The sequence below is a fragment of the Nonomuraea recticatena genome (genome assembly GCF_039533245.1).
GTDB classification, from domain to species: domain Bacteria; phylum Actinomycetota; class Actinomycetes; order Streptosporangiales; family Streptosporangiaceae; genus Nonomuraea; species Nonomuraea roseola.
Genome location: NZ_BAAATE010000001.1, coordinates 169,190 through 225,129 on the forward strand (window position 1 = coordinate 169,190; position 55,940 = coordinate 225,129).

53 protein-coding genes (2 of these 53 running past the window's edge) are annotated in these 55,940 nt (G+C 70.3%); 26 read left to right on the forward strand and 27 right to left on the reverse strand.

What is annotated here, in order from left to right; all coding sequences use genetic code 11:
* Positions 1-229 carry the 3' portion of a DUF8094 domain-containing protein gene (locus ABFX50_RS00765; RefSeq protein ID WP_346142367.1) on the forward strand. The gene continues 782 nt to the left of window position 1, outside the view, so 229 of the gene's 1,011 nt are visible here — the last part of the coding sequence; its start codon lies off the left edge, out of view; the stop codon is at positions 227-229.
* A gap of 107 nt (positions 230-336) precedes the next feature.
* Here the strand turns inward: ABFX50_RS00765 and ABFX50_RS00770 are convergent, their stop codons facing one another.
* The 4 genes from ABFX50_RS00770 to ABFX50_RS00785 all read right to left on the reverse strand — a co-directional run bounded on the left by ABFX50_RS00770 (position 337) and on the right by ABFX50_RS00785 (position 6,856).
* On the reverse strand, positions 337-5,211 hold the full coding sequence (locus ABFX50_RS00770) for an NAD-glutamate dehydrogenase (RefSeq protein ID WP_346142369.1): 4,875 nt from the start codon (positions 5,209-5,211) through the stop codon (positions 337-339).
* Positions 5,212-5,255: 44 nt separating this feature from the next.
* On the reverse strand, positions 5,256-6,035 hold the full coding sequence (locus ABFX50_RS00775; RefSeq protein WP_183649853.1) for a tryptophan 2,3-dioxygenase: 780 nt from the start codon (positions 6,033-6,035) through the stop codon (positions 5,256-5,258).
* Positions 6,036-6,125: 90 nt separating this feature from the next.
* Complete coding sequence (locus tag ABFX50_RS00780) at positions 6,126-6,326, reverse strand: zf-HC2 domain-containing protein (RefSeq protein WP_346142371.1); 201 nt, start codon at positions 6,324-6,326, stop codon at positions 6,126-6,128.
* The gene (locus tag ABFX50_RS00785) at positions 6,326-6,856 is read right to left on the reverse strand and encodes a sigma-70 family RNA polymerase sigma factor (RefSeq protein WP_183649858.1); all 531 of its coding nucleotides are present in this window, start codon (positions 6,854-6,856) and stop codon (positions 6,326-6,328) included. Before ABFX50_RS00785 ends, ABFX50_RS00780 begins: the two co-directional genes overlap by 1 nt.
* A gap of 109 nt (positions 6,857-6,965) precedes the next feature.
* Between ABFX50_RS00785 and ABFX50_RS00790 the strand changes: the two genes are divergently transcribed.
* The 6 genes from ABFX50_RS00790 to ABFX50_RS00815 all read left to right on the forward strand — a co-directional run bounded on the left by ABFX50_RS00790 (position 6,966) and on the right by ABFX50_RS00815 (position 13,457).
* Positions 6,966-7,589, forward strand: a complete 624-nt coding sequence (locus ABFX50_RS00790) for a DUF4142 domain-containing protein (RefSeq protein ID WP_346142375.1) — start codon at positions 6,966-6,968, stop codon at positions 7,587-7,589.
* Positions 7,586-9,115: a DUF1996 domain-containing protein gene (locus tag ABFX50_RS00795; protein ID WP_346142377.1), complete on the forward strand. Its 1,530-nt coding sequence runs from the start codon at positions 7,586-7,588 to the stop codon at positions 9,113-9,115. The genes ABFX50_RS00790 and ABFX50_RS00795 overlap by 4 nt, the downstream gene beginning before the upstream one ends.
* Positions 9,116-9,169: 54 nt before the next feature.
* Positions 9,170-9,856, forward strand: a complete 687-nt coding sequence (locus ABFX50_RS00800; RefSeq protein ID WP_346142378.1) for a hypothetical protein — start codon at positions 9,170-9,172, stop codon at positions 9,854-9,856.
* Complete coding sequence (locus tag ABFX50_RS00805; RefSeq protein ID WP_346142380.1) at positions 9,853-11,313, forward strand: NADH-ubiquinone oxidoreductase-F iron-sulfur binding region domain-containing protein; 1,461 nt, start codon at positions 9,853-9,855, stop codon at positions 11,311-11,313. Before ABFX50_RS00800 ends, ABFX50_RS00805 begins: the two co-directional genes overlap by 4 nt.
* A 71-nt stretch (positions 11,314-11,384) precedes the next feature.
* Positions 11,385-12,773, forward strand: a complete 1,389-nt coding sequence (locus tag ABFX50_RS00810) for an FAD-binding oxidoreductase (protein ID WP_346142382.1) — start codon at positions 11,385-11,387, stop codon at positions 12,771-12,773.
* Positions 12,774-12,818: 45 nt separating this feature from the next.
* On the forward strand, positions 12,819-13,457 hold the full coding sequence (locus ABFX50_RS00815) for a GNAT family N-acetyltransferase (RefSeq protein ID WP_346142384.1): 639 nt from the start codon (positions 12,819-12,821) through the stop codon (positions 13,455-13,457).
* 111 nt (positions 13,458-13,568) lie between these two features.
* Here the strand turns inward: ABFX50_RS00815 and ABFX50_RS00820 are convergent, their stop codons facing one another.
* Genes ABFX50_RS00820 through ABFX50_RS00830 form a run of 3 tightly spaced genes read right to left on the reverse strand, consistent with a single transcriptional unit; the run spans position 13,569 to position 17,326 of the window.
* Positions 13,569-15,506, reverse strand: a complete 1,938-nt coding sequence (locus ABFX50_RS00820; protein WP_346142386.1) for an acetoacetate--CoA ligase — start codon at positions 15,504-15,506, stop codon at positions 13,569-13,571.
* A gap of 57 nt (positions 15,507-15,563) precedes the next feature.
* Positions 15,564-16,406 (reverse strand): serine hydrolase, encoded by an 843-nt coding sequence (locus ABFX50_RS00825; RefSeq protein WP_346142388.1) that lies wholly within the window; start codon positions 16,404-16,406, stop codon positions 15,564-15,566.
* A complete protein-coding gene (locus ABFX50_RS00830; RefSeq protein ID WP_346142389.1) occupies positions 16,403-17,326 on the reverse strand; it encodes a LysR family transcriptional regulator in 924 nt (307 codons plus the stop codon). The genes ABFX50_RS00825 and ABFX50_RS00830 overlap by 4 nt, the downstream gene beginning before the upstream one ends.
* A gap of 86 nt (positions 17,327-17,412) precedes the next feature.
* Here ABFX50_RS00830 and ABFX50_RS00835 point away from each other — a divergent pair, with 86 nt between their 5' ends.
* The 3 genes from ABFX50_RS00835 to ABFX50_RS00845 all read left to right on the forward strand — a co-directional run bounded on the left by ABFX50_RS00835 (position 17,413) and on the right by ABFX50_RS00845 (position 19,861).
* Positions 17,413-18,993 carry a penicillin-binding transpeptidase domain-containing protein gene (locus ABFX50_RS00835; RefSeq protein ID WP_346142391.1) on the forward strand — a complete coding sequence of 527 codons (1,581 nt, stop codon included), beginning with the start codon at positions 17,413-17,415 and terminating at the stop codon, positions 18,991-18,993.
* 257 nt (positions 18,994-19,250) lie between these two features.
* Positions 19,251-19,565 carry a type II toxin-antitoxin system RelE/ParE family toxin gene (locus tag ABFX50_RS00840; protein ID WP_346142393.1) on the forward strand — a complete coding sequence of 105 codons (315 nt, stop codon included), beginning with the start codon at positions 19,251-19,253 and terminating at the stop codon, positions 19,563-19,565.
* The gene (locus tag ABFX50_RS00845) at positions 19,562-19,861 is read left to right on the forward strand and encodes a helix-turn-helix domain-containing protein (protein WP_346142394.1); all 300 of its coding nucleotides are present in this window, start codon (positions 19,562-19,564) and stop codon (positions 19,859-19,861) included. Before ABFX50_RS00840 ends, ABFX50_RS00845 begins: the two co-directional genes overlap by 4 nt.
* Positions 19,862-19,999: 138 nt before the next feature.
* Here ABFX50_RS00845 and ABFX50_RS00850 read toward each other — a convergent pair whose 3' ends face one another.
* From ABFX50_RS00850 to ABFX50_RS00900, 11 genes are all read right to left on the reverse strand, one after another.
* Positions 20,000-20,707, reverse strand: coding sequence for an HAD family hydrolase (locus ABFX50_RS00850; RefSeq protein ID WP_312895627.1), 708 nt, complete (start codon positions 20,705-20,707; stop codon positions 20,000-20,002).
* Between the two features lie 82 nt (positions 20,708-20,789).
* Positions 20,790-21,416 (reverse strand): HAD family hydrolase, encoded by a 627-nt coding sequence (locus ABFX50_RS00855; protein WP_183649887.1) that lies wholly within the window; start codon positions 21,414-21,416, stop codon positions 20,790-20,792.
* Between the two features lie 42 nt (positions 21,417-21,458).
* The gene (locus ABFX50_RS00860; RefSeq protein WP_346142396.1) at positions 21,459-21,965 is read right to left on the reverse strand and encodes a DUF6912 family protein; all 507 of its coding nucleotides are present in this window, start codon (positions 21,963-21,965) and stop codon (positions 21,459-21,461) included.
* Between the two features lie 31 nt (positions 21,966-21,996).
* Positions 21,997-22,617, reverse strand: a complete 621-nt coding sequence (locus tag ABFX50_RS00865) for an HAD family hydrolase (RefSeq protein WP_346142398.1) — start codon at positions 22,615-22,617, stop codon at positions 21,997-21,999.
* A gap of 158 nt (positions 22,618-22,775) precedes the next feature.
* Positions 22,776-24,101, reverse strand: coding sequence for a beta-N-acetylhexosaminidase (nagZ, locus tag ABFX50_RS00870; protein ID WP_346142400.1), 1,326 nt, complete (start codon positions 24,099-24,101; stop codon positions 22,776-22,778).
* 54 nt (positions 24,102-24,155) lie between these two features.
* Positions 24,156-25,826: a phosphoenolpyruvate--protein phosphotransferase gene (gene ptsP, locus ABFX50_RS00875; RefSeq protein WP_346142402.1), complete on the reverse strand. Its 1,671-nt coding sequence runs from the start codon at positions 25,824-25,826 to the stop codon at positions 24,156-24,158.
* Positions 25,823-26,080, reverse strand: coding sequence for an HPr family phosphocarrier protein (locus ABFX50_RS00880; RefSeq protein WP_346142404.1), 258 nt, complete (start codon positions 26,078-26,080; stop codon positions 25,823-25,825). Before ABFX50_RS00880 ends, ptsP begins: the two co-directional genes overlap by 4 nt.
* A gap of 40 nt (positions 26,081-26,120) precedes the next feature.
* The gene (locus ABFX50_RS00885; RefSeq protein WP_346142406.1) at positions 26,121-26,729 is read right to left on the reverse strand and encodes an HAD family hydrolase; all 609 of its coding nucleotides are present in this window, start codon (positions 26,727-26,729) and stop codon (positions 26,121-26,123) included.
* A gap of 26 nt (positions 26,730-26,755) precedes the next feature.
* Positions 26,756-27,202, reverse strand: a complete 447-nt coding sequence (locus ABFX50_RS00890) for a PTS sugar transporter subunit IIA (RefSeq protein WP_346142408.1) — start codon at positions 27,200-27,202, stop codon at positions 26,756-26,758.
* Positions 27,203-27,254: 52 nt separating this feature from the next.
* On the reverse strand, positions 27,255-27,545 hold the full coding sequence (locus ABFX50_RS00895; RefSeq protein WP_346143022.1) for a PTS sugar transporter subunit IIB: 291 nt from the start codon (positions 27,543-27,545) through the stop codon (positions 27,255-27,257).
* Complete coding sequence (locus tag ABFX50_RS00900) at positions 27,545-28,579, reverse strand: SIS domain-containing protein (protein ID WP_344831892.1); 1,035 nt, start codon at positions 28,577-28,579, stop codon at positions 27,545-27,547. The genes ABFX50_RS00895 and ABFX50_RS00900 overlap by 1 nt, the downstream gene beginning before the upstream one ends.
* A 104-nt stretch (positions 28,580-28,683) precedes the next feature.
* Between ABFX50_RS00900 and ABFX50_RS00905 the strand changes: the two genes are divergently transcribed.
* The 8 genes from ABFX50_RS00905 to ABFX50_RS00940 all read left to right on the forward strand — a co-directional run bounded on the left by ABFX50_RS00905 (position 28,684) and on the right by ABFX50_RS00940 (position 36,921).
* Complete coding sequence (locus ABFX50_RS00905) at positions 28,684-29,424, forward strand: GntR family transcriptional regulator (protein WP_183649917.1); 741 nt, start codon at positions 28,684-28,686, stop codon at positions 29,422-29,424.
* A gap of 76 nt (positions 29,425-29,500) precedes the next feature.
* A complete protein-coding gene (locus ABFX50_RS00910) occupies positions 29,501-30,838 on the forward strand; it encodes a PTS transporter subunit EIIC (RefSeq protein ID WP_346142410.1) in 1,338 nt (445 codons plus the stop codon).
* 85 nt (positions 30,839-30,923) lie between these two features.
* Entirely contained in the window at positions 30,924-32,228 is a 1,305-nt protein-coding gene (locus ABFX50_RS00915; RefSeq protein ID WP_346142412.1) for a PTS transporter subunit EIIC, read from the forward strand.
* Positions 32,229-32,465: 237 nt separating this feature from the next.
* Positions 32,466-32,936: an Rv3235 family protein gene (locus tag ABFX50_RS00920; RefSeq protein ID WP_183649925.1), complete on the forward strand. Its 471-nt coding sequence runs from the start codon at positions 32,466-32,468 to the stop codon at positions 32,934-32,936.
* A 139-nt stretch (positions 32,937-33,075) separates the two neighbouring features.
* The gene (locus ABFX50_RS00925) at positions 33,076-33,849 is read left to right on the forward strand and encodes an IclR family transcriptional regulator (RefSeq protein WP_346142415.1); all 774 of its coding nucleotides are present in this window, start codon (positions 33,076-33,078) and stop codon (positions 33,847-33,849) included.
* Positions 33,846-34,724 carry a carbohydrate ABC transporter permease gene (locus tag ABFX50_RS00930; protein WP_346142417.1) on the forward strand — a complete coding sequence of 293 codons (879 nt, stop codon included), beginning with the start codon at positions 33,846-33,848 and terminating at the stop codon, positions 34,722-34,724. Before ABFX50_RS00925 ends, ABFX50_RS00930 begins: the two co-directional genes overlap by 4 nt.
* Positions 34,721-35,611: a carbohydrate ABC transporter permease gene (locus tag ABFX50_RS00935; RefSeq protein WP_346142419.1), complete on the forward strand. Its 891-nt coding sequence runs from the start codon at positions 34,721-34,723 to the stop codon at positions 35,609-35,611. Before ABFX50_RS00930 ends, ABFX50_RS00935 begins: the two co-directional genes overlap by 4 nt.
* 26 nt (positions 35,612-35,637) lie before the next feature.
* On the forward strand, positions 35,638-36,921 hold the full coding sequence (locus tag ABFX50_RS00940; RefSeq protein WP_346142421.1) for an ABC transporter substrate-binding protein: 1,284 nt from the start codon (positions 35,638-35,640) through the stop codon (positions 36,919-36,921).
* 97 nt (positions 36,922-37,018) lie between these two features.
* Here ABFX50_RS00940 and secA read toward each other — a convergent pair whose 3' ends face one another.
* Positions 37,019-39,808 carry a preprotein translocase subunit SecA gene (gene secA, locus ABFX50_RS00945; RefSeq protein WP_346142423.1) on the reverse strand — a complete coding sequence of 930 codons (2,790 nt, stop codon included), beginning with the start codon at positions 39,806-39,808 and terminating at the stop codon, positions 37,019-37,021.
* 229 nt (positions 39,809-40,037) lie between these two features.
* On the opposite strand from secA, the gene ABFX50_RS00950 reads away from it, so the two are divergent.
* Positions 40,038-40,280 (forward strand): HGxxPAAW family protein, encoded by a 243-nt coding sequence (locus ABFX50_RS00950; protein WP_183649944.1) that lies wholly within the window; start codon positions 40,038-40,040, stop codon positions 40,278-40,280.
* A gap of 348 nt (positions 40,281-40,628) precedes the next feature.
* On the forward strand, positions 40,629-42,218 hold the full coding sequence (locus tag ABFX50_RS00955) for a DNA glycosylase AlkZ-like family protein (RefSeq protein ID WP_346142426.1): 1,590 nt from the start codon (positions 40,629-40,631) through the stop codon (positions 42,216-42,218).
* A 218-nt stretch (positions 42,219-42,436) separates the two neighbouring features.
* Here ABFX50_RS00955 and ABFX50_RS00960 read toward each other — a convergent pair whose 3' ends face one another.
* The 7 genes from ABFX50_RS00960 to mtrA form a co-directional block, all read right to left on the reverse strand.
* Positions 42,437-43,105, reverse strand: coding sequence for a response regulator (locus ABFX50_RS00960; protein ID WP_346142427.1), 669 nt, complete (start codon positions 43,103-43,105; stop codon positions 42,437-42,439).
* 185 nt (positions 43,106-43,290) lie between these two features.
* Positions 43,291-43,950 (reverse strand): ribosome hibernation-promoting factor, HPF/YfiA family, encoded by a 660-nt coding sequence (gene hpf, locus ABFX50_RS00965; RefSeq protein WP_346142429.1) that lies wholly within the window; start codon positions 43,948-43,950, stop codon positions 43,291-43,293.
* Positions 43,951-44,544: 594 nt separating this feature from the next.
* Positions 44,545-44,679 (reverse strand): phosphoribosyltransferase family protein, encoded by a 135-nt coding sequence (locus tag ABFX50_RS51245; protein ID WP_379504653.1) that lies wholly within the window; start codon positions 44,677-44,679, stop codon positions 44,545-44,547.
* Positions 44,680-44,699: 20 nt separating this feature from the next.
* Complete coding sequence (locus ABFX50_RS00970; protein WP_346142431.1) at positions 44,700-45,209, reverse strand: ComF family protein; 510 nt, start codon at positions 45,207-45,209, stop codon at positions 44,700-44,702.
* Between the two features lie 101 nt (positions 45,210-45,310).
* On the reverse strand, positions 45,311-47,065 hold the full coding sequence (locus ABFX50_RS00975; protein ID WP_346142433.1) for an LpqB family beta-propeller domain-containing protein: 1,755 nt from the start codon (positions 47,063-47,065) through the stop codon (positions 45,311-45,313).
* Entirely contained in the window at positions 47,055-48,785 is a 1,731-nt protein-coding gene (mtrB, locus tag ABFX50_RS00980; RefSeq protein ID WP_183649954.1) for an MtrAB system histidine kinase MtrB, read from the reverse strand. The genes ABFX50_RS00975 and mtrB overlap by 11 nt, the downstream gene beginning before the upstream one ends.
* A 15-nt stretch (positions 48,786-48,800) precedes the next feature.
* A complete protein-coding gene (gene mtrA, locus ABFX50_RS00985; protein WP_043620615.1) occupies positions 48,801-49,478 on the reverse strand; it encodes an MtrAB system response regulator MtrA in 678 nt (225 codons plus the stop codon).
* Positions 49,479-49,693: 215 nt separating this feature from the next.
* Between mtrA and ABFX50_RS00990 the strand changes: the two genes are divergently transcribed.
* The 5 genes from ABFX50_RS00990 to ABFX50_RS01010 are packed head-to-tail and all read left to right on the forward strand — an operon-like array spanning position 49,694 to position 54,839.
* Positions 49,694-50,857: a DUF7847 domain-containing protein gene (locus ABFX50_RS00990; protein WP_346142436.1), complete on the forward strand. Its 1,164-nt coding sequence runs from the start codon at positions 49,694-49,696 to the stop codon at positions 50,855-50,857.
* A complete protein-coding gene (locus ABFX50_RS00995) occupies positions 50,854-51,456 on the forward strand; it encodes a DUF4129 domain-containing protein (protein ID WP_183649960.1) in 603 nt (200 codons plus the stop codon). The genes ABFX50_RS00990 and ABFX50_RS00995 overlap by 4 nt, the downstream gene beginning before the upstream one ends.
* Positions 51,453-52,571: a DUF4350 domain-containing protein gene (locus ABFX50_RS01000; RefSeq protein WP_346142437.1), complete on the forward strand. Its 1,119-nt coding sequence runs from the start codon at positions 51,453-51,455 to the stop codon at positions 52,569-52,571. Before ABFX50_RS00995 ends, ABFX50_RS01000 begins: the two co-directional genes overlap by 4 nt.
* A gap of 31 nt (positions 52,572-52,602) precedes the next feature.
* Positions 52,603-53,541 (forward strand): AAA family ATPase, encoded by a 939-nt coding sequence (locus tag ABFX50_RS01005; RefSeq protein WP_183660190.1) that lies wholly within the window; start codon positions 52,603-52,605, stop codon positions 53,539-53,541.
* Positions 53,541-54,839, forward strand: coding sequence for a DUF58 domain-containing protein (locus ABFX50_RS01010; protein ID WP_183649964.1), 1,299 nt, complete (start codon positions 53,541-53,543; stop codon positions 54,837-54,839). Before ABFX50_RS01005 ends, ABFX50_RS01010 begins: the two co-directional genes overlap by 1 nt.
* Here ABFX50_RS01010 and ABFX50_RS01015 read toward each other — a convergent pair.
* Positions 54,836-55,828, reverse strand: coding sequence for a stage II sporulation protein M (locus tag ABFX50_RS01015; RefSeq protein ID WP_346142440.1), 993 nt, complete (start codon positions 55,826-55,828; stop codon positions 54,836-54,838). The two genes, ABFX50_RS01010 and ABFX50_RS01015, sit on opposite strands and share 4 nt — an antisense overlap.
* Positions 55,829-55,856: 28 nt before the next feature.
* Here ABFX50_RS01015 and ABFX50_RS01020 point away from each other — a divergent pair, with 28 nt between their 5' ends.
* Positions 55,857-55,940: the start of an RDD family protein gene (locus ABFX50_RS01020; RefSeq protein ID WP_346142441.1), read on the forward strand. Its footprint extends 864 nt past the window's final position; 84 of the gene's 948 nt are visible here — the first part of the coding sequence; it begins with the start codon at positions 55,857-55,859; its stop codon lies beyond the right edge, outside the window.

Below are 55,940 nucleotides of genomic sequence, written 5' to 3' on the forward strand. Positions count from 1 at the left end.
CGCGCTCGTGCAGTACTCCCTGCTGAGAACCACCTCGATGAACAGCGTGATCTCCGTCAGCCCGTTCCTGCCGGTCCCTCCCGAGGGCCGCTGGGCCCTGACGAGGGAGCAGTACAGGGACAACATCAAGATCTTCGAGACCCAGCAGTACGTCGCCACGGTCCCACCCGCCTCCGCCGCCACGGTCATCGCCTACGACGGTGCCATCACCAAGGGCAGCGGCCTCTGACCCGCGTCCACGGAAGTGGACGTGTGCGCGCCCGTTCAGGCCGCGGCCGTGGCGGAGCCGGTGACGGCCCCGCGCGCGTGGGGCGCGCAGAGCCGTCGGGCGGCCGGTCAGGCCTCGGTGTGGGGCAGGTTGCTGGTGGCGACCAGGGTGCGGATCGCACGAAGGGCCACCGACAGTGTCGCGAGGTCGAAGTTGTCGCTCTCCCAGATCTCCGACAGCGTCTGGCGGGCCCTGGAGACCGCCGCCGAGTTGCCCTCGGTCCACGTGGCCAGCCGCTCCTCCGGCGAGCTCCCAGGCGAGCTGTGGGCCAGCACGTCGCGGGTGAGCGAGGCGTGCGCGGCGTAGAGGTCGTCGCGCAGCGACGAGCGCGCCATGGAGTTCCAGCGGTTGTCGCGCGGCAGCGCGATGACGCGCTCCCTGAGCCTGGCCAGCTGGAGCCGGTCGGCGAGGTCGAAGTAGACCTCGGCGACCTCGTTGACAGGGCGTCCGGTGACCGCGGAGATCTCCACCAGGTCGAAGGTGGAGTAGGCGGGCACCATGGCCGCGGCCCGCTCGGCCAGTTCGAGGGGGACGCCGCGGGCGAGGAAGTTGTCGCGGCGGTCCTCGTAGGCGGCCAGGTCGGGCCCGGTCAGCAGCTTCGGCAGGTGCGTGAGCAGGCCGTTGACGCCCTTCACGAAGAAGCTCACCGATCCGGCCAGGTCGAGCGGCGGCCGCCGGTTGCCGAGCAGCCAGCGGGTGCCGCGTTCGGCCAGCTTGCGCGCCTCCAGCAGCATGGCGAGCTGGGTGCGGGTGTCGACCTTGTTGTCCAGCGCCTCCACCCCTTTGGTGAAGCTGGGCAGGTCGAAGACCTCCCTGGTGACCAGGTAGGCCCGCGCGATGTCCTGGGAGGAGGCTCCCGTCTCCTCGCCGAAGCGGAACATGAACGTGGTGCCGGTGGAGTTGACGAGCTCGTTCACCACGCAGGTGGTGATGATCTCGCGGCGCAGCGGGTGGGCGTCCATGTAGGTGCGGAAGCGCTCGCGCAGGGCCGAGGGGAAGTACGACACCAGCCAGGAGGCCAGGTACGGGTCGTCGGGCAGGTCGGAGCCGAGCAGCTCGGCGTCGACCGCCAGCTTGGTGTAGGCCAGCAGGACGGAGAACTCCGGCGCGGTCAGCCCGATGCCTGCCTGGCGGCGCTCGGCGAGCGTCTTGTCCGACGGCAGGAACTCCAGCTCCCTGTTGACGAGCCCGTCCCTTTCGAGGCGGCGCAGGTAGCGGGCGTGGATGTGGAGCATCTCCGGCGCCTGCGCGCGGGCCGCGGCGAGCACCACGTTCTGCGCGTGGTTGTCGCGCAGCACCAGGTCGGCCACCTCGTCGGTCATGGAGGTGAAGACCTGGTTGCGCTGCTTGTCGGTCAGTTCGCCGTCGCGGACGACCTGGTCGAGCAGGATCTTGATGTTCACCTCGTGGTCGGAGGTGTCGACGCCCGCGGAGTTGTCGATGAAGTCGGTGTTGACCAGGCCGCCGTTGAGCGCGAACTCGATGCGGGCCAGCTGGGTGAAGCCCAGGTTGCCGCCCTCGCCGATGACCTTGCAGCGCAGGTCGGCCGCGTTGACGCGCAGCGAGTCGTTGGCCTTGTCGCCGACGTCGGCGTTGGACTCGGACGAGGCCTTGACGTAGGTGCCGATGCCGCCGTTCCACAGCAGGTCCACCGGCGCGCGCAGGATGGCGCTGATCAGGTCGTTGGGCGGCAATGCCGAAATATCGGCAGAAATCCCCAGTGCGGCGCGCATTTGCGGCGTGATCTGGATCGACTTGGCGCCGCGTGAGAAGACGCCGCCACCTGCGGAGATCAGGTCGGTCGCGTAGTCGGCCCACGAGCTGCGCGGCAGCTCGAACAGCCGCTGCCGCTCGGCGAAGGAGCGCGCCGCGTCGGGGTCGGGGTCGATGAAGATGTGCCGATGGTCGAAGGCGGCGATCAGGCGGATGTGCTGCGACAGCAGCATGCCGTTGCCGAACACGTCGCCCGACATGTCGCCGATGCCGGCCACGGTGAAGTCCGTGGACTGGATGTCGACGCCGGCCGTGCGGAAGTGGTACTTCACCGACTCCCACGCGCCGCGGGCGGTGATGCCCATCGCCTTGTGGTCGTAGCCGATGGAGCCGCCAGAGGCGAAGGCGTCGCCCAGCCAGAAGCCGTACTCCTTGGAGACGCTGTTGGCGATGTCGGAGAAGGTGGCGGTGCCCTTGTCGGCCGCGACGACGAGGTAGGTGTCGTCGCCGTCGTGCCTGACGACGTCCTTCGGAGGCACGACCTGGCCGTCGACCAGGTTGTCGGTGAGGTCGAGCAGGCCGGAGATGAATGTCCGGTAGCAGGCGATGCCCTCGGCCATGACCTCCTCGCGGTTGCCGGAGGACGGCGGGCGCTTCACCACGAAGCCGCCCTTCGAACCGGTGGGCACGATGACGGTGTTCTTCACCATCTGCGCCTTGACCAGGCCGAGGATCTCCGTGCGGAAGTCCTCCATGCGGTCCGACCAGCGCAGGCCGCCACGGGCCACCTTGCCGAAGCGCAGGTGCACGCCCTCGACCCTGGGCGAGTAGACGAAGATCTCGTAGCGCGGGCGGGGCAGCGGCAGCACGCTGATCGCCTGCGGGTCGACCTTCAGCGAGATGTACGGCTTGCGCCGCCCGTCCGCGTCGACCTGGTAGTAGTTCGTCCGCAGCGTCGCCTGGATCATCTCCAGGTAGGCCCGCAGGATCCGGTCCTCGTCGAGCGAGGCGACCTCGTCGAGCGCGCCGAGGATCTCCTCGTGCAGCGCCTCGCTCAGATCGGCGCGCACCTCGTCGGAGCGCTTGGGGTCGAGCCTGGCCTCGAACAGGCGAACCAGCAGCCGCGACAGCCGTACGTTGCCGAGCAGCACCCGCTCCATGTAGCGCTGGCTGAAGGTGCTGCCGGCCTGGCGCAGGTACTTGGCGTAGACCCGCAGGATCTCCGCCTGCTCCCAGGTCAGCCCTGCGGACAGGACCAGCGCGTTGAAGTTGTCGGCCTGCACCTGGCCGGTCCAGAGCGCCGCGAGCGCCTCCTGGAAGAGCCTCTTGAAGTCGTTGCGGTCGACCTCGTCCGACGGCGTGTAGCGCAGCCCGAAGTCGTAGATCCAGGCGTTCTTGGTGGCGGGATCGTTGTCGCGGTCGATCTCGTAGGGCCGCTCGTCCACGACCTCGACGCCGAGCCGCTGGATGAGCGGCAGCACGTGGGACAGCGAGATCGGTGAGTCAAGCTTGTAGATCTTCAGCCGTCGCTCGCCCTCGGCGGCGTCGTACGGCTCGTAGAGGTTGATGCCGATCTCGTCGTCGCCCTTGCCGACCAGCTCCTCCAGGCGGCGCAGGTCGACCACGGCCATCTTGGGCGGGAAGTCGGCCTTGTACCCCTCGGGGAAGGCCGCCTGGTAGCGCCTGACGAGCGCGGGGGCCTCCTCCTCGGTCGCCATCTCGCCGATCGCGGTGGCCAGGTCGTCCTCCCACGACCTGGTGATCGCGGCGAGGCGGGCCTCCAGCTCGTCGACGTCGACGCCGTGCTGGGGCAGCGGCTTGCCGCGCTCACCCCGCACGACCACGTGCAGCCTGGCCAGCGTGGACTCGCCGATCATGGCGCTGTAGTCGAGGGAGGAGCCGCCGAGGGCCTTGAGCAGGATGTCCTGCATCTTCAGCCTGACCTTGGTGGTGTAGCGGTCGCGCGGCAGGTAGACCAGGCAGGAGATGTAGCGGCCGTAGTCGTCGCGCCGCAGGAACAGCTTGACCTTCTTGCGCTCGCGCAGCCGCAGCACGCCGAGGGCGATCGGCACCAGTTCGTCCACGGGCGTCTGGAACAGCTCGCCGCGCGGGTAGGTCTCGAGGATCTCGATGAGGTCCTTGCCGTCGTGGCTCTCGGCGCTCAGCCCCGCCTGGTCGAGCACCTCGGCGAGCTTGCGCCGCACCACGGGGATCCTGGAGATCGACTCGTTGTAGGCCACGTGGGTGAACAGGCCGAGGAAGCGCCGCTCCCCGATCACCTCGCCCTCGGGCGAGAACAGCTTCACCCCGACGTAGTCGAGGTAGGCCGACCTGTGCACGGTCGCGCGCGAGTTGGCCTTGGTGATGATCAGGAGCTGCTTCTCCCTGGCCTTGGCCCGCACCTCGGGCGGCAGCGCGGAGAAGCTCGCCGAGCCCGGCTTGTCGGCGCGCAGGATGCCGAGCGCCGCCCCGGGAACCGCGCGCAGCACCTCGCCCTGGTCGCTGTCCTCCAGGCGGTACTCCCTGTACCCGAGGAAGGTGAAGTGCCCGTCGGCCAGCCAGCGCAGCAGGTCGAGGCTGTCCTCGACCTCCGCGGGCTCCAGCGGCGGCGGGTTCATCGTCAGATCCTCTGCGGTCTGTACGGCAAGCGCCCGCATCTTGGCGAAGTCCTCGACGGCATGCCGCACGTCGGACAGCACGCGCTGCAGGTCGGCCTCGATCGACCTGAGCACCTCGGGATCGGACTGCCTGTCGATCTCGATGTGCATCCACGACTCGACCAGCATCTGGCCCGTGACGTCCTCCTGGCCACGGCCGAGCATCCTGCCGGTCATGTCGCGGCGCACCCGCATCTGCGGGTGCACGATCAGGTGGATGCCGATGTCGTGCCTGTCGAGCTCCATCGTCACCGAGTCGACGAGGAAGGGCATGTCGTCGGTGACCACCTCCACGACGGAGTGACCGGGGTCCCAGCCGTTCTCCTCGGCGGTGGGCGTGTAGGCCCTCACCACCGCCCTGCCCTGTGGGCGCGTCTCGGCCAGTTGCCGGTGCGACATCGCGGGGCCGTACACGTCCACGGGGTCGCGGTCGAGAAGGTCCTCGGCCGCGACGTGCCGGTAGTAGACGCGCAGATAGGCCAGAGCCTCCTCGGGGCTCGCGTGGTCGCCGCCCGCCGCGCATATCTGCGCCGCGTTCTGGAGCAACTCGTCCTTGGCCTCGTCGAGCGGCATGTCGCTCTCACTCCTTTGTGAGGGTTTGCCATATTGGATGCTGGTCACAACCAGCCTCTTAGTTCCCACAGCAGGGGGAAGTAGTGCAGGCGCGTGCGTTCCCTGAGGTACGGCGCGCCGGTCGAGCCGCCGGTGCCCGACTTGGTGCCGATCTGCCGCTCGACCATCTGGACGTGACGCATGCGCCACATGGCGCACGTCTCGTCATGGGTCAGCAGATCTTCGGCCAGTTGCCACAGGTCGTCGTGCGCCCCGCGGTCCCTCGCCACGGCCAGCAGCGAGCCCATGATCTCCTCGTCGGAGATCGGCAGGCCCCGCTGGGAGAGGGCGGTGAGATAAGCATCCCACAATGTGGGCTCCTCCAGCCGCCTGCGCAACCTGGCGAGTTCGTCCTCGCCGGCGTTGCGCACCCGCTGGAGGTAGCGGGGATCCTTGGCTCCCGACAGGAACTCCAGCTCGCGGAACTGCACCGACTGGAAGCCGCTTGCGGGCGCGAGCTTCGCGCGGAACTCCAGGAAGTCCTGGGGCGTCATCGTCTCCAGCACGTCCACCTGCCCGACGAGCACGCGTTCGACCGCGTGGACGCGCTTGAACAGGTGCCTGGCCTTCCACAGCTCACCGGCCGACATCGCCTCTCGGGCGCTCTCCAGTTCGTGGAGCAGCAGCTTGAACCACAGCTCGTACACCTGGTGGACGGTGATGAACAGCAACTCGTCAGGGGCCGATGACTCGGGCTCCTGCTGGGCGAGCAGTTCCGGCAGGCGGAGGTAACCGCCGTAGGAAAGGCGGGCGCCCTCCTCGCCGAAACGTCGGTCAGGAGGCATGGCTCCTGTCCCCACCACCGGGCACCTCCCCCAATAGCCCGGTCCTCGTTGACCGGACGTACCCGATATCACCCGAAAAGTACACGGACGTCAACGTGACATGGAGATCGGGGGGTCGTCGTCCTCTGACGCCGAGGGCTGGAGTTTGAGGTCGTCGAGCAGGTCCGGCACGTCCTGGAGCTCCTTGAGCTCCCTCTGGCACCGCTCGCACGAGTCGAGGTGGCGTTCGAACGCCTGGAGGTCGGCGTCGTCGAGAACTCCGAGCACGTAGGCAGCCACCTCAGGATGCATCAGCCGGCAACCCCCTTGTCCCGCAGCAACCCACGCAGAGCCCTGATTCCGTAATAGAGCCTGGACTTGACCGTGCCCGGCGGGATCCCCAGAATCTCCGCCGCCTCACTAATCGTACGGTCCCTGAGATAAGTCTGCTCGATGACTTCGCGGTGTTCCTGCGACAGGCTCCGTAGGGCGTCGGCGACGACGATCGCCGACAATGCCCGATCGCAGCCGTCGGGAACGGGAACGGTGTCCGCCTCTGGCGGCTCGACCTCACGCGGCCGGGCGCTCCTTCGGCGTCGGCCGTCGATCACGATGCGGCGGGCCACTGTGAGCAGCCACGCCCAGACAAGGCCAGGCTCCCACTGCAGTCTGTCGGAGTGACGCCAGGCTCTGACCATCGTCTCCTGCACGACGTCCTCGGCCCACTGCAGATCGTTTCCTGTGGTCTTGCGCACGTGGCGGAGCAAAGGCCCGCCGAACTGCTCATAGAGCGCCTGTATTCGGTGCTCCATGTCGTCGAGGTGACCTAGCACGGGGCACATCTTTACACCTTCGTTATCGGCTCGGTAGCCACTCCGATAACTCCAGTCATTTCTGACTATCTCGACACTTGCGATGAACCCCGTCCCTCAGGGCCGCGTACCTCCGACCATGCGCAGGCTTCTAACCGGAGAGGTGCTCCTGCTCAGCGGCTTCCTCGTGGCGGCCGCGGTCACGGTGCTGCTGGTCCTGCCAGGACCGCCCGCCGCGACGTCCACCGCCGCCCCGACCACCTCCGACCAGGACCTTCTGATCAAGGTACGACAGGCCGGCCTCTGGGAGATCCCTACCGGCCAGCAGGCCCAGCAGCGCGCGCTCAGCCGCCGCGTCAAGGATGTCGGCCGCCACCTCGTGGAGGACCACCTGAAGCTCGACAAGGAGGTGATCGCGGTCGCCTCGCGCCTCGGCGTGGTCCTGCCCAGCCAGCCCTCGGCCGACCAGCAGCGCTGGATGGCCCAGCTGTCGACCAAGAGCGGCGCCGCCTACGACAGGGACTTCGCCAACCTGCTGAGGGCCGCCCACGGCAAGGTCTTCAGCGTGATCGCCCTGGTCAGGGCGGGCACCCGCAACGACGAGATCAGGAGGTTCGCCCAGAAGTCCAACGCGTTCGTGCTCAAGCACATGACGCTTCTGGAGAGCACGGGGCTGGTCGACTACGACGCGCTGCCCGAGCCTCCGACGCCCTCCCCCGCCCCCGCCGCCCTTGCGGCCGATTCGAGGAGAGACAACCAGTGATCACATCCAGACGGTTGGCCGCGGCCATGTCGGCCCTGGCCATGGTGGCCGGTGGCATGGTGTCCGCGGCCGTCATCAACGCCGCTCCCGCCTTCGCCGACCACTGCGACCCGGCGGGACACCCCGAACAACGAGCCCAGGACCAGCCGCCTCAGAGCGACCAGGACCAGCCGTCCCAGGACGCCCAGGACCAGCCGTCCCGAAGCGACCAGGGCCAGCCGCCCCAGGGCGGCGGGGCGCTCGCCCCGCCGAGCGACCCCGGGGACGACCCGCAGAGCACCGCCGACCCCCAGGACCCGGCCGACCGGCGTGGAACCGGCGCCAGGAACAGCGACCCTCGCGCTTCGCGGGATCCCGGCACACCCGAGGACCAGGGCGCCCCCAGGAATCCCCGCGCCTCGCAGGAGCCCGGCGAGGCCCCCAGCCCCCAGAACCCCGGCAATCCGCAGAATCCCGGCGACCCGCAGAACCCGGATGACCGTCAGAACCCCGGCGACCCGCAGAACCCGGACGACCGTCAGAACCCCGGCGACCCCCGGAACCCGGGGCGGCCCGAGGCGGAGCCGACCGGGTCGGGGCAGCAGGGCGACGGCAGGAGGGCCAGGCCCACCAGGTCGCCCAGCCCCTCGCCCAGCCCGTCCGCCACGCAGGACGACGACTGCGCCGACCTCGGCCCGTTCGTCGCCGACTTCGTCGACATCCGCACCGTCCAGCCCGGCGGCAACCTCCTGGCCGGCCTCAGGTCCGGGTCGAGGGGCACGTTCGTCTCCCAGTGCGGCACCAACGGCAACCGCCACAACAACCCCGACAACTTCATCGTCGCCCCCGGTGTCTCCAACGGCGCCCACCACCTGCACGACTACGTGGGCAACCTGTCCACCGACGCCTTCTCCACCGACCAGTCGCTGGCCGCGGCGGGCACCACGTGCAGGCTCTCCGACAGGTCCACCTACTTCTGGCCCGTGCTGAGGAACAGGAAGGTCGACGCCAACCTCGGCGACCCCGACGGCAACGTCGGCCAGGTGCTGCGTCCCCGCCAGGCGGTCATGCAGTTCCGCGGCAACGCGGCGGGCAGGGTGAGCGAGATGCCCCGCTTCCTCAGGATGATCACCGGGGACGCCAAGGCGGCGACCAACGGAGGCGCCAACGCCCGCGCCGCGTGGACGTGCACCGGCTTCACCAACCGCGTCACCACGAAGTACCCGCTGTGCCCGCGAGGCAGCCTCGTGGTCAGGGTCCTGGACTTCCCCAGCTGCTGGGACGGCCAGAACACCGACAGCGCCAACCACCGCACGCACGTGGTCTTCCCCGGCCAGGGCGGCGGCTGCCCGCAGGGCACCAGGGCGATCCCGCAGCTGCGGATGATCCTCACCTACAGCGTCCCGCAGGGCCCCTCCTACGCCCTCGACGCCTTCCCCGAGCAGCTGCACAACCCGGTGACCGACCACGCGGACTTCGCCAACGTCATGCCCGACAGGCTGATGTCCTTCGTCGTCGGCTGCATCAACCGCGGCCGCCGCTGCTGACCTCACCCCTTCCCGAGCAGCACACCTCACCCAGCAGAACTCGGGAGGGAAACGATGCTCCACAGAAAGCAGCCGCGCCACGCGGGCCTCGACGCCAGGCAGCTACGCCTGGGGGCCACCGCGTCGGTGACGGCGCTGATCCTGTCGGCCGTCGCGCTGACCCGCACCGAGCGCGGGCTGCGTCTGATGAACGACGGCCTGGCCTTCCTGGACTTCTACGTCGGCGTGTTCGCCCTGGTCACGCTGACTCTCACGGTCGCTCTCGGGCTGGTCACCACCGAGCGGGTCTTCCTGTCCGTCCCGAACAGGGTCCGCTGCCAGCTCCTGCACAGGGCCGCGGCCGCGGCGGGGATCGGCTTCCTCCTCGCGCACGCCGCGCTGAGGTCGTCGTCGCTGACCGGCCTGACGGCGCTCGCCCTGTTCGCGCTCGCGGCGGTGACGGGGGTGACGCGCGGCTGGTTCGCCCACACCAGCAAGCCGTGGCTGTGGCGGGTGATGCACGGCGCCGCCTACCTTGCCTGGCCCGTCGCCATCCTGCACGGCCTGACCGCGGGCAGGCCGCCCGCGGGGTGGGTGGCCTGGTCCTACGTCGTCTGCCTGGCGGCGGCGCTGTCGGCGTTGCTGGTCAGGGCGGTCGCGACGCTTCGCAGGCCGCCTGCCGTACCGGAGGTCGTGGAGGAGCCCGTGGTGATCGGAGAGCTGGTCAGCCTCGACGACCTGCGCAGAAGGAGGGCGGGATGATTCCGCATCGGGTGCCGCGCGTACTGCGGCTCGCGCCCGCCAGGCTCACGGCGGGGCTCGACCACTGCAGGCGCCTCGACCTGCCGGCCCACAGGGCGCTGCACGGCGAGCCCGCGCGCAGGGAGCTGGACGAGCTGATCGAACTGGCCGAGGAGGTGGATCTGCGAGGCCGCGGCGGGGCCGCGTTCCCTTTCGCGCGCAAGCTGAGGGCGGTGGCCCCCGGAGAGCGGGTGGTGCTGGTCAACGCCGTGGAGGGCGAGCCTGCCAGCGCCAAGGACGAGATGCTGCTGGTCCGCACCCCTCATCTCGTGCTGGACGGCGCGCTGCTGGCCGCCGAGGCGCTGCGGGCCCGCGAGGTGATCGTCGCGACCGCCGAAGGGGAGGTCTCGCAGGCCTCCATGGCCGCCGCGCTGGAGGAGCGCCGCGCCGCGACCGTCTCGGGAGCCGCCGAACGGTACGGCGGGCGGATGCGCGTCGTCGGCCTGCCCGAGCGCTTCATCACCGGCGAGGGCGGCGCGCTCGTGCGAGGGGTGAACGGCCTCGAGGCCATCCCTGCCGGACGCAGGCGCAGGGCGGCGGAGGAGGGCGTCGGCGGGCTGCCCACCCTGCTGTCGAACGCCGAGACCTTCGCCCAGCTGGCCGTCCTCGCCGAGCTTGGCCCCATGGGCTACGCCGAGGTGGGCACCGCCCGCGAGCCCGGCACCGTCCTGCTCACCGTGGGCGGCGAGGCCGTGGTGGAGGTGATGGCGGGCGTGCCGCTGGCCACCGTGCTGGAGGAGTGCGGGCTCGAGCCCGGCGAAGGCGTGCTGGTCGGCGGCTACCACGGGGCCTGGCTGGGCGCGGAGGCCGCGGCGACGGCCGTCGTCTCCCGCGAGGGGATGCGGCTGGCCGGAGGGGTCCTCGGCGCGGGGATCGTGGCGCCCCTCCCCTCGACGACCTGCCCTCTCGGCGAGGTCGCCAAGGTCGCCGCCTACCTCGCCGCGCAGTCCTCAGGGCAGTGCGGCCCCTGCCGTCTCGGACTTCCCGAGGTGGCCAGGACGCTGTGCGCGCTGACCGAGGGCTCGGGCAACGCCGATGACGTACGGCGGGCCGTACGGTCCGTGGAACGCAGGGGCGCCTGCTTCCACCCCGACGGGACGGCGAGGTTCGTGCTGTCGGCCCTGGACGCCTTCGCCGGCGACCTGGCCGTCCACGAGCGGCGCGGCTCGTGCGGGCGTCCGATCAGGGGCGCGCTTCCCCTGCCCGAGCCGCAGGAGGAGCCGCGCTACCAGCTCGACGTCGACTGGACCCGCTGCCAGGGCCACGGTCTGTGCGCGCACCTGCTGCCCGAGTTCGTGGACCTGGACGAGCACGGCTACCCGTCCTTTCGCGAGGTGCCCGCCTGGATGGCGAGGGACGCGCGCCGCGCGGTCGAGATGTGCCCGGCGCTCGCGCTGCGCCTGGCGTCGAGCGGGTGACCGGAATGTGACCAACCAGGCGCTCCCTTCGCGCGTCTCACCCTTCGGTTTCACGATGTGAGGGAGTCACCATGGACCGCCGCAGCTTCCTGCTCACCGCCGCGCTGAGCGGGTTCGGCGGATCGACGGCTCCCGACTGGGCGGCGCTCGGCCGAGGTCTCGACGGCAGGCTCGTACGGCCTGGCCAGGCCGGGTACGACGCCGCCCGCCGTCTCTACAACCCGACCTTCGACGCGATCAGGCCACGCGGCGTCGCCTACTGCGCCACCCCGAAGGACGTGGCGGAGTGCCTGGCCTTCGCCCGCGGCGAGCGCGTCCCCGTGACCTCCCGCTCGGGCGGCCACTCCTACGCCGGCTGGTCCACGGGCTCGGGCCTGGTCGTCGACGTGTCGCGGATGAACACCGTGACCTACCGCGCGGGCAGGGCCACCGTCGGCGCGGGCACCAAGCTGATCGACGTCTACGACAAGCTGATCGCCAACGGCGTCAGCATCCCCGCCGGCACCTGCCCCACGGTGGGGATCGCAGGCCTCACCCTCGGCGGCGGGCTCGGCGTGGTGTCCAGGAAGTACGGCCTGACCTGCGACGCCCTGGAATCCGTGCGCATCGTCACCGCCGACGGTCGGGTGCTGACCTGCGACGCGTCCAACCACAGCGACCTGTTCTGGGCCTGCAGGGGCGGGGGCGGCGGCAACTTCGGCGTCGCGCTCTCCTTCACCTTCCGCACCCATCCAGCCAGGGACGTCACGGTCTTCTTCCTGCACTGGCCGTGGTCCAGGGCGACCTCGGTGGTGAGGGCGTGGCAGGCGTGGGCGCCGTCCGCGCCAGACGCCCTGTGGGCCAACCTCCACCTCACGCGCAGCGCGGGCGGCCTCGACGTGCAGGTGGGCGGCCTCTACCTGGGCGGCAGGACGGCCTGCGCCAAGCTGCTCGACGCGCTGGTGAAGGCCGCGGGCGCTCCGTCGTCGAGATACACCGCGGAGCGCTCGCACCGCGCCGCCATGATGATCATGGCGGGCTGCTCGGGCAGGACGGTGGCGCAGTGCCGCAGGATGCCGCGCGAGGCCTTCGTCGCCTCCTCGCACCTCGGCTACGCGAAGATGACGGGCGCGGCGGTCAAGGAGCTGGTGGCCAGGGTCGCCCGTCCTGGTGGCCACGCGGTGCTGCTCGACGCGATGGGCGGGGCGATCAGCCGCGTACGGCCCGACGCCACCGCCTTCCCGCACCGGCAGGCGCTGTTCAGCGTGCAGTACTACGCCGACGGGGCCGACAGGGGCTGGCTCAGGGGTGTGCGCGGGGCGATGGAGCCGCATCTCGGGGAGCACGCGTACGTGAACTACATCGACCCCGACATCGCGCGGTGGCGTGAGGCCTACTACGGCGCCAACGCGGCCAGGCTGTCGGCGGTGAAGGCCGCCTACGACCCAGGACGGCTGTTCCGGCTGCCGCAGGGGGTGTGAAAAACGCGTCGCGGGCGGCGACGCCGAACAGAAACAATGGACGGCATGCGCCATTTGCCGCTCTTCGACCTGTCGATCCACACGCCCCGCCTGGAGCTGCGCCTGCCGAGCCTCGCGCAGCTCGACGAGCTGGGAGACAGGGCCGCCGAGGGCATCCACGAGGAGGGCTTCATGCCGTTCCTCTTCCCGTGGTCGGACGTGCCGCCCGCCGAGCGCGCCCGCCGCGCGATCCGGTACCAATTCCGCCAGTGGGGCGAGTGGACACCCGAGTCGTGGGCGGCGGAGTTCGCGGTGCTGCTCGACGGCGAGGTGGTCGGCGTCCAGGGCGTCTCGGCCAAGGACTTCGGCGTCACCCGTGAGGTGGGCACCGGGTCGTGGATCGGCAGGCGCTTCCAAGGCAGGGGCATCGGCACGGAGATGCGCAGGGCGGTGCTCCACTTCGCCTTCGAGGGCCTCGGCGCCGAGCACGCGGTCACGTCGGCGTTCGAGGACAACCCCGCTTCGCTGGGGGTGACGCGGAAGCTGGGCTACCGGGAGGACGGCGTCGAGATCCGCAACCGTCTGGGCAGGCGGGCGACAGAGCGCCGGTTCCGACTGGAGCGCACCGCCTTCTCCCCCGCGACCGACATCGAGATCCGCAACCTCGACGCCTGCCTCCCCCTCTTCATCGCTCCCACGACCTGATCCCACACGGCATCGTTCGGAGGACGCCTGCCGTCACCTGCGGAAACCTCCTCCGAGTAACGCTCGTCAGCGTCTCTCGGAGGGGGCTCGTCGGTGGCCTTCGCGGAGGGGCTAGGGGCGGAAGTGGTCGAGGACCTCAGGGTTGGCCATCGCGTCCCGGTTGGCCGCCTGCTCGACAGGTGTGCCGAGCAGGATCTTCCGCACCGGCACCTCCAGCTTCTTGCCCGACAACGTCCGAGGGATCCCCGGCACCGCGATGATCTCGTTCGGCACGTGCCTGGGCGACAGCTCGTCCCTCAGCGCCGCCTTCAGCCGTCCCTCCAGCTCAGGGGTGACCTCCCCGTCCACGAGCGTGACGTACAGCAGCAGCCGCCCCTCCTGCCCGAGCTGGCCCGTGTCGATCACCAGGCTGTCGGCGATCTCGGGGAAGCGCTCCACGACCCGGTAGAACTCGCTGGTGCCCATCCGCACGCCGCCGCGGTTCAGCGTCGAGTCGGAGCGGCCGTAGATCACGCAGCTGCCGTCCTCGGAGATCTTGATCCAGTCGCCGTGCCGCCACACCCCCTGGTACACGTCGAAGTAGCTGTCGCGGTACCGGTCGCCGGAGGGGTCGTTCCAGAACATCACCGGCATGGACGGCATCGGCTGGGTCAGCACCAGCTCACCCACCTCCCCGATCACCGGCTTGCCCGAGGGGTCGAAGGCCTCCACCCGCGCGCCGAGGGACCTGCACGGGATGACCCCGGCGCGGATCGGGTGCAGCGGCGTGGCTCCGACGAAGCCCGTGCACACGTCGGTCCCTCCGGAGAACGACCCGACGGGCACCCCCGGCAGCGCCTCGGCCAGCCACGCGAACCCCTCGGGCGGCAGCGGCGAGCCCGTCGACCCGACCCCCTTCAGCGAGGACAGCCCCGTGGGCCGCGTGCCCGCCTTCATGCACGAGACGATGTACGGCGCGCCCGTCCCGAAGTACGTCACGCCCTCGTCCGCCGCGATGCTCCACAGGTCCGTGGGCGCCCCGTCGTAGAGCACGACCGTGGAGCCCACCAGCAGCCCGCCGACGAGGTAGTTCCACATCATCCAGCCCGTGGTGGTGTACCAGAAGAACACATCTCCCTCGCCCAGGTCCTGGTGGAAGGAGAGCGACTTGAGGTGTTCGAGCACCACTCCGCCGTGGCCGTGGACGATCGGCTTGGGCAGTCCTGTGGTCCCGCTGGAGTAGAGGATCCACAGCGGATGGCCGAAGGGCACCCGCTCGAACTCCAGCGGCCCCTCCTCCGCGCGCAGCCCCTCCCAGCCGATCACCTCGCCGTGCGGCAGCGCCGCGACGTGCGTGGAGGCCGGTTCGGCCTGCTGGGGCGGCAGGCCCTCCTCGGCTGCGACGAGGTAGGGGATCCACACCGTGGCGCGCAGCGAGGGCAGCGCGGCGGCGATGTCGCGCACGGCCTCCGACCTGTCGAAGCTCTTGCCGCCGTAGCGGTAGCCGTCCACCGCGATCAGCACCTTCGGCTCGATCTGCGTGAAACGGTCCACGATGCTGGGCACTCCGAAATCGGGAGAACCGGCTGACCAGATCGCGCCCAGCGAGGCGGTCGCGAGGAAGGCGATGAGCGCCTCGGGGATGTTCGGCAGGTAGCCCGCCACCCTGTCCCCCCTGCGCACCCCCAGCTTGACCAGGCCGGTCCTGACCCGCGCGACCTCGGCGCGGAGCTCGGGCATGGTGATGACGCGGCGCGGTCCCCCCTCAGAGTGGAAGATCACCGCAGGGCCGTCGGCGCGGCGCAGCGCGTTCTCCGCGTAATTCAGTGAACTGCCTGTGAACCATTCGACGCCGGGCATCGTCCCAGTCATGACGGGCCCGTCACCACGCTCACCGACCACGCCGAAGTAGTCCCACACAGACGTCCAGAGCGCCGCGGGGTCCTCGACGGACCACTGCCACGCGTCCTGGTAGTCGGCACGCCCCACGCTCGCGAGATAGCGGGTGATCTTGGCGTTCGCCACCACGGAAGGGGTCGGCTCCCACAGCAGTTCACCTTCAGCAACCATGTGTCCCATCCTGTCGCCGCCCGAACCGAAAGTCATCATCGCCGCCCACACAACCCCCTACCCGCGTAGGTGGTCCACAGCCATACGGGCGGCGGTCCCGATCACCGCGTCGGCGCGCGGCTGGTTGAGCGCCGGGCTGAAGGCGCGGGTGAAGACCGCCACCGCGTAACGCCCGCCGTCGGGGTACTCCACCACGCCCGCCTCGGCGCGCAGCGTGGGCAGCGTGCCGGTCTTGCCGCTGACCGCGACGTCGTCGTAGGGGAAGCCCGACGACAGCCGGTGCGGCCACACCTGCAGGCCGAGCAGCCTGCGCATCCACGCGCACTGCTCGGGCGAGGCCGCCTCATCGCGCCAGATGAGACCGAGCAGCGCGGTCGTCTCGCGTGGCGTGCTCCTGTTGCTCCGCGCCGGGTCGAGCGCCCGCAGCTTCGCCAGGATCTCGGGATCGACCACGGGCCACTCCTCGCCCGAGTCCTCCCTGACCGTGGCGAGCAGTCCCGCGCAGTTGTAAACCACCCTCGTCGCGGACAGTCCGAACCCGTCGAGCATCGCGTTGACCCGCTCCAGGCCGACCCTGCCCGCGAGGACGTCGGCCGAGGCGTTGTCGCTCACCGCGATCATCAGGTACGCCATGTCGCGCAGCGACATCGTGACGTCGTCCAGCATCGCGCCCATGCCCAGGTCCCCGGAGAGCCGCTCCTTGACGGTCACGCGCTCGCGAGGATCGAGCTCACCCGCGTCGGCCAGCCTGGCGAAGGCCGCCAGCAGCGGGAGCTTGAACACCGACGCCGTCGGCACCGGCTCGTCGGCCAGGTGCGACACCTCCGCTCCGCTGTCGAGGTCGACGGCGTGCAGCGAGCCCACCACCCCGGCCCGTCTGAAGACCTCCTCGAAATTCATGCCAGGAAGCCCATCGCCGGACGCCGCCTGACCTGCCGCACGGGCGCGGCGCCCTCGTCGGTCATCCCGGCACTCTCCTTCAACGTCCGTACGGCTGTCGCCGCGAAAGCCGCCACCTCCGGCGTCTCGACCCGCCACGCCGTCGACACGCGCCAGGCCAGCGGCGAGCCGAGCAGCGGACGCCAGACCACGCCGGGAAGCGACACCTCGGAGCCGAACGCGACGGCCGAACCCGCGAGCACCAGCCCGAGCCCGATCCCATGATGCACCTCCACGGGGACGAAGCCGTTCCTGCGGCAGTCCGACAGCGTCTCGGCGTGCGCGCCCGGCTCGCCCTCCTGCGGGAACAGCAGCAGCTCACGCCCCGCCAGGTCCTGCAGGTGCACGCTGGAGCCCTCGGTCAGCGGGTCGGTCTCCGCGAGGAGCACGCCGGGGGTCTGCACGAGCACCTGGCCGAAGCGCAGGCCTGGAGCGGTGACGGGGTGGCGGACGACGCCGACGTCGATCAGGCCCTCGCTGAGGGCGCCCACCTGGTCGGCCGTCCACATCTCGGCCGGGGCCAGCCTGAGCCCCTGGCTCTCCTCCCTGAAGCGGGCCACGAGGGCGGCGATGGCCGTGGCACCGAGGTCGGGAGGCAGCGCCACCTTGAGGGTGCGGGCCTCGCCGTGCCGTACGAGCTCGCGGAGTCTTTCGACACGGGCCACGACCTCGCGCGCCTCGGGCAGCAGCAGCCGGCCCGCCTCGGTGAGCCGCACCTGCCTGGCGGAGCGGTCGAAGAGCCTGGCGCCCAGCTCCTCCTCCAGGCGTTTGATGCGCTGGCTGAGCGGGGGCTGGGCCATGCCGAGGCGGACGGCCGCGTTGCCGAAGTGCCTTTCTTCGGCCACCACCGTGAAGTAGTAGAGGTGCCGGACCAGGTCCATGGCCAGGAACTATATCCGGTTCCATATCGAATGGGGTCCGATATCCGTATTGGACAGCATCACGGCCGGTCTGGTCTGCTCGCCGCATGCACGAACTCAGCAACCTCAGGCCGGAGCGCAGGCGCAGGAGAAAGTGGCCGCTGGTCACCGCGGGGCTCCTGGTGCCCGCCCTCGTCGCGGGCGGCGTGATCTGGGTGACGCGCACCTCGGGTTCGCCGGAGGCGACCGCCGAGGCGTTCCTGTCGGCCTGGTCCCGTCAGGACTACGCGGTGATGAAGGGGCTCGTCAACGCAGCTCCCGCCGACTTCACCGCCGCATACCAGCGCTTCGCCAAGGAGCTCCGCCTCACCGCCGCCACCTTCGAGGCAGGCGAGCCCCGGCAGGAGAACGAGGAGGGCAGGATCGTCCCCTTCACCGCCCGGTTGCGCGGCGCCGTCGACTGGACCTACGAGGGGCGCCTCGCCGTCGGCGAATGGGACGGCACGTGGAAGGTGGCCTGGTCGACGACGGCCATCCATCCGAAGCTCGGCCACAAGGCCGCCTTCAAGGTCATCACCTCCGAGCCCGAGACCGCCCCCATCACCGCGGCCGACGGCACCCGCATCGACGGCTCCGACGCCCCCGGCTCGGTCCAGCAACTGGTCGAAGGGCTGAAGGAGACCTACAAGGACCGCGTCACCGGCAGCTCGTCCACCAAGCTCAACCTCTACAAGGGTGACAATTTCGTCGAGACCGTGGCCGAGAAGGGCGCGACCAAGGGCAAGCCGCTCGAGACCAGCATCGACCTGCGCGTCCACAGGGCCGCGGCCGACGCGCTGGAGAACGTCTCCAAGCCCGCCTCGCTGGTGGCGATGCGCCCCTCGACCGGCGAGATCCTGGCCGTGGTCAACAAGCCCGGCGGCTTCAACCGCGCCCTGCTGGGGAAGTATCCGCCCGGCTCGACCTTCAAGGTCGTCACCGCCTCCGCCCTGGTCGCCGACGGCCTCCAACCCGACAAGACCGTGCAGTGCCCGGCCGAGCAGAACATCGGCGGCTTCCCCTTCCACAACGCCGGCTTCCGCGACTTCGGCACGCTGCCCTTCAGGGACGCCTTCGCCCACTCGTGCAACACCACCTTCGGCGCGATGGCGGTGTCGTCACTGAAGGGCGGACGGCTCGGCGAGGTCGCGGCCAGCTTCGGCTTCGGCGCCCCGATCATGCCGGGGGTGCCCGCCGTACGGGCCGAGTTCCCCGCACCCAGGGACGACACCGATCTCGCCTCGGCCTCCATCGGGCAGGGCCGCGTGCTGGCCAGCCCGCTCAGCATGGCCGCCGTGGCCGCCGCCATCGGTAACGGCACCTGGCGCCCGCCCAGGCTCGTCGCCGCCGACCTGCTTCCCAAGGGCGGCTCGGCGCCGCGCAAGCTGGAACCGTCCGTGGTCGGCGCGCTGCGCACCCTCATGCCCGCGGTGATCAGCGAGGGCACCGCCCATGCCGTACGGTTCCCCGCGGGGTCGGCGGGCAAGACCGGCACGGCCGAGTACGGCTCGGGCAAGGAACCGCCCGCGCACTCGTGGTTCATCGGCTACCAGGGCGACCTGGCCTTCGCGGTGGTCGTGGAGGGCGCGGGAGCCGGCTCGGCGGTCGCCGCCCCCGTGTCCGCCCGCTTCCTCCAGAACCTGAGCTGACGACCACCGCCAGGCGCGCAGAAACGGCCACACGATCAGCGCCTCCCGGCCCTGAGGGGCCTCGTTCCACCCGCACGGCAGCCCATGAGCCAGGACTTCACCCCTCGGGCCTTCCGCGCATGTTCTTTGGAACATCGTGGTGGATGGCCTCCGATGCCTCACCGTGTTCGAACGAAACCAAGGTGCGGCAGAACGTCAGCCCATAGCATCAACGCTATGAGCTGGGGTACCGTAGAGCTGGAACCGGAAGTTCGGAAGTGGCTCCAAAACCTTCCTGTGACGTCCTTTGCAAGGGTGGCGTTCTATGTCGATCTGCTGGAGGCAGAGGGACCCCTACTGGGAGAACCCTACACAAAGCAGCTCGACGGCAAGCTCGTGAACTGCGGTTTCACCTTGACGATTTCGCTGTGCGAATCACCTACTGGATCGCACCTCACCGCCGGATCGTGCTCTTGACCGTGTTCCACAAGACGCGGTTGCGAGAGGATCGTGAAGTGGAGCGAGCTCGACGAGCCATGCGTCGGTGTGTCGAGATGGCGCACACCATCGACGAGGAAGAAGAAGCGCGATGAGCGAGCAGGGAAGCTGGCAGGAGCTCAGGGATCGCCGGATGAGCGAGCCGGGTGCGACTGAGGCCTACGAAGCCACACGTCTCGCTTATGAACTGGGTCGGACGGTCAGGGCGATGCGCGAGGGGCGCGGCTGGAGCCAGAATGATCTGGCCCGCGAGGCAGCCATGACCCAGTCGGCAGTGGCGCGGTTCGAGGCGGGTGGGACGATCCCGACCCTGCCGGTGCTCGAGCGCCTGGCGCGCGCCTTGGATGCGCACGTCGACGTCCGCCTGACTCCGCGAACTCCCGCCGCTTGACCGAAGCACGGCCCGGAACGCGGGCGGAGCCCTCGCTTGAGGGAGAACGGCCGAGCGGAGCGAGGGCCTTCAGGGGTCTGGAAGTAGACCCCTGACCCCAGGCGAGGAGGGCCCCGCTGTGAGGCCCTTCTCGATGAGCTAGCCGGCCTTGCGGTCGACAGGAGAGGTGAGGCCGGCGACCGCGGCCACGACCTCCGAGGCGTTCGACAGGTCGGGCAGCACGACGTCCGCTCCCGCCTCGCGCAGCTCCGCCGCCGTCGAGCGGCCCGACGCGACGGCCACCATCGCCGCGCCGCCGATGCGCGCCGCCTGCACGTCGCGGGTGGAGTCGCCGATCAGCACGGTGTTGGCCGCCGTGAAAGGCGTGCCGTGGCGCTGCTTGGCCCTGCCCTGGGCCACCTGCAGCAGCGTCGCCTTCGGGTAGACCTCCTCGCCGTAGCCGCCCAGGTCGAAGTCGACGTGTTTGTCCAGGCCGAACGCCTGGAGCTTGTGCACGGCGTTGCTCTTGATCGTGCCCGTGAGCACCGACTGGACGACGCCGTCGAGCCTCGAGACCGCCTTCAGCGCCTCCTTGGCGCCGGGGAGCATGCGCCCCTCCTTGGCCAGTCGCTTGCGCCTGTCGGCGAAGGCGACGGCCAGCGCGGCGAGGAAGCGCGGCAGGTGGTCGTCCTCGGCGGGGATCCCGTTGACGGCGAGCGTCTCGAAGACGATCTCGGAGTCGGGACGGCCCATGGCGGGGGCCAGTTTGACCAGCGGCCGCCCCGTGACCCGCCGGAAGGCCTCGGCGTAGGCGTCCCTGGTGACGATCGCGACGTCGACCAGTGTCAGGTCGACGTTCCAGAGCACGAGACGGTTGATGGCGTCCTCCCTCGGAAGTACGCCGCCAGAGTACGGCCAGCCGGCGCGATGCATAAGCCGGCGGGGCGATTTAGGCATGGTCGAGCGCTGCGGCCAGCGTGTCGACGACCGGCCAGCCCGTCGCCTCCAGCGCCTCGCGCGGCGTCATCCCGCCCGTGTAGAGCACGGCCCTCGCGCCCACGTAGGCGGCCGCCATCCCGTCGTCCACGCTGTCGCCGATCACCAGGACCTGCGAGGGCTCGACGCTGAGCGCCGCGATGTGCGTGGCCATGTGCTCGGCCTTCTCACCGCCGGTCGTGCCGGTCAGCCCGTCGACCCTGGTGAAGTGGCCGTCGATGCCGAAGGAGGTGATCGTCGGGACCAGGTGGTCGTGCGGGGCCATCGAGCACAGCGACTGGGTGCCCGTCCAGCCCCTGAGGGAGGCCTCGGCGTCGGCCGCGAGACCGCAGGCCGCCATGAGCTGGAAGTAGCTGGTGTGGAAGCCCCTGTCGAGCTCCTCCCACTCGCCCTCCATCAGCGCCCGCCCGAGCATGCGCTCGTAGGCCAGCCAGATCGGGCGCGTGTAGACGGCCCTGAACCCGTCGGCGGTCAGCCCCGGCAGGCCGTAGGGCTTGAACACCTCGTTCGTGGCGCCCACCACGGCGTCGATGTCGTGAAAGAGGGTTCCGTTCCAGTCCCACACGATGTGCTGCGTCATGCCGTCCATTCTCCGGTCTGCAGGAGAGTGAGCGGTTCACGCTCAGCCGAGGAGGTCGGGGATCTCCTGGGTGGCGTACCACATCAGCTCGTGCGCCTCGGCGCCGTCGACGGTGAACCTGGCGTCGTCGTCACCGCCGTCGGAGGCCGGCAGCGCGGCGATGGCGGCCTCGATGTCGCCGGCCGCGCCGTCGTCGTCGATGTGGACGGCGGCGACCTTGGCCATGGGCACCGACTCCGCCAGCCGTACCCTCGCCCTCTCCTCCAGGTCGGCGCCCATGGAGAGGGCGCCGTCGGGCACCTCGACGGCCACGACCACCCGCCGGGGGGCGGCGGCGACGCCGTCGGCCCTGTCGGCGGCGAGCATGCGCAGCGAGGCGCGGGCCGCCTCCGTGAGGGCGACGTACTCCAGCTCCTCGGTGTCGCCTGAGGCGTACCACTCGGTCAGCGCGGGGGTCACCGCGTAGCCGGTCAGCGGGGCCGGGCCGAGCTCGCCCTCGGCCGCGGCGCGGGCCAGCGCGGGAAGGGTGCTCGGCAGGTATACGCGCATCGGAAACCTTTCACGACGTTCAAGGGACCCATCATCGCAGGGGGACGCCCAGCAGCGTCTCCAGCTCGGCGATGGTCGTGTCAGGGTCGATGTGGTGGATGCCGATGATTCCCAGCGAGCGGGCCGCGGCGATGTTGATCTCGATGTCGTCGATGAAGACGCACTCGGGAGCGGTCAGCCCGATGAGGCCGAGGGCGTGCTGGAAGATGCGCGGCTCGGGCTTGCGCATGCCGATCTCGCCCGAGATGACGACGGCGTCGAAGATCTCGTCCCAGCCGTCGCGCGGGTACTCGTTGGCCCACGAGTTGGAGAGCAGGCAGACCCTGACACCTGCCGTGCGGGCCTTGAGCAGCATGTCGTACATGGCGTCGACGCGCTGGAAGCCGAGGAACATCCGGGTGAGCAGGCCGTCCGCGAGGGGCGGTGTGCCGTCGACGGTGCGCAGCCTGGCGGCCAGCTCGCGCTCGAATTCCACGGCGGTGATCTCGCCGCGTTCGAGGGCGTGGACGGCGCTCTCCTGGCGGAGCAGCTCGCGCATGACCGTGCGGTAGTGCTCGCCGTCGAGACGGTCGGACTCGATCCAGGTGGCGACGGCCTCGGACATGCTCGTGGTGAGCACGCCGCCCCAGTCGATCAGGACTCCCTTGACCATGGGGTGCAGCCTATATCCCCTGAATGGAGCGGGTCATTTCCCTCGATACGGTGACTTTCCGTCCAAGGAGACGGAGGGACATCCGTGTCAGACGAGTGGACCGGCCTGGCTGACCAAGCCCGTGCTGATCGCCATCCGGTCCTCCGTTCGTGGAAGGGCTAGCGCCCTGCGCGCTCGATCCTGGCCGCCAGCCTGCGGTGCTCGGCGGAGCGGAGCACCTTGGCCGCCTGGGCCGCCGAGGCGACGGGGGCCGCCTTGAGGAAGCCGCGCTTGTGCCGGAGTTCGAGGAGCCTGGTCACCGACGCGTCGAGACGCTGCTGGGAGATGCGGCCCGACTTCACCGCCGCCAGCACCGCGCCGTAGGCCTTGGGCAGGCTCGGCGGCATGAGCAGCAGGTCGGCGCCTGCCAGCACGGCGCGCACGGCGACCTCGCCGTCGTTGTACTTCTTGCGCACGCCCTCCATGTTGAGCGCGTCGGTGGAGACGACGCCGTCGAAGCCGAGCTTGTCGCGCAGCAGCCCGGTCAGGATGGGCTTGGACAGCGTGGCGGGGTCGCCCGAGGGGTCGAGCTTGGGCATGACGATGTGCGCGCTCATGACCGCGTCCACGTCGGCGCCGATCGCGGCCTTGAACGGCGGCGCGTCGAGCGAGGCCCACTGGGCGCGGGTGTGCTTGATGACCGGCAGCCCCGTGTGGCTGTCGGTCCTGGTGTCGCCGTGGCCGGGGAAGTGCTTGGCCGTGGCGGCGACGCCGGCGTCGTGGAAGCCCTTGACCGAGGCGGCGACCATCTGGGCGACGCGCGCCGGGTCGTCGCCGAAGGCGCGCTTGCCGATGACCGGGTTCTTCGGGTCGATGTTGACGTCCGCCACGGGGGCGAAGTCGAGGTTGACACCGAGCGCCTTCAGCTCGGCCCCCGTGGCCTTCGCCGCTTCGCGGGCCAGGCCCGTGTTGCGCGTGGCGCCGACGACCGAGGCCCCCGGCAGGTCGGTGACCAGCGCGGACATCCGGGAGACCAGGCCGTTCTCCTGGTCGGTGCCGATCAGGAGCGGTACGCGCTTCGAGGCCTTCTGCATGCCGTTGGTCAGCGAGACGACCTGGGAGACGCTCTTGATGTTGCCGGGGAAGAGGATCACGCCGCCGAGGTGGTACTTGGCGATCACCTTGGCGGGGGTGCTCGCGCCGAACGAGGTCTGGTTGCCCTCGGCGGCGCTGTCGGCGGAGGTGCCGTTGAGCACGGGCATGAACAGCTGGCCGACCTTCTCCTCGACGCTCATCGCCGCCAGCGCCCGCCGTACGGTGTCGGGCCTGTTCCCGGTCTGCGCGGGCGTGGGCGACGCGGGAGCGGAGGAGGCGGGAGGGGTGGGCGCGACGGCTGGAGGAGCCACCGAGCCGGCGGCCCCCGCGTTGCCCGACGCGCCTCCGCACGCCGCCACGGTGGCCGTCGCGATCATCAGGACGCCTGCGCTGCGGATGCCTCGAACCATGTGTCCAAACTATCGGCCGCGTGCGGGTGTTGAGGCCGACTCGTCATTCGCCGGCTACAGGCCGAGCGCCGCCAGCCGCGGAAGGGCCGCGCGGGCCGCCGCCCTCGCCCCCGCCGCCGTGCTCTGCGCCCTGGCGGCCTCGGCCGCGGCGCGGCACTGCGCCAGCGTGTGCCCGGCCAGCCCCGCCCGTACGGCAGGCAGCGAGGGAGCGCTCATCGACAGCGTCGCCACGCCCAGCCCCACCAGCACGCACGCCAGCACGGGATCGGCCGCCGCCTCGCCGCACACCCCGCACGGCCTGCCGTGCTCGCCCACGGCCAGGGCGATCAGGTCGAGCAGGGCGGGCTGCCACGCGTCCTGCAGCGCGCTCAGCGCCCCCACCTGGCGGTCGGCCGCGAACGTGTACTGCGCGAGGTCGTTGGTCCCGATCGAGAAGAAGTCCACGGCCGCCGCGAGATCCCCGGCCCTGAGCGCCGCGGCCGGCACCTCGATCATCACTCCCGCCGAGGTCAGCCCTCTGGCCCTGCACGCCTCGGTGAACCAGGTCGCCTCCTCCACAGTGGCCACCATGGGCGCCATCACCTGCAACCGGGCCGGCAGCCCCTCGGCCGCCCTGGCCAGCGCGTCGAGCTGTCCGGCCATGACCTCGGGATGCACCCTGAACATCCGCAGCCCCCGCTCGCCGAGCGCGGGGTTCGGCTCCTCGCCCTGGGGCGGCAGGAAGGCCAGCGGCTTGTCGGCACCCGCGTCGAGCGTGCGGACCACGACCTTCCCTCCGGGGAAGGCCTCCAGCACGGCCCGGTAGGCCGTCTCCTGCTCGGCCCCCGTGGGCGGCTGCTTCCTGTCCAGGAAGAGGAACTCCGTGCGGTACAGCCCGACGCCTTCGGCGCCGTTGGCCAGCGCCGCCTTCACCTCGCCAGGCCCGCCGAGGTTGGCCAGCAGCGGGACGGCGTGCCCGTCGGAGGTCCCGCCGGGACCTGTCGCGGCCCTGAGCGCCTGCTCCCTGGACTCCGAGCGCCGCCTGGCCGCGGCCACCTCGCGCTCGCCGGGCTCGACGGTGACCGTGCCCGCGGCTCCGTCCACGAGCACGCGGACACCTGGCGTCAGACCCGTGGCGCCGCGGGCGGCCACCACCGCGGGCACGCCCATCGCTCGCGCCAGGATCGCGGTGTGGCTGGTCGGGCCGCCCTCCTCCGTCACGAACGCGGCCACGACGTCCTTGGACAGCAGCGCCGTGTCGGCGGGCGCCAGGTCCCTGGCCACCAGCACGTACGGCTCGGCCGCCACGTCGGGCACCCCCGGCATCGCCCGGCCTGTCAGCACGGCGACCGTGCGGTCCCTGATGTCGTCGAGGTCGGCCGCCCGCTCGCCCAGGTAGCCGCCCGCCGAGGTCAGCAGGTCGCGGTAGGTCCCGAACGAGTCGTAGACGGCCCTCTCCGCGGCCGTGCCCCGGTCGATCAACGCGTCGACCCCCACGGCCAGGCCGGGGTCGCGGGCCATCAGCGCCTGGGCGGCGAGCACGTCCTTCGCCTCGCCGCCGGCCCTGACGCCGCGCGCCTCCAGGTCGGCCGCGACCTTCTCCAGCGCGGCGTGCGCCCGCGCCTTCTCCTCGTCCGCCTCGCCCACGTAGGTGGCGCCCTCGGGGGGTTCGGGCACCGAGGCGGTCAGCACGTAGACGGGGCCGTGCCCGATGCCCGGGCTGACCCCCACCCCCGCGACGGTCATGGCGCCGATGCGATCGCGGCCAGCTCGTCGAGCAGCTCCTCCGCGCCCTCTCCCTCGGCCCTGATCACGATCGTCTCGCCCTGGCGCACGTCGAGCCCCATCACCATGAGGATGCTCTTGGCGTTGACGGGCTGGCCGCCCTGCCTGGCCACGGTGACGTCGATGTCCGCCTTCGCCGCCGCCTGCACGAACGTCGCCGCGGGTCGGGCGTGCAGGCCGACCTCCGCCTCGACGGTCACCTTGCGCTCGGCCATCGGGGATCCTCCTTGCTGTGCCGGTCCAGACCAGCTGGACTCATGAAAAGGGCGGCCAGCCGACCGCGGTCAGGTCAGCGACCACGAGATCGGCGTCGGCCAGGTCCTCGCCGGCGTGGGTGGTGGCCACCGCCACGCACTTCATACCCGCCGCTTTCGCCGCGGATATCCCCGCCACCGAGTCCTCGAAGACTACGCAATCATCCGGATCCACCCTCAGCCGGGCGGCGGCCAGCAGGAAGCCGGCCGGGTCGGGCTTGCCGACCTCGACGTCCTCGGCCGTCACGAGCACCTCGAACAGGCTCCTGACCCCGACCTGGTCGAGTCGCGTCTCGGCCCACTCGCGCCGGGCGGAGGTCACCAGGCCGATGCGCGAGCCGTACGCGGCGACCTTGCGGACCAGCTCGGCGGCCCCTGGGACGGGGGCGACGTCGGGCAGCCCCGGGTGGTCGTCGTAGCTGAAGACCTCGGCGATCAGCTGCTCCACGTCGTGGTCGGGGAAGATCTCGGGGAGCACGTCCCTGCCCCTGCGCCCCATGAAGATGGCCACGTCGTGGTCGAGCTGGTGGTTGTCGAGCAGCATCTGCCAGATCATCCTGTTGCGCCGCTCGGTGTCGATCAGCGTGCCGTCGAGGTCGAAGAGCGCCACGGCACGGACTCTGCCCCGCTCGCTGTCTACGCCCATAGGAAGAGCTCGTCCCCCACGTGGACGGGGCCGTGGGCGACCTCGGTCACCGACTCCGCCCTGGCGTCGAGCGCCACCACGGGGCAGACGGGCGAGCGCCCGCCCGCCTCTATCACGACGGGATCCCACGCCACGACGGGCTGGCCCGCGCTGACCCTGTCGCCCTCGGTCGCCAGCAGCCTGAAGCCCTCCCCCTTGAGCTGCACCGTGTCGATCCCCAGGTGCACCAGCACGCCCTTGCCGTCGTCCCCCACGATGACGTAGGCGTGCGGATGCAGCTTCATGATCTTTCCGTCGATCGGCGCTACCGCGTTGCCAGGCGCCCTCGCCGGGTCGATCGCCGTCCCGGGCCCGACCATGCCCGCCGAGAACACCGGATCGGGCACGGCGCCCAGCCCCACCGCGGCCCCGTCAACCGGAGCGAGAACGCTGGTCATTGGTCCCCCCCTGCAGCAGAGCGCCGGCGGCGGGGAATCCGCCGCCGGCGCTCTAGCCGATGATGTCCTCGATGTCGCTGGCGATCGTGTCGGCCTCGGGGCCCACCACGACCTGAACGACGTTGCCCGCGGCCATCACCCCGTGAGCCCCTGCGGCCTTGAGCGCCGCCTGGTTGACCTTGGAGGCGTCGTGCACCTCGGTGCGCAGCCGCGTGATGCACGGCTCGATCTCGATGATGTTGTCCACACCACCGAGCCCGGCGATGATCGCGTTCGCGTCCGCCGCCATCTGTCCTCCCTCGTCGTTACGTCTCTGTGACCAGGCTAAACGACCGTGGACGATCAGTCGGTCTGGGTCACCTTGTTGAGGCCGCGCGGCGCGTCGGGGTCGATGCCCAGGCGCCTGGCGAGGGCTTCGGTGAGCAGCTGCCCAGGAACGATCAGGCCCATGGGGGCGACCCACTCGGGCAGGTCGGGGCCGTTCAGCGCCGCCGTACCCGCCTTGGCCAGGGCCGCGCCGCCGCCGACGGTGAAGGCCGCCGCACCCGCGCCGACCACCCGCTCGGCCAGGGCGACCGTACCCGCCAGCGTCGGGCTGTTCTCCGCCGCGACCAGCAGCGCCGGGGTGTCCTCGTCCACGACGGCGATCGGGCCGTGCAGCAGGTCGGCGTAGGACAGGCCCATGGCGTGCAGGTAGCAGGCCTCCTTGAGCTTCAGCGCGGTCTCCAGCGCGGTGGAGAAGGCCAGGCCGCGGCCCGAGACGACCACGCCGGGCTTGTCGGCCAGACCTTCGACGACCGCTTCGAGGTCACCGGGCTCGGCGATCAGCTTCTCGACGGCGTCGGGCACCCGCTGCAGGTCGGCGGCGTCCACGTCCGCGCCGAGCCCCAGCGCGAGGACGGCCAGCGCCGCCAGCTGCGTGGTGTAGGTCTTGGTGGCGGGGACCGCCTTCTCCTCGCCCGCCAGGGTGACCAGCGCGAGGTCGGCCGCCTGGGCGAGCGGGCTGTCCTCGCCTCCGTTGGTGATGCCGACGGTCCTGGCGCCGCACTCCTTGGCCCAGGTCAGCGTCTCCACGATCTCCTCGGTCTTGCCCGACTGGGAGATCGCGACGGCCAGCACGCCTTCGAGGTCGAGTTTGCGCCTGTAGGTGGTGGCGATGGAGGGCGCGGCGAGGGCCGACAGACGGCCCGCGTGCGATTCCACCAGGTAGCGGCCGTAGACTGCGGCGTTGTCGGAGGTACCGCGCGCGATGAACAGCAACTGCCGGGTCTGCTCGCCGAGCGCCTTCACCTCGCCGACGCGGGGGAGCAAGGAGTCCAGGGTGGCCCGCAGCGCGGCCGGCTGCTCGGCGATCTCGCTGCGCATTCTCGTGGTCATCTTGTCCCCATCGCTTGACTCCTATTTCCGGCATGTGGTCTAGTCCGGACTAGACCAGTACGAACCATAGCTCATCATTCAAGGTCAGATCGAGGGGAGGATCCGTGGCGCACATCGATCCGGACAGCCCGGTGCCCAAGTACTTCCAGCTCCGCGAGATCCTGCTGGATCTCATAGACAGCAACGAGCTCAGCATCGGGGCGGCCATCCCGTCCGAGCGCGAGCTCTGCCAGCGATTCGGGCTGTCGCGGATGACCGTCCGCCAGGCGGTCGACCACCTCGTCTCCGAGGGACGCCTGCACAGGGTTCCGGGCAAGGGCACCTTCGTCGCCAGGCCGAAGATCGAGCTGGCCCTCCAGCTCACCTCCTTCACCAACGACATGCGCGCCCGCGGTCTCGAGCCCGGCTCGCGCGACCTCGACAGACGCATCGTGCGCGCGAGCGCGCACCTGGCCAAGGAGCTGGGGATCCAGCCGGGAGAGGAGGTGCACTTCATCGAGCGGCTGCGGACCGCCGACGGCGAGCCCCTGTCGATCGAGCGGGCGCACATCCCCGTCTCGCTCGCTCCCGACCTGGCCGATCACGATCTCACGGGGCGCTCGCTCTACCAGCTGCTGGAGCAGCGCTACGGGATCGTCATGGACGCGGGCGAGCTGACCATCGACGGCGGCCTCGCCGATCCCAGCGACGCCGACCTGCTGAAGCTGCCAAGAGGAGGGGCGGTGCTGCTGCTGCAGCGGCGCTCGTTCGCCGGCGGGGTCTGCGCCGAGCTCGGTGTCTCCACCTACCGGGCCGATCGGTACCAGTTGCGCACCATGCTGGAGATCCCCGCCCGCCGCGGCTGACCGGTTCTGCGCGGGTGCGGCATGCTACGTCAGGACCCCGTTCCCTTCCCCCCGACACCCCCCGGAGGAACGACCGGTGAACGACTCCGCCGCGATCTCTTCGCCGTTCGCCCGTCTCATGGCCGTGCTCCAGCGTCTGGGCCGCTCGCTCATGCTGCCCATCGCGGCCCTGCCCGCCGCGGCGCTGTTACTGCGGTTCGGCCAGCCCGACATGCTCGGCTCCAACGGCGCCGAGCCGGGCGGACTGGCCGACGTGTCGGGCCTGACGTGGATGACGCACGTCGCCGCGGTGCTCGACGCCTCCGGCAAGGCTCTGCTGGAGAACCTGCCGCTGCTGTTCGCGGTAGGGGTGGCGATCGGGTTCGCCCGCAAGGGGGACGGCTCGACCGCGCTGGCGGCCGTGGTGGGCTACCTCGTCTTCGACCGCGTCAGCAAGGTGATGTTCTTCGACTCGGCGATCCGCGACACGGTCATGATCCGCCAGGTCAAGGAGCAGGGGATCACCGAGGTCGTCAACTACGGCGTCCAGAACCCGACCAAGGTGCTCGGCGGCATCCTGATCGGACTGGTGACCGCGATCCTCTGGCAGCGCTTCTACCGCATCAAGCTGCCGTCGTGGCTGGCCTTCTTCGGCGGCCGCCGCTTCGTCCCGATCGTCACCTCGATCGCGGCGCTGGTGCTGGGCGTGCTGATCGGCTGGATCTGGCCGGTGCTCGGCGGGTGGATCGGCGAGGCGGGCAAGGCGCTGGCCGACGCGGGGGCCGTGGGCACGGGCCTGTACGGCTTCTTCAACCGCCTGCTCGTGCCGCTCGGCCTGCATCACTTCGTCAACTCGATCGTCTGGTACGTCGTGCCTGAGTGCCAGGTCGGAGGGCGAGCGCTGGCGGGCGACTGGAACTGCTACTTCGGCGGCGACCCCAACGCCGGGGAGTTCATGGCCGGCTTCTTCCCCATCATGATGTTCGCCCTGCCCGCCGCCGCCCTTGCCATCTGGCGCGCGGCGCTTCCCGGCAGGCGGAAGGCCGTCGGCGGCATCATGCTCTCGGCCGCGCTCGCCTCCTTCGTCACGGGCATCACCGAGCCGATCGAGTTCGCCTTCCTGTTCGTGGCGCCGGTGCTGCTGGTGGTGCACGCCGTGCTCACCGGGATCGCGATGGCGGTGACCACGCTGATCGGCGGGCAGCTCGGCTTCGGCTTCTCGGCAGGACTGCTGGACATGCTGCTGAACGCGAGCAAGTCCAACACCCACAACCTCGCGGGGATCCTGGTCGTCGGGGTGATCTACGGAGCGGTGTACTACGTCGTGTTCAGCTTCCTGATCAGGCGGCTAAACATCATGACGCCTGGACGCGAGCCCGAGGTGGACGTCGACTCGGGCGAGAGCGCCGTCCCTGCCAGACCCGCCGCCACCTGACCGGACGGCTCACCACGGCGTTTCCCCAGGACGGCGCGTGGTAGATATCCCGCATCCCCCGTGAGCATCTGCCGGGGGAGTCGGGATGAGCACTGCGAGCGCCGAGGGCGGCACCTCCTTCTTGTCGTCCGCGTTCGCCGTGCTGCAGCGGGTCGGCCGTTCGCTGATGATGCCCATCGCGGTCCTGCCCGCCGCCGGCCTCCTGCTCAGGTTCGGCCAGGAGGACCTGCTCGGCCGTACCGACAACGCCCTCCTCGACAAGGTGGCCTCGGTCTTCGCCGCCGCGGGCGGCGCGCTCTTCGACAACCTGCCGCTGCTGTTCGCGATCGGGGTGGCCATCGGCTTCGCCAAGAAGGCCGACGGCTCGACCGCGCTCGCCGCCCTCGTCGGCTACCTCGTCTTCGACCAGGTCACCAGGCGGATGTTCTTCGACTCCTCCGCCGAAGCGGTCAAGACCAAGGTCACCCTCACCCTGCAGGACGGCTCGACGGTCATCAACCAGGCGGCCTCCTCCCAGCCGACGGGCGTGCTCGGCGGCATCATGATCGGCCTGGTCGCCGCCGTGCTGTGGCAGCGCTACTACCGGATCAGGCTGCCCAGCTGGCTCGCCTTCTTCGGCGGCAGACGCTTCGTGCCGATCGTCACCGCCGTGACCGCGCTCGCCCTGGGCGTGATCTTCGGCCTCGTCTGGCCGCCCATCGGCACCGCGCTCACCAGCTTCGGCGACTGGCTGGCCACCCACTCCGCGCTCGGCGCCGGCGTCTACGGCGTGGCCAACCGGCTCCTCATCCCCCTCGGCCTGCACCACTTCGTCAACTCGATCGTGTGGACCGTCATCCCCGAGTGCACCGTGAACGGCGTGCAGGCGGCGGGCGACCTCAAGTGCTACGCGATCGGCCAGGACGGCGCCGGCATCTTCATGACCGGCTTCTTCCCCGTGCTGATGTTCGGCGTGCCGGGCGCGGCGCTGGCGATCTGGCGGGCGGCGCCCTCGCACAAGCGGGCCGCCGTGGGCTCCATCATGGTCGGCGGCGCGCTGACCGCGTTCGTCACGGGGATCACCGAGCCGGTGGAGTTCGCGTTCATCTTCGTCGCGCCGATGCTGTTCGTCGTCCACGCGCTGCTCACGGGCGTGTCGATGGCGCTGTTGGCGGCCATGGACACGCGGCTGGGCTTCAGCTTCTCCGCGGGCGGCATCGACATGCTGCTCAACGCCACCAAGTCCAACACGCACGGGCTGGTGCTGATCATCCTGATCGGGCTGGCCTACTTCGTCGTGTACTACCTGCTGTTCAGCTTCCTGATCCGCAGGCTCGACATCCTCACCCCCGGACGGGAGCCCGACGAGGACACCGTCCCCCCGGGCAGGGGAGCCGGATCCCCGGAATGATCACAGCCGGAAGGCGTGCGGGCAACCGTCCGGAAAGGATTCGGCGCGCCCCTCGAGCGGCGGCGACTCGCCGGAATCCGGTGAGAGCTGGGCGCCAACCGATCCAACTCCGCGCGATCTTCTTCGTTGATCGCCGCAAAAGCCTCCAGGGCAGCGCGAAGTTGGCGGCCGACGTATCTGGGCGTGGGACCGAAAACTCCTTATAGCGACGTTCTCACCCATGAGGTTGGAGGTTTCATGCCATCCCGGCTGCGCCCCGTTCCGCTCCCCCACGTCACCCTCACCCCGGTCCCCGACCCGCCGTACGACGGAGAGCGCCGCGCCCCCGAGCCCGCCACCGACGGCTCCCTCGCTCTGGCGCCCGCCGCCCCTCGCCCCCTGGTCTGGGGGCCACCGGGCTCCGTCCCCGACGAGCGGCACCTGCGCCACCTCGGTCAGGCGCTCGCCGAGATCCTCACCGGCCGCCGCCCTCCCGAGACCGTGGCCGACCGCCTCACCGACCGCGCCTACGCCGAACTCGTCAGGGCGGGACGGATGATCGTGACCAGCAGCCGCCCGCTCGTCGGCCGTCCCCACGTCAAGCAGCCGAAGGAGGGGGCGGTGGAGATGTGCCTGCTCATGCACTGCGGCGAGCGCCACCACGTGCTGGCCGTCCGGCTCGAACGCAGGGGCGTCCAGTGGCTCTGCACGGATTTCGAAACCGCCTGAGCCCCCTTTATCGGAAAGCAACGCACCCGGGCCACCACAAGGGGTTGACTGCCTTGCAGCATGTGCGTAACCATCCCACATACCGCAAATCACATGCAATGGAGACAGGGTGGCTTCCGATCAGAGCAATAATCAGAGCGTGGAACGGGCGATCTCCGTCCTGCGGGTGTTCCTGAGCGGCCGGCCCGAGCTGCGCGTGTCGGATGTCGCCAAGGCCACGGGGCTCGGCACCTCGACCGCCTCACGGCTGCTGGCCACGCTGGAGACGCTGGAGTTCGTCGAACGTGACGAGCTCAGCGGCCTGTACCGCCTGGGCACCGCGCCGATCACGCTCGGCGGGGTCGCGCTCAACCAGAACCCGGTGCACCGCGAGGCCCGCCAGGTGGCGCAGGACCTGGCGGCCGCGCTGGGCCTCGGCGTGAACGTGGCGATCAGGCGCGGCGACTCCATGTTCTACCTGCTGAACTTCGAGGGCAGGCTGGCGCCCCGCTCGTTCGTGCTGACCGGGCAGCGCAAGCCGCTGTACGCCACCGGCATCGGCAAGTGCCTGCTGCTCGGCCTGAGCACGCAGGAGCGCCGCGAGCTGCTGCCCGAGTCCTCGATGCAGCCGTTCACGCCGCAGACGCTCACCACCCACGCCAGGCTCGACGAGGAGCTGGCCGCGGTGCTCGGCCGCGGCTACGCCAGGGAGGTCGAGGAGCTGGCGTTCGGCCGCGCGTGCGTGGCCGCGCCGATCCGCGACCAGGCCCGCGAGGTCGTGGCGGCGATCTCGATCTCGGGCCCCCTGTCGGCGATGGACCTGGCCGCCAGAGAGGCCGAGCTGGCCCGCACGGTCATCGAGACGGCCGACTCCATCAGCATCGGCCTGGGTTACGTCGGCCCCGTCCACGCCTTCGCCGCGAGCCCGGCATGAATGCCAGGAAGCTGTCCGACGGGCAGTTCGCCTGGCTGCTGATGATCCCCGGGCTCGCGCTGTTCCTCGCCATCATCGCCTACCCGCTGGTGGCGGCGCTGGTCACGGGGTTCTTCGAGCAGAGCCTCGTCCGGCCGGGCCGCGCGTTCGTCGGTCTCGCCAACTTCGCCGACGTGCTCGGCGGCGACTTCTGGCCGGTGCTGCGCAACACGCTGGTGTTCACGATCGGCGCCACGCTCATCCCCTTCGTGGTCGGTTACGCGCTGGCCCTGGCGCTCAACTCGGGCATCAGGGGCAGCGGGTTCCTGCGCGGCCTGTTCCTGTTCCCCTGGGTGATCCCCGGCGTGGTCGTCTCCTTCCTCTGGCTGTGGATCTTCAACGCCAACTACGGCGTGCTCAACGGCGTGCTGATGCAGGCAGGGTTCATCGAGACGACGGTGTCGTGGCTCGGCCAGCCGGTCACGGCGATGATCGCGGTGATCGTCACCAAGACCTGGGCGAGCTTCCCCTGGATGATGGTGATGCTGCTGGCGGGCCTGCAGACGATGCCCAAGGAGTTGCACGAGGCGGCCTCGGTCGACGGGGCGGGCGCGGTCCGCAGGTTCAGGTCGGTCACGCTGCCGCACATGAAGGGCATCGCGGGCATCGTGCTGCTGCTGGAGTTCATCTGGAACTTCCAGCACTTCGACACGATCTACGTGCTCACCGGCGGCGGGCCCGCGGGCTCCACCAAGACCTTCGCCGTGGCCGTCTACGACACCGCGTTCAAGGGCTTCGACCTGGGCCACGCCACCGCGCTCGGCGGCCTCTGGATGCTGCTGCTGCTCGTCCTCGTCGCCTTCTACCTGCGACGCGAGACGAAGGAGAGCTCATGACCGCGACCCTGACCAGGCCCGCCTCGGTGTCACGCCGCCAGGTGAAGGTGCGGCGCAGGCCCGACCAGGTCCGCTCGCGCCTGGCCGCGTGGATCGCCGTCGTGGTCATCGGGCTGTTCGGCATGCTGCCCGTCTACTGGCTGGTCGCCACCGCGTTCACCCCCGACGACAAGGCCTTCAGCTTCCCGCCCTCGCTGTTCCCCACCGAGATCACCTTCGACCACTTCGCCAACCTCGCCAGGAACGAGCAGCTGTTCGGCTACCTGGTGAACAGCGTGATCGTCTCGGTGGTCACGGCCGTGCTGAGCGTGGTCGTGTCCGCCTACATGGCCTACGCCTTCTCCAAGTTCCGCTACCGAGGCCGCAGGTCGCTCATGCACCTGGTGCTGGCCTCACAGATGTTCCCTCAGGCGCTGCTGCTGGTGACGCTCTACGCCGTCTTCAGCGCCTCGGGGCTGCTGGGCAGCTACGCGGCGCTGATCCTCTCGTTCACCACGTTCACGCTGCCGCTGTGCGTGTGGATGCTCAAGGGGATCTTCGACACGGTGCCCAGCTCGCTGATGGAGGCCGCGGCGATCGACGGGGCCTCCAGGTTGCGCACGCTGCACCAGATCGCGCTGCCGCTGGCCGCTCCCGGCCTGGTGGCGGCGGGGCTGTTCGCCTTCGTCAGGGCGTGGAACGACTTCGTCTTCGCCCTCACGCTGACCGACCCCGACCGCCAGACGCTGCCGCCCGGACTCGTGCACACCTACCTCGGGGAGTTCCAGACCGCCTGGCCCGACCTGATGGCCGCCTCGTTCGTCGTCTCGCTCCCCGTCATCGCCGCCTTCATGTTCCTGCAGCGATACCTGGTCGGCGGGCTCACGGCGGGCGCGGTCAAGGGCTGACCCTCACCCCTCTTCCTGGAGAGACCATGACAACGATGAACCGCAGGGACGCCCTGCGGATGCTCGGACTGTCCACCCTCGGCGCGACCGCCCTGGCGGCCTGCACCCCCGACGCCTCGGGCGGCGGCGCGCCCAAGGGCGACACCGCTGCCAAGACCTTCGGCTTCACCTCGTGGTCACTGAACGAGGAGGCCCAGAAGGGCGCAGTGCAGGCCATCGTGGACGCCTACGCCACGGCCAAGCAGGTGAAGGTCGACACCGCGTCCTTCCCCTACAACGAGTACCTCAACCAGGTGACACTCAAGCTGCGCGGTGGCCAGGTGTCGGGCGCGATCCAGCTCGACATCTCCTGGCTCGGCGCGCTGGCCGCCATGGGCAAGCTCAGGGACCTCTCGCCCCAGGCCGCCAAGGGCGGTTACACCGAGGTGGCCCGCTCCAGCGGCCAGTTCGACGGCAAGCAGCTCGGGCTGCCGTGGACGACGGGCTCCATCGGCCTGATCGCCAACACCGACCTGCTGAAGAAGGCCGGTGTGGACGGCCTGCCCTCGACCATCGAGGAGTTCGAGGCCGCGCTCGAGAAGGTCGGCAAGCTCGGCGGCGGCGTGGTGCCGTACGCGGCGGCGACCAAGGCGGCCCAGCTCAAGGACATCCTGCCGTGGATGCAGACGTTCGGCAGCCCCCTGCTGAACGGCGAGGAGATCGCGGTGGGCGACGACGCCTCCGTCGCCACCGTCGAGTGGTACAAGAAGCTGTACGACGCCAAGCTCATCGCCCCCGACGTCGATCGCTTCGACGCCCGCGCGCTGTTCGCGCAGGGCAAGGCCGCCTTCTACGACGACGCGATCATCGCGCGCGGCGTGGTGTCCAGCCAGGCGCCCGACAAGACGCTGACCGAGAAGATGGCGCCGCTGGCCAGACCGGTGCTGAAGGCCGGCGACACGCCGCGGGCGCTGCTGTGGGGCCACGTGATCGTGGTGGTGGACGGCGAGGGCGGCGACGCCGCCGCCGACTTCGCCTCCTTCGCCACCTCCGACACCGCGACCGTGGCCGGTTTCTTCGAGAAGGTGAAGCTCCCGCCGACCACCACCGCGGGTCTCGCCGACCCGAAGGTCGCGGGCGACACCTTCACCACCGACTGGACCGAGAAGATCACCAAGACGGCGACGCCGAACCCGTTCTGGCGTTACGCAGGTTACGCGCAGATCGAGAGCACGATCGCCGAGCAGGTGCAGGCCGTACTGGTCGGACAGTCCTCGGCCAAGGAGGCGCTGGCCAAGGCGGCGGAGACGGCCAAGGGCCTGCAGAAGTAGCGCTCGGAGGCCGCCCGGCAGGCGGCACGTCCACTCTTCGGGCAGATGACGAAAGCCCCGCCCCCGGGAACCGGGAGCGGGGCTTTCGGGTGTTCTGTTATGCCTCGACGTGCTTGGGGTCGCCGTGGCAGCGCTTGTACTTCTTGCCCGAACCGCACGGGCACGGCGCGTTGCGCTCGACGTTGCCGTAGGCGGCGCGCTGAGCGGCGGTGGTGCGGACGCTGGTGTGCTCCACCTCGCCGTCCTCACCGGGAGCGGTGTACTCCAGCTGGGTGGGACGCTCCGGCCCCCGCAGCCCACGGGCGATGATCGACCGGGTCTCGGCGATCTCCGCGGACTCCTCGACGATCGGGTTCTCCTGCACCTCGACCTCGAGGTTGAACAGGTAGCCGACCGACTCCTCCTTGATGCCCTCGAGCATCGCGGAGAACATCTCGAAGCCCTCGCGCTGGTATTCGATCAGCGGGTCGCGCTGCGCCATCGCGCGCAGCCCGATGCCCTCCTGGAGGTAGTCCATCTCGTAGAGGTGCTCGCGCCACTTGCGGTCGAGGACCGACAGGATGACGCGCCGCTCCAGCTCGCGCATGGCCTCGGAGCCGAGCTCCTCCTCGCGCCTGTCGTAGGCGGCGAGGGCGTCGGCCGTGATCTTCTCGTTGAGCACGTCGGCGGACAGCTCCTCGCGCCCGCCCGCCTCCTCCACGACGTCCTCGAGCTTGAGGGAGATCGGGTAGAGCTCGCCGAACGCCTTCCACAGCTTGTCGAGGTCCCACTCCTCGGAGAAGCCCTCGGCGGTGGCGGCGGCGACGTACTCCTTGATCACGTCGGTGACGAAGCCGCGGACCTGCTCGTGCAGGTCGGCGCCCTCCAGCACGCGGTGGCGCTCGGCGTAGATCACCTTGCGCTGCCGGTTCATGACCTCGTCGTACTTCAGAACGTTCTTGCGGATCTCGAAGTTCTGCTGCTCGACCTGGTGCTGGGCGGAGGCGACGGCCTTGGTGACGATGCCGGACTCGATCGGCTGGTCGTCGGGGATGTTCATCCTGACCATGATCGCTTCGACGCGCGGCGAGTTGAACAGGCGCATCAGGTCGTCGCCGAGCGAGAGGTAGAAGCGCGACTCGCCGGGGTCGCCCTGACGGCCGGAACGACCGCGCAGCTGGTTGTCGATGCGACGCGACTCGTGGCGCTCGGTGCCGAGGACGTAGAGCCCACCGAGCCCGGTGACCTCCTCGTGCTCGGCCTTGACCGCCTGCTTGGCCTTCTCCAGCGCCTCGGGCCACGCCTTGTCGTACTCGTCGGGCGTCTCGATCGGGTCGAGGCCGCGCTGACGCAGCTCGATGTCGGCGCGGAACTCGGGGCTGCCGCCGAGCATGATGTCGGTGCCACGGCCGGCCATGTTGGTGGCCACCGTCACGGCGTGCTTGCGGCCCGCCTCCGCGACGATCGCCGCCTCACGCGCGTGGTTCTTGGCGTTGAGCACCTCGTGCTTGACGCCCTTGCGGGTCAGCAGCTTCGACAGCCGCTCGGACTTCTCGACCGAGGTGGTGCCGACGAGGACGGGCTGGCCCGCCTCGTAGCGCTCGGCGATGTCCTCGACGACCGCCTGGAACTTGGCGTCCTCGGTCCTGTAGATCAGGTCGGACTGGTCCTTGCGGATCATCGGCCTGTTCGTGGGGATCGGGACGACGCCGAGCTTGTAGGTCTGGTGGAACTCGTTGGCCTCGGTGACCGCGGTGCCGGTCATGCCGGACAGCTTGGCGTAGAGGCGGAAGTAGTTCTGGAGGGTGATCGTGGCGAGAGTCTGGTTCTCGTCCTTGATCTTCACCCCCTCCTTGGCCTCGATCGCCTGGTGCATGCCCTCGTTGTAGCGGCGCCCGTGCAGGACTCGACCGGTGAACTCGTCGACGATCAGGACCTCGCCGTCGGCGACGATGTAGTCCTTGTCCTTCTTGTAGAGCTCCTTGGCCTTCAACGCGTTGTTGAGGTAGCCGACCAGGTGGGTGTGCTCGGGCTTGTAGAGGTTGTCGATGCCGAGCCAGTCCTCGACCTTCTCCACACCGCTCTCGAGGATGCCGACCGTGCGCTTCTTCTCGTCGACGACGTAGTCGCCGGTGCTGGGCTCGCCGGGCGTCTTGGCCTCGACGCCCTTGCGGAGGCGCGGCACGATCTTGGCGAACTCGGTGTACCACTTGCCGGACTGCTCACCCGGACCAGAGATGATCAGCGGGGTACGGGCCTCGTCGATGAGGATGGAGTCGACCTCGTCCACGATCGCGAAGTTGTGGCCACGCTGGACGCACTCCTCCAGCGACCACGCCATGTTGTCGCGCAGGTAGTCGAAGCCGAACTCGTTGTTCGTCCCGTAGGTGATGTCGGCGTTGTACATCTTGCGCCGCTCGGCGGGGTCCTGCCCCGCGAGGATCATCCCGACCTCGAGACCGAGGAAGCGGTGCACGCGGCCCATGTTCTCGGCGCCGACCTTGACCAGATAGTCGTTGGTCGTGATGACGTGGACGCCCTTGCCCGAGATGGCGTTGAGGTAGGCGGGGAGAGTACAGGTCAGGGTCTTGCCCTCACCGGTCTTCATCTCCGAGATGTTGCCCATGTGGAGGTTGGCGCCGCCCATGATCTGGACGTCGAAGTGACGCTGGCCGAGCACGCGGCGCGCAGCCTCGCGGACCGTCGCGAACGCCTCGGGGAGCAGGTCGTCGAGCGACTCGCCATCGGCGTGTCGCTGCTTGAACTCATCCGTGAGCGCGCGCAACTCCGCGTCGGACAGGCTCTTGAAGTCGTCCTCGATGGAGTTGACCTGGTCGGCGATCCGCTTGAGCTTGCGCAGGATCTTGTTCTCGCCGGCGCGCAGAATCTTGTCGAGAATGGCTGGCACTTTGTGTAAAGCTCCTCGCAGGTCTACCCCGGCGGCCGCCAGGAGGAGAGGCTGAGACAAACTTCCCCGCTGCCATCGTAGGCGGTTCTTCCACCAGACACAGCCACCGCGACGGGGAGGCCGCAACCACCGTCTGGGACAATGGTCTTTCGGCAGAGCGTATGCCGATCTAGACCGATCTCGCACCATTGACATGGCAGGGCGGGAAAACCTTCAGGAGGGATAGGCCATGGCAGATGGTCACAACCTAGGCAACCACGGTGGGCGCGCGTCGTCGTGGCTGGCGGTCACCGTCGTACTGGCCGGGTTCATCGTGGGCGGCGTCGGCCTGGCGATGGCCAACTGGCTGATCGTCTGGGTCGGCGTGGGGGTGATCGTCCTGGGCGGGGTCCTCGCCCTCGTCTTCGACATCTTCTCCGACGTCGTCATTGACGCGCCCCGCGCGGGCATGCGCGCCGAGGACCACCGCTAAGAGGACCTGACCGGTGGCGGGCGCCGGGTCCCCCACGGCGCCCCGCCCGCCACCGCTTTCCGTCCTCTCGATTCCGGCACCTCTCCCGGCCCACAAACCTGGCGCTCCAGCCCAGCGCCACGGCCCCTCCCCGCGCGCCGCCCCTCCGCGCCTCACCCCCGCCGCACCCCGCCTCGCACACCGCGCCGTCCGGCGCCGTCCACCGCTCCCCTGCGATCCGTCCGGCTCTCGCCGGTGGTCGGGTCCACCGTCGGGAGCTCTCCAGATCTCACCGTCGGACCGCGTGCCGTTTTTGTCGGTGCCCGCCGTTACGATGCCCGGCATGCTGTGCCGTACGGAATCTGCGACATGACCGAGTTGAGCGCCGACGACGCGCGCCGGTTGATCCTGCGCGCCCAGGGCTTGTTGGGCGCCGACGCCCGGCGCGGCGGGGTGGAGGGCATGCTCCGCAGGCTGGGCGCCGTGCAACTCGACACCATCTCCGTCCTCGCCCGCTCCCATGAGCTGGTCGCGTACGGCAGGCTGGGCCCCGTCGGCAGGGAGACCATCGAGCGCGCCTACTGGCACAACCCCGCGCGCAGCTTCGAGTACTGGTGCCACGCCGCCTGCATCCTGCCCATCGAGCACTGGCCGCTCTACGACTTCCGCCGCCGCGCCTACCGCGGGAGCAAGCAGCGCTGGCACGAGGTCCCTCGCGACTTCGAGAAGGTGCTCCACCAGGTGCGCGACAGCGGCCCCGTGACCACCTCCGACATCGGCGGCGCCAAGAAGAGCGCCGAGTGGTGGGACTGGTCCGACTCCAAGATCGCGCTCGAGTGGCTGCTCGACATCGGCGAGCTCGTCTGCACCCGGCGCATCGGCTGGCGCAGGGTCTACGACCTGGCCGAACGCGCCGTCCCCGCCGACCTGCTCGGCGTGGAGCTCACCGACGAGGAGTGCATCGTACGGCTGGCGCGCATCGCGGGCGCCGCGCTGGGCGTGGCGACGCGAGCCGATCTGATCGACTTCCTGAGGCTCAAGGGCCCGCACGCCGCGATGCTCGACGAGGCCCTGGCCAGCGGCGCGGCGGGGCTCGTCCCCGTCCACGTGGCGGGCTGGCCGGAAGCCAGACCCCCACGCCGCACAGCCGTTGCGCCTTCACCGGCGATCTCGGTCACCTCGCCATCCCCGAATCCCGCGACGCGCGGAGCCGCCGCACTCGGGGATCCTGGCTCAGATCTCGCCGGCTCCGAAGCCGCTGACAACGGGCCTTCCGACCTCCTGGCCGCCGGAGCCACCGACCAGGGGCTTTCCGGCCCTCCTGGCCTCACGGTCTCTCACGCCGCCGAGCCGGGCCTTGGCGGATCTCTCGATCTCGCGACAGCCGGTACTGCCGGGCGTGGGCTCGCGGGCTCTTCCTCCGGCTCCGCACTGCCGGGGGCCGACGGGCTCGGGGTGTCCGGTGCTTCGGTGATCGGGTCGGCGGGTTCCGTTCGGTCCGCGGGGATCGGTGGGCGGGCGCCGAACGCCTGGGCCGATCCTGAGGCCCTGGCGTCGGTGCCGAGGGGACGCCATCGCACCACGCTGGTCTCGCCGTTCGACTCGCTCATCTGGCACAGGGGACGCACCTCGCGGATCTTCGGCTTCGACTACCAGCTGGAGATCTACGTCCCCAAGCCCAAGCGCGTCCACGGCTACTTCACGATGCCGGTTCTCGCGGGCGGCAAGCTCATCGGCAGGGTGGATCCCGCGCGCGAGGGCTCGACCTTCGTGGCAAGGCATGTGTCCTTCGAGTCCTCGGCGGTGCGTGCCGTGGACATCGCGGCGGTGCGGGACGCGCTGTGGTCGGCGGCGAGCTGGGTGGGCTGCACCGACGTACGGGTCGAGCGGGTCACCTCCGAGGCCCACACCCGTCCGCTCCTCGACGCCCTACCTCTCGGCCCCTCCGACTCCCGCTGACCCCAACCGGAGCCCACGCCCGCCCCTTCGAGAGACCCCCTGCCACCCCCGGCGAAGAGGCCTTCGAAGGGGCTGCGTCCTTCCATGACGCTGCCGCCCCTCGGCAACGACACCGCCGCCTCTCGATGGGGCCGCCCTCTTCCGACGGGGGGTGCGCGGCCCGTACTCCCCGACAAACCCGTTGAGGGCTTGCGAGGCAGGCCGTTGACCCCAGTCCGTCAGGTGATCTCCAGCATGCGTTCCCGCACGGCGTAGACCACGGCCTCCATCCTGGAATGCAGTTGCAGCTTGTCGAGGATGTTCCTCACGTGGTTCTTCACCGTGTTCTCCGAGATGAACAGCTGCTTGGCGATCTCTCGGTTGTTCATCCCCTTCGCCACCAGCCGCAGCACCTCCATCTCCCGCTCCGTCAGCCTCGGAACCGGCAGTTGGGGCGGCCGTTCGGCCTCCTTGCGGCTCATGTTGGCGAACTCGGTGATGAGCTTCGCCGCCATCGCGGGGTTGATGAGGGACTGGCCCTCGTGCACCCCGCGCACCGCGTCGGGAACCTCGTCGATCTGGACGTCCTTCAGCAGGTAGCCGGTGGCCCCTGCCTTGATCGCCTCGAAGAGGTCCTCCTCCTCGTCGCTGACCGTCAGCATGATGATCCTGGTGCTGGGCACCGACGCCTTGATGCGGCCGGTCGCCTCGATGCCGCCCTGTCTGGGCATGCGAACGTCCATCAGGACCACGTCGGGGAGGAGGCGATCGGCCAGCTCGACCGCCTCCTGCCCGTCGCTCGCCTCGCCGACCACCTCGATGTCCTCCTCGGCCGCCAGAGCCAGCGCGAGGCTGCGCCTGATCAGCTCGTGATCATCAACGATCATCACGCGGATCGGGTCGCTCATGCGGCCTCCTCGGGGGACCGCATCTGCCTGATGGCTCGCTCGCTCACGTGGCCGGGGCGCGCCGCCTCGACTCGCTCGCTGCGCTCGCTCACGTCTCCTCCTCGTGGGGGGCCAGAGCCGTTGAACCGCCATGATGCCAGGCTTTTGCGGTCCTGGGGTGGTCGAGAGGATCTTCGTTTACGACATTACGGCTCAACGAGCCGCAACACGCCGTAGTGGTAGCCGCGCCGGCTGTAGACGACGCTCGGCTGGCCGCTCTCCTTGTCACGGAACAGGTAGAAGTCGTGACCGACCAGTTCCATCTCGAGGAGGGCCTGGTCGATGGTCATGGGTTCGGCTTTGTGGAACTTCTCGCGGACGACGCAAGGGCCTTCGCCGTCCATCTCGATGGGGACGATGTCGTCGTAGGCCTTGTCGTCGGGGAGGAGGTCCTCCTCCTCGGGCTCCGCCTGCGCGGGGACGGCGGTGGCCTGCGGCGTGTCGTAGACGTCGGCCAGCGCCGCCGTCAGTTCGGCCACGGAAGGGGTGGCGTGGTTGCCGTGATGCACCTTGCGCCGGTCCGCGATCCGCCTGAGGCGGCCTTCGAGTTTGTCGAGTGCTAGATCGAGGGCGGCGAATCGGTCGTCTGCCGAGGCCTCCGCGCGGACGGCGGGTCCTCGTGAGTGAATGGTGAGCTCGACGCGCTCGCGCTGATCCGCGAGACGGGGGTTGCGCTCCTTCGACACCTCCACATCGACTCGAATGAGCTTGTTGTCCAGACGCTCGATCCTGGCCAGCTTGGTCGTCACGTGGTCCCGGAACCGGTCACTCACTCCTGTGTGCCGTCCCTTGACGATGATGTCCATGCAACAGCCCCCCTTCGTCTAACAACTGAGACAGAGCGCCCGACGTTGTGCCTGCCGGGCGAGGTCTTCTACCACCGTTACCCTCTTTCGACACATCGTCACCAGCGGCTCCAGTGGCACCCGTCCGGCCGACCTGGTCTTCGACCCCACAATCGCCTGCTGAGGGGTTCGCAGCTCTTTGCCACTACTGCCCTTCTCTTCTGGTCGGGGGACATCTGGACCCCCGGGAAGGCAGGACTTACTCCTAAGCCGCACCGTGATCAGTCGACAAAAAGTCGCCTTACGTGGACCGTTTCGCCTGCGGCTGGCATCGGCTAGCAGAGCCGGGAGCCCCGACCCTGCGCAACCACGGACCCGAACGGGTGCCATGTCAGAACGCTATCCGGATCCCGTCCGAATGTCAGCCTGAGGTTCGCCTAAAAGATCACTTTGCGTGATTTTGCGAGCACGAAAGAGGGGGAGCAGATGTCCGCATTAGCGACCGTTTACCCCTTCCAGGCGGGCCTGGAGGACCCGGTGAGCTGCGGCCGAGGAAGGGAGATGTGGCGAAGCGGGGAGGGTGGAGACCTGGCGTCGCCTTTACTGTCCGTCACCTTAATGGATCACGCTTTTTCGGCGTGTCGCTGCGACCGTTACCGCGGCGCCGACGGCCGCCCCCGCTTCGCGTATCGCCCTGGCCGCCTCGGCCAGCGTCGCGCCCGTCGTGACGACGTCGTCCACGAGGACCACAGGCGGCCCTGAGCGGCCACTCAGGGCCGCGCCGCCCGCCTGCGCGACTCGTGTAGGGAGGAGGCCAGATTGGCGGCCCTCTGCGCGGCGCTGAGCCCCGCCTGGTCGGCCACTCTCCTGCTCTGCCTGAGGTCCGCGCGGAGCGTGACCGCCCTGCCCAGACCGGCCAGCTGGCGTACGGCCAGCGCCGCCAGCCTGCGCACGGGGTCGTGCCCTCTCGCGCGGACGGCCCGCCGGGCGCTCGGCACCGGAACGACGACGAGGGGTCCCCGTGGCACCGCCGTGGCGATGGTGAAGGCCAGCGCCTGCGCCAGCGGGGCGGCGAGAGCCGTACGGCCCCGCTCCTTGTACTGGAGTATCGCCTGGCGGGCCGCGCCCTCGTAGAGCGTCGCCGACCAGCAGACGGGCAGTCCCTCGGGGCCAGGGAAAGGTGTCCTGTCGGCGGGGGCGACGACGAGGCACGCCTCGCACAGCAGCGAGCCCCGGACGGCGCAGCCCACGCATCGAAGGGGCAGGAGGAGGTCGAGCACGCGTGCAGGATGCCCGCCGCCACCGACAGAACCCGCGCGGAGTCCTGGGCGGGGGTTGAGCGCGGGGTCGCTCGAGCGAGGGTCAGAAGGGCAGCGGAGGGTCAGTCGAGGGGGAAGGTCAGGTAGAGGGCGCCCTCCGGGGCCTTGGTGTCGACCCACTTGTCCTGCGTGAGCTCCAGCACCTTCCCGCCCCCCTTCTCGTCGGCCTCGGTGCCCGCCACCAGCCGGTCGTTCAGCGCCGTGATGGACGTGATGCGCTTGTCGGTGCCAGGAAGCTGCCGCACCGTCCCGTTGCTGATGTCGATCTCGGAGATGGTGCGGCCCGAGCCGACGAGCGCGAGCAGGTGCTCGGAGTCGCTCCAGGCGAGGTCCTTGATCTCCTCCGCCGACCACAGCGTCTGGAAGTGGTCGAGCTTGTCGCCGGTGATGACGCCGACCATGACCGAGACGCCCTCGCCGTCGGCGACGATGGCGGCCACCCTGGTGCCGTCCCTGGCGACCTTGAAGGCCTTGACCTGCTTGCCGTTCAGCTCGGGGGCGGCGATGCGCGTCACCGGCTGGTCCAGGGCCGACATGTCGTAGCGCAGGACGTAGGAGGTGCGCTCGTCGACCCTGTCGACGGTCCACAGCGTGCCGTTCCAGTTCCAGCTGGGGGCGGTCAGGTCGGTGCCCTTGATCGCCTCCTCCCACTGGGCGTCACCGGCGAGACGGCTGATCCAGACGCTGCGGCCGTCGTTCTTCAGCGCGGCCACGTACTCCGACGGGTCTCCCTCGCGCGGCCCGGGCGAGCCGGTGATCGCCGGCTCCTTGTAGATCTCGCCCAGCTGTCCGACGGGACCGGGGATCGCGCTGCTCGCGCCGTCCTGGCCGAGCCGCATCAGCTGGCCGTTCTGGACGAAGTAGACCTTGCTCTCCGGCGAGCGCAGCCATGTGTCGGTCTGTCTGGGCACGATCGTCAGCGGGCCCGACTCGTAGAAGGGCTCGCCGTTGAGCCGCACCTCGATGGTGCGGCCCTTGGTCAGCTCCCTCAGGCTCCACTGCAGCTGCCGCGTGAGCGCCTCGACGGGCGCCGGCTGGGTCTTGAACTGGCCTTCGAGCCTGACCACGACCGTCTCGTCACCCGGGTCGATCCTGTCGAGGCTGATCCCCTCGAACGCGGTGGAGACCGCGCCCTCGAGCGACTCGCTCGGGCCTTCGAGCAGCCTGTCGACGATCGTCTCCGCGAGCGACCTGCGCGGGTTGACCGGCAGCCACACGTGGTCGACCACGGGGATGGCCCTGGTGTCGTCGAGCGAGCCCGAACCGCTGAGGAAGTAGATGTCGGCCTGCGCGTAGGCCCTGCGCACGTCGGCGGCGGTGAGGAGCATCAGCCCGTTGTCGAGCCTGGAGACCCGGTAGCCCTCCTTCGTCTTGGCCACGGGGACCTGCAGGGTCCGCTTCTCCTTCTTGGGCTCGTACCAGCCGTCGTCGTGGATGATCGCGATCTGGGTGGCCTCGATCTGGACCATGCCCTCCTTCACCTGGTTGACGGTCGGGTTGTCCTCGACCACGGTGAAGGAGTCGCCGGGCTTCCACGCGCGCTTGGCCTCGGGTGTGAGGTACTCGCGCAGGATCTTCTGCTCGACGTCGTCGAAGCTGGCCATCGCCGCCAGCAGCCCCTGGACTGTCTGCGTCGGCGTCCAGTCGGCCTGCGGGGACGTGGCGACCATGCGCTGGAACGGCTTGGTCATCGAGTCGGCGGCGTCGGCGGGCCTGGCCAGCTCGGGCGGCCCGCCCACAGAGATCACCGAACAGGCCGAACCGCCGCAGGCCACGCTGGCCGCGAGCACGAGAACGCCGAACTTCTTACTCCGCATGGAGCACCCCCTCCCCCGCCGCCGGTGAGAGCACCGGCGTGATGTGCCCGCGCCATGTCCGCCGCATTTCCACCTCCGGCGGCACGAGCGACAGCGGAGAGCCCTTCAGCACGGCCCCCGCCGTGCGAGGCAGGGTGAGTCTGAACTGCGACCCCTCTCCAGGCGTCCCCCACGCCTGCAACCAGCCTCCGTGCAGCATGGCGTCCTCGCGCGAGATGGCCAGCCCGAGCCCGGTGCCGCCGATCGTGCGCGCCCTCGAGGGGTCCGCCCTCCAGAACCTGTCGAAGACCATCTGGTCCTCGCCGGGTTTCAGGCCGACTCCGTGATCCCGTACGGCCACGGCCGCCGCGTCGCGGTCGGCTCCCACGGTCACCACGATCTCGCGCCCCTCGCCGTGCTCGATCGCGTTGAACAGCAGGTTGCGCAGGATCCGCTCCACCCTGCGGCTGTCGATCTCCGCCATGCAGGGCTCGCTCGGCAGCCGCAGCTCGAAGCGGGTGCCGTGCCGTTCGGCCAGCGCCTCGGAGTCGCCCACCGCGCGCAGGACCACGTCGCGCACGTCGGTGGAGTCGAGGTCGAGCGTGGCCGCGCCCGCGTCGTAGCGGCTGATCTCCAGCAGGTCGGCCAGCATCGACTCGAACCGCTCCAGCTGGGCCTGCATCAGCTCGGCCGAGCGCGCGGCCATCGGCTCGAAGTCCTCGCGCGCGTCGTAGAGCAGGTCGGCGGCCATCCGCACGGTGGTGAGCGGGGTGCGCAGCTCGTGTGAGACGTCGGAGACGAACTGCCGCTGCACCTGCGACAGCTCCTCCAGCTGATGGATCTTGAGCGCCAGGTTGGCGGCCATCTCGTTGAAAGAGGTGGCCAGCCGCGCGAGGTCGTCCTCGCCGCGCACCTTGAGCCGCTCGTCGAGCCGTCCCGAGGCGAGGCGCTCGGCCGCCTGGCGGGCCAGCCGTACGGGGGTGACGACCTGGCGGGTGACCAGGGAGGCGATGGCGCCGAGCAGCAGCACCAGGCCGATGCCGACGACCACCAGCACCTGGCGCACGGTGGTGAGCATCTCCTCCTCGCCGGTGAGCGGGAAGAAGTGGTAGACCTCGTAGCCGTTCTGGACGAAGGCGCCGACCACGAGTGTCAGCTCGGGCTCGCCTCCGGCGGCGAACTTGATGCGCTTCCTGACCTGCTGCGGCTCGTTGAGCACGCCGCTCTTGTCGCGCTTGGTCTGGAGCTTCGCGCGCAGGTCGGCGGGCACGTCGACGGGCAGTACCCGGCCCGTGGCCCGCGAGCCTCCCGGCTCGGTGGGGTTGAGCACGAGCAGCTGGTAGCGCTTCTGCCAGCCGCTCTCGCCGGTGCCGATGATGCCGTAGAGAGCCTGGTCGAGCGGGTCCTCGATCGGGGCGGTGCTGCCCTCGGCGGCCTTGCCCTGCTCGGCGGGCTCCTGGTTGAGCGCGGCCACGATGGCGACCCTGTCGGCCGTGGCGTCGGTGACGGCCGCCTGCGTGCGGCTGTCGACGACCGAGGTGTTGATCTGGTCGACCAGGAAGACGCCCAGGACGGCGACCACGGTCACCGAGATCACCAGCGTGCTGGTGATGACCTGGAGCTGGAGCGAGCGCCGCCACGTGCTGCGGACCATGCCCACCGCGCGCCTGGCCCGCCGCCTGACGCCGCCAAGGATCTGGCGGATCGTCCTGCGACGGGGCCTGCTCTTCGACGGGAACATGAGAAAGGGGGAAACTTACGCCGGGCCGGCTTTGTAGCCCACGCCGCGGACCGTGACCACGATCTCGGGGTGCTCGGGGTCCTTCTCGATCTTGGCGCGCAGCCGCTGGACGTGCACGTTGACCAGACGGGTGTCGGCCGCGTGCCGGTAGCCCCAGACCTGCTCCAGGAGCACCTCGCGGGTGAAGACCTGGCGCGGCTTGCGGGCGAGGGCGACGAGCAGGTCGAACTCGAGCGGGGTGAGGTTGATGGTCTCCTCGCCGCGCTTGACCGAGTGGCCCGCGACGTCGATGGTGATGTCGCCGATCTGCAGGATCTCGGGGGTCGGCTCGTCGGTACGGCGCAGCCGCGCCCGCACCCTGGCCACGAGCTCCTTGGGCTTGAACGGCTTGACGATGTAGTCGTCGGCCCCCGATTCGAGGCCGAGCACGACGTCGATCGTGTCGCTCTTGGCGGTGAGCATGACGATCGGGACCCCCGACTCAGCCCTGATCCTGCGCGCCACGTCGATGCCGTCCGCCCCCGGAAGCATCAGGTCGAGCAGTACCAGATCCGGGCGCGTATCCCGGAACGCGTCGAGGGCCTTGTCGCCGTCGGAGACAAAGGATGGTTCGAAACCTTCGCCCCGCAGCACGATGCCGAGCATCTCGGCGAGAGCGGCGTCGTCGTCGACGACAAGCACGCGTCCTTTCATGGCCCCTCATTCGTTCTACGCATTGTGGGACATACCCGCACGGTTGCTGAAGGTTACCCTTGCCAGCCTCGTGGCATAACCATCAGACCATCGAAAGCCGAATTTTAGACGCCCCTGCAACCCCCGTAATCTCAGTGTGCAAGACAAAGGCATGTTTCGACCATCCCCGGACTCGCACTACACCAATGAGTCGCCCACCGTGCCAGGATTGGTGTATGTCAGACGGTCACGAGACGCCGCCCGGCTGGTCGGCTGAGCAGCCTCCGCCCTACCGGGCCCCCGGATCCCCCTACAGCGGCGGCCCGGACCCGTCAGCGTGGCAGCAACCTGTTCCCCCACCGCCTCCCTACGGCCAGCAAGGGTACGGCTACATGCCGCCGCCCGCGCTGCGTCCGGGAATCATCCCGCTACGCCCCCTGGGCCTCGGCGACATCTACGACGGCACGATCAAGCTCATCAGGTCCAACCCCAAGGCGGTGCTCGGCCTGTCGGCGATCGTCGCGGCCGTCGCCGCGGTGCCCGTCTCGATCGGGCAGGCGCTGACGCTCAGCTCGATCGGCGACCTCCTGGACAACCCGACGGCCCAGCCGGCGGCGATGGAGGGCGGGTTCGTCACCCAGTACCTGCCGACGATCATCTCGTCGGTGGTGAGCCTCGCGGCCGTCACGATCCTGACCGGCATCCTCATCAGGATCCTCGGCAGAGCCGTCTTCGGCGGCAAGATCACCGCAGGCGAGGCCTGGCGACTGGTCGCCTCGAGGGTGCCGGCGTTGTTCGGGGTCTTCTTCCTGGTGTTCGGGCTCATCCTGGTGCCCGCCATCCCGATGGCGGTGATCTTCTACGTCGCCGCGTCGAGCGGTGAGCCCCTGGCCGCGCTCGGCCTCGGCCTTCTGTTCATGCTCTTCTACATCGGCTACGCGCTGTTCATCAACACGCGCTTCGCCCTGGCCGCCCCCGCGGTGGTGCTGGAGGGGCTCGGCCCCGTGCAGGCGATGCGCAGGTCGTGGCGCCTGGTGGGCGGCGACTTCTGGAGGGTGTTCGGCATCCTCGTGCTCACCATGATCATCGCCTGGCTGGTCAGCATGATCATCAGCTTCCCGTTCGGCCTGATCGCGGGGATCGTCAGCGTGTTCGGCGAGGGCTCCACCGGCGCCACCATCGCCGTCGCCGTGGTGCTCGCCATCGGCACCACGCTCGGCGCGATGATCACCTACCCGCTCCAGGCGGGCGTGGCGGGGCTGCTCTACACCGACAGGCGCATGCGCAGCGAGGCCTTCGACCTGGTCCTGCAGACCGCCGCCCTCGAGCAGCAGCGGCAGGGCTGGGTGCACGCCACGGCCGACGAACTCTGGCATCCGTCGAACGCCCGCAGGCCGTGACCCCTCTGGGCCGTGAGGAGGCGCAGCGCAGGGCGGCCGAGGAGCTGTCCAAGCCGGGCTACGCGCACGAGTCGCTGCTCGACAGGCTCTACCGCACTTTCCAGCAGCTGCTCGGCGACGCGACCGACTTCGCTCCGGGCGGCAGCCCCGTCGGCGCCCTGCTCGCCGCGCTGCTGCTGGTCCTGTTCGTCGTCGCGCTCGTCACGGTGCTGGTCTGGCTGGCACGCAGGTCGGCCCGCGCCACCACGGCGCCGGGCGACCTGTTCGACGGCAGGGCGATGACCGCGGCCGAGCACAGGCAGGCGGCCGAGCGGCTGGCCGCGGAGGGTCGGTGGGCCGAAGCCGTCCAGGAACGGCTGCGCGCCATCGCCCGCGACCTGCAGGACAGAGCGCTGATCGACGGCCTGCCGGGCAAGACCGCCGACGAGCTGGCGGCGGAGGCGGGCAGGTCGCTGCCGGCCTTCGCCGAGGAGCTCGCCGCGGCCGCGCGCGCCTTCGACGACGTCGCCTACGGCGGCGTGCCCGGCAGCCCCGCCGCCTACGCGATGCTGCGTGACCTGGACGAACGGCTCCGCCTGGCCAGGCCGGTGGCGTCGTGAGCGTCTCGACCGCTCCCACGGCGAAGGGCCTGTGGCGGCGAGGCAGGGCGGCTGTGGCGGTCGCGCTGCTCGTGGTGGCCACCGCGGTGTTCGGCGCGCTGCTCGCGGGCGGCGGTGAGCAGGGCCGCTACCTCGACCCCGACGACGCCTCCCTGCGCGGCTCCAAGGCGCTGGCCCAGTTGCTGCGCGACAGGGGCGTGCGCGTCGACAGGGTCGACTCGGTGGCGACCGCCGAGTCCCTTGCCCGTGAAGGCGAGCGCCTCCTGCTGGTCGGCGCGCCGTGGAACGGCGACTACAGCGAGGCCGAGCGGCTCGCGAACATCTCCGGCGACTTCGTGATCGTCGGCGACCAGCCCTACCTCGACGTGCTCGCCCCCTCCGTGGACCACGACGGGCAGGCGCGCCTGCGCTCGCGCGAGCCCGGCTGCCGGCTGCCGGCCGCCCGCGCCGCAGGCAGCGCCTACCTGGGCGGCCGGACCTTCAAGGCCGACGGCGAGTCCTGCTACGCGGGCTCCCTCGTGACGGCGGGCACGGTCACCGTGCTCGGTAGCGGCGAGTTCATGACCAACCTGCGCCTGGCCGAGGACGGCAACGCCGCGCTCGCGCTGAACCTGCTGGGCTCCCGCAAGGCCGTCACCTGGCTGGTGCCCCCTCCCGTGGGGGCCGGCGAGCTGCCCGGGCCAGGAGGCAGGAGCATCCAGGAGCTCATGCCCGACAACGTGCCGTGGGCGGTGCTCATGGCGGTCGTCGCCGTCGCGGTCGTCGCGCTCTGGCAGGGCAGGCGGCTCGGGCCCGTGGTGGCCGAGCGGCTGCCTGTCGTGGTGAGGGCGGCGGAGACCGTGGAGGGCAGGGGCAGGCTCTACCGTGCCCGCAGAGCCAGGACCCAGGCCGCCGAGGCGCTGCGCGGCGGCGCGCTCGACCGCCTGACACCTCGGCTCGGACTCGGCGCGCAGCCCAGGGCCGACGAGGTCGTGGCGGCGCTGGCCGTGCGCACGGGGCTGGAGGCCGGCCACCTCGGGACCGCCCTGTACGGCGCGCCCCCCGCCGACGACGCGGGCCTGGTGGCCCTGGCTGGATACTTGGACGAGATCGAGAGGCAGGTTCGTGAACACTGAGGAGACCACCCGCGTCGCGGGGCGCGGTGACATGGCGCGCGAGGCGCTCGGCGCGTTGCGCGCCGAGGTGGCCAAGGCCGTGGTGGGCCAGGACGCGGTCGTGACAGGGCTGGTCATCGCGCTGCTGTGCAGGGGGCACGTGCTCCTGGAGGGCGTGCCCGGCGTGGCCAAGACGTTGATGGTCCGCACGCTGTCGGCCGCGCTCTCGCTCGACTTCAAGCGCGTGCAGTTCACGCCCGACCTGATGCCCGGCGACGTGACGGGCTCACTGATCTACGACGCGAAGACCGCGGAGTTCGACTTCCGCGAGGGGCCCGTCTTCACCAACCTGCTGCTCGCCGACGAGATCAACCGCACGCCGCCGAAGACGCAGGCGGCGCTGCTCGAGGCGATGGAGGAGCGGCAGGTCAGCGTCGAGGGCGACGCCAGGCCGCTGCCCGACCCCTTCGTGGTGTGCGCGACGCAGAACCCGGTGGAGTACGAGGGCACCTACCAGCTGCCCGAGGCGCAGCTCGACAGGTTCCTGCTGAAGCTGACCGTGCCGCTGCCGCCGCGCGACCAGGAGATCGCGGTGCTCGAACGGCACGCGCGCGGCTTCGACCCGCGCGACCTGTCGCAGGTCAAGCCGGTGGCCTCGGCCGACGACCTGGCCGCGGGCCGCGAGGCGGTGGCCGCGGTGCACGTGGCCCCCGAGGTGCTCGGCTACATCGTCGACCTGGCCAGGGCGACCAGGCAGTCGCCCTCGCTGCAGCTGGGCGTCTCACCTCGCGGCGCGACGGCGCTGCTGGCGGCCTCCAGGGCGTGGGCGTGGCTGTCCGGCCGCACCTACGTGACGCCCGACGACGTGAAGGCGCTGGCCAGGCCCGCGCTGCGGCACAGGATCCAGCTGCGGCCCGAGGCCGAGCTCGAGGGCGCGACCACGGACGGCCTGCTCGACGGCATCCTGGCGGCCGTGCCGGTCCCCCGCTGATGGCACTGACAGGGCGGGCGGGGCTGGTCGCGGCCCTGTGGATCGTGGTGGTGCTGTTCGTGCCAGGGCCCGGCTACGCGGTGCTCGCGGGCTGCCTGCTGCTGCTCGCCGCGATCGTGACCGACCTGGTGTTCGCAGGGTCGGTGCGGCCACTGACGTTCACCCGCTCGGGCCCCACCTCCGTACGGCTCGGCGAGACGGCCACGGTCGAGCTGATCGTGGAGAATCCCGGCCCTCGGCGGGTGCGCGGTGTCCTGCGCGACGCGTGGCAGCCCTCGGCGGGGCTGTCGCCCAAGAGCGTGCCCATCGACGTGCCGCCGGGCGAGCGGCGGCGCCTGGTGTTCGAGCTGAAGCCCACGCGGCGCGGCGACAGGTCGTCGGAGGCGGTGACCGTCCGGGCCTTCGGGCCTCTCGGGCTGGCCGCGCGGCAGGGCGGTCACAGCGTGCCGTGGACGGTGCGGGTGCTGCCTCCCTTCCTGTCGCGCAAGCACCTGCCCTCGCGCCTGGCGAGGCTGCGGGAGCTCGAGGGCAACCACCCCGCGCTGGTCAGGGGGCAGGGCACGGAGTTCGACTCGCTGCGGGAGTACGTGGTCGGCGACGACGTGCGCTCCATCGACTGGCGCGCCACGGCCCGCCGCAACGACGTGGTGGTGCGGACCTGGCGGCCCGAGAGGGACAGGCGCGTGCTGATCGTCCTCGACACGGGGCGCACGTCGGCGGGGCGCGTGGGGACGGGATGGCCCAGGCTCGACTGGTCCATGGACGCCGCGTTGCTGCTGGCCGCGCTGGCCGTCAAGGCCGGTGACCAGGTGGACTTCCTGGCCTACGACAGGGCGGTGCGCGCCTGGGTGTCGGGCGCCTCGCGCACCGAGCTGCTCTCGGCGCTGGTGAACGTCATGGCCCCGGTCGAGGCCGAGCTGGTGGAGTCCGACGCGCCCGGCCTGGCCGCCGCCATCCTGGGCAGGGCCAAGCGGAGGGCGCTGGTGGTCCTGCTGACCGACCTCAACTCGGCCGCGCTCGAAGAGGGGCTGATGCCGGTGCTGCCCCAGCTGTCGTCGCGGCACCTGCTGCTGGTGGCCGGCGTATCCGACCCGCTGGTCGCGGCCATGGCGGCGGGCAGGGGGACGGCCGAGCAGGTCTACGACGCCGCCGCGGCCGAACGCTCCCTCGCCGAGCGCAGGCGCATCACCGCGCGCCTGCGCGGGCACGGCGTGGAGGTCGTGGACGCCCTGCCCGAGGACTTCGCGCCCGCGCTGGCCGACGCGTACCTGGCGCTGAAGGCCGCGGGACGGCTCTAGTTCGTCGGCGCCACGTCGGGCGCCCTCTCGAGGTCGCCCGTCTCGCCCTCCAGGTAGGCCTTCCTGCCGAAGTACACGACGTAGGCGAGGAAGGCCGCCTCGGCGATCACCCCGATGGACAGGCGCGCCCACGTCGGCAGCCCCGAAGGGGTGACGAGCGCCTCGATCAGGCCGGACACGAACAGGACCAGCACCAGCCCGATCGCCACGCTGACCACCGCTCTTCCCTGCTCGGCCAGCGCGTCGACCCTGCGGCGCGGCCCCGGCACGATGACCGTCCAGCCCAGCCGCATGCCGACCGCCGCGGCCAGGAACACGGCCGTCAGCTCCAGCAGGCCGTGCGGCAGGATCAGGCCGAAGAAGATGTCGAGCTTGTCGCGCGAGGCCATGAGGCCGCCCGAGACGGCCACGTTGGCGGCGTTCTGGAAGAGGATCCAGGGGATCGGCAGACCCAGGAAGATCGCGAACACGATGACCTGCATGGAGACCCAGGCGTTGTTGATCCACACCCTGCTGGCGAACGAGGCGGCGGGATTCTCCGAGTAGTAGTCGGCGAAGTCGTGCTCGACCAGCTGCTTGATCTCCTCGGGCGTGCCCACGGCGGCCTGCACCTCCGGGCTGCCCGCCACCCACGCGCCCATGATCCACGAGACCGCCACGAAGGCCAGGGTGCTGGCCAGCCACCACCACCTGGCACGGTAGGCGACCACGGGGAACGAGACCGTGAAGAACCTGACGACGTCGCGCCAGGCGGGGACGTGCGCGCCGGTCACCGCCGAGCGCGCCCTGGCTACCAGCGCCGACAGCCTGCCGACGAGCATGGAGTCCTGCGTGCCCGAGCGCACGATCGACAGGTGGGTCGACACCCGCTGGTAGAGCTCGACCAACTCGTCGACCTCCGCGCCCGTCAGCGACCTGCGCCGCCGTACCAGGTGGTCGAGTCGATCCCACGCGGGCCGGTGCGCGGCGACGAAGGCGTCAATGTCCACCGGGACATTCTGGCACTAGGCTCCCCCTATGTCCGAGGTGGTAACGGGCGACGCCGTCGTCGTCGAGGTCAGGGTGGCACAGCCGCCCATCCGAGCCGTGGCGCTGGCCATC

Bases quoted from the DNA above. Each gene is read 5' to 3' on its own strand.
- ABFX50_RS00770 (WP_346142369.1), bottom strand. From the start codon at position 5,211: ATGCCGCTCGACGAGGCCAAGGACGAGTTGCTCCAGAACGCGGCGCAG.
- ABFX50_RS00775 (WP_183649853.1), bottom strand. From the start codon at position 6,035: ATGCCTCCTGACCGACGTTTCGGCGAGGAGGGCGCCCGCCTTTCCTAC.
- ABFX50_RS00780 (WP_346142371.1), bottom strand. From the start codon at position 6,326: ATGCATCCTGAGGTGGCTGCCTACGTGCTCGGAGTTCTCGACGACGCC.
- ABFX50_RS00785 (WP_183649858.1), bottom strand. From the start codon at position 6,856: ATGTGCCCCGTGCTAGGTCACCTCGACGACATGGAGCACCGAATACAG.
- ABFX50_RS00790 (WP_346142375.1), top strand. From the start codon at position 6,966: ATGCGCAGGCTTCTAACCGGAGAGGTGCTCCTGCTCAGCGGCTTCCTC.
- ABFX50_RS00800 (WP_346142378.1), top strand. From the start codon at position 9,170: ATGCTCCACAGAAAGCAGCCGCGCCACGCGGGCCTCGACGCCAGGCAG.
- ABFX50_RS00805 (WP_346142380.1), top strand. From the start codon at position 9,853: ATGATTCCGCATCGGGTGCCGCGCGTACTGCGGCTCGCGCCCGCCAGG.
- ABFX50_RS00810 (WP_346142382.1), top strand. From the start codon at position 11,385: ATGGACCGCCGCAGCTTCCTGCTCACCGCCGCGCTGAGCGGGTTCGGC.
- ABFX50_RS00815 (WP_346142384.1), top strand. From the start codon at position 12,819: ATGCGCCATTTGCCGCTCTTCGACCTGTCGATCCACACGCCCCGCCTG.
- ABFX50_RS00820 (WP_346142386.1), bottom strand. From the start codon at position 15,506: ATGGTTGCTGAAGGTGAACTGCTGTGGGAGCCGACCCCTTCCGTGGTG.
- ABFX50_RS00825 (WP_346142388.1), bottom strand. From the start codon at position 16,406: ATGAATTTCGAGGAGGTCTTCAGACGGGCCGGGGTGGTGGGCTCGCTG.
- ABFX50_RS00830 (WP_346142389.1), bottom strand. From the start codon at position 17,326: ATGGACCTGGTCCGGCACCTCTACTACTTCACGGTGGTGGCCGAAGAA.
- ABFX50_RS00835 (WP_346142391.1), top strand. From the start codon at position 17,413: ATGCACGAACTCAGCAACCTCAGGCCGGAGCGCAGGCGCAGGAGAAAG.
- ABFX50_RS00845 (WP_346142394.1), top strand. From the start codon at position 19,562: ATGAGCGAGCAGGGAAGCTGGCAGGAGCTCAGGGATCGCCGGATGAGC.
- ABFX50_RS00855 (WP_183649887.1), bottom strand. From the start codon at position 21,416: ATGACGCAGCACATCGTGTGGGACTGGAACGGAACCCTCTTTCACGAC.
- ABFX50_RS00860 (WP_346142396.1), bottom strand. From the start codon at position 21,965: ATGCGCGTATACCTGCCGAGCACCCTTCCCGCGCTGGCCCGCGCCGCG.
- ABFX50_RS00865 (WP_346142398.1), bottom strand. From the start codon at position 22,617: ATGGTCAAGGGAGTCCTGATCGACTGGGGCGGCGTGCTCACCACGAGC.
- nagZ (WP_346142400.1), bottom strand. From the start codon at position 24,101: ATGGTTCGAGGCATCCGCAGCGCAGGCGTCCTGATGATCGCGACGGCC.
- ptsP (WP_346142402.1), bottom strand. From the start codon at position 25,826: ATGACCGTCGCGGGGGTGGGGGTCAGCCCGGGCATCGGGCACGGCCCC.
- ABFX50_RS00880 (WP_346142404.1), bottom strand. From the start codon at position 26,080: ATGGCCGAGCGCAAGGTGACCGTCGAGGCGGAGGTCGGCCTGCACGCC.
- ABFX50_RS00890 (WP_346142408.1), bottom strand. From the start codon at position 27,202: ATGACCAGCGTTCTCGCTCCGGTTGACGGGGCCGCGGTGGGGCTGGGC.
- ABFX50_RS00900 (WP_344831892.1), bottom strand. From the start codon at position 28,579: ATGACCACGAGAATGCGCAGCGAGATCGCCGAGCAGCCGGCCGCGCTG.
- ABFX50_RS00915 (WP_346142412.1), top strand. From the start codon at position 30,924: ATGAGCACTGCGAGCGCCGAGGGCGGCACCTCCTTCTTGTCGTCCGCG.
- ABFX50_RS00920 (WP_183649925.1), top strand. From the start codon at position 32,466: ATGCCATCCCGGCTGCGCCCCGTTCCGCTCCCCCACGTCACCCTCACC.
- ABFX50_RS00930 (WP_346142417.1), top strand. From the start codon at position 33,846: ATGAATGCCAGGAAGCTGTCCGACGGGCAGTTCGCCTGGCTGCTGATG.
- ABFX50_RS00935 (WP_346142419.1), top strand. From the start codon at position 34,721: ATGACCGCGACCCTGACCAGGCCCGCCTCGGTGTCACGCCGCCAGGTG.
- ABFX50_RS00940 (WP_346142421.1), top strand. From the start codon at position 35,638: ATGACAACGATGAACCGCAGGGACGCCCTGCGGATGCTCGGACTGTCC.
- ABFX50_RS00950 (WP_183649944.1), top strand. From the start codon at position 40,038: ATGGCAGATGGTCACAACCTAGGCAACCACGGTGGGCGCGCGTCGTCG.
- ABFX50_RS00955 (WP_346142426.1), top strand. From the start codon at position 40,629: ATGACCGAGTTGAGCGCCGACGACGCGCGCCGGTTGATCCTGCGCGCC.
- ABFX50_RS00960 (WP_346142427.1), bottom strand. From the start codon at position 43,105: ATGAGCGACCCGATCCGCGTGATGATCGTTGATGATCACGAGCTGATC.
- hpf (WP_346142429.1), bottom strand. From the start codon at position 43,950: ATGGACATCATCGTCAAGGGACGGCACACAGGAGTGAGTGACCGGTTC.
- ABFX50_RS00975 (WP_346142433.1), bottom strand. From the start codon at position 47,065: ATGCGGAGTAAGAAGTTCGGCGTTCTCGTGCTCGCGGCCAGCGTGGCC.
- mtrB (WP_183649954.1), bottom strand. From the start codon at position 48,785: ATGTTCCCGTCGAAGAGCAGGCCCCGTCGCAGGACGATCCGCCAGATC.
- mtrA (WP_043620615.1), bottom strand. From the start codon at position 49,478: ATGAAAGGACGCGTGCTTGTCGTCGACGACGACGCCGCTCTCGCCGAG.
- ABFX50_RS00990 (WP_346142436.1), top strand. From the start codon at position 49,694: ATGTCAGACGGTCACGAGACGCCGCCCGGCTGGTCGGCTGAGCAGCCT.
- ABFX50_RS01005 (WP_183660190.1), top strand. From the start codon at position 52,603: ATGGCGCGCGAGGCGCTCGGCGCGTTGCGCGCCGAGGTGGCCAAGGCC.
- ABFX50_RS01010 (WP_183649964.1), top strand. From the start codon at position 53,541: ATGGCACTGACAGGGCGGGCGGGGCTGGTCGCGGCCCTGTGGATCGTG.